This is a genomic window from Ruania suaedae (assembly GCF_021049265.1).
GTDB lineage: Bacteria > Actinomycetota > Actinomycetes > Actinomycetales > Beutenbergiaceae > Ruania > Ruania suaedae.
Map to the genome: position 1 here is coordinate 2,216,308 of NZ_CP088018.1, position 57,671 is coordinate 2,273,978.

51 protein-coding genes (2 of these 51 only partly in view) are annotated in these 57,671 nt (G+C 70.7%); 16 read left to right on the forward strand and 35 right to left on the reverse strand.

Translation table 11 applies throughout. The annotated features are described in order from the left end of the window. The 10 genes from LQF12_RS10165 to LQF12_RS10210 all read right to left on the reverse strand — a co-directional run. Positions 1-55, reverse strand: the beginning of a protein-coding gene (locus tag LQF12_RS10165; protein ID WP_231052820.1) for an HpcH/HpaI aldolase/citrate lyase family protein. The gene continues 752 nt to the left of window position 1, outside the view; the window shows 55 of its 807 coding nt (coding positions 1-55); its start codon is at positions 53-55; its stop codon lies off the left edge, out of view. Further along, positions 49-1,233: a CaiB/BaiF CoA transferase family protein gene (locus LQF12_RS10170; protein ID WP_231052821.1), complete on the reverse strand. Its 1,185-nt coding sequence runs from the start codon at positions 1,231-1,233 to the stop codon at positions 49-51. The genes LQF12_RS10165 and LQF12_RS10170 overlap by 7 nt, the downstream gene beginning before the upstream one ends. Positions 1,234-1,238: 5 nt before the next feature. Continuing rightward, the gene (locus LQF12_RS10175; protein ID WP_231052822.1) at positions 1,239-3,200 is read right to left on the reverse strand and encodes an SUMF1/EgtB/PvdO family nonheme iron enzyme; all 1,962 of its coding nucleotides are present in this window, start codon (positions 3,198-3,200) and stop codon (positions 1,239-1,241) included. After that, positions 3,197-4,120 carry a ribokinase gene (locus tag LQF12_RS10180; RefSeq protein WP_231052823.1) on the reverse strand — a complete coding sequence of 308 codons (924 nt, stop codon included), beginning with the start codon at positions 4,118-4,120 and terminating at the stop codon, positions 3,197-3,199. Before LQF12_RS10180 ends, LQF12_RS10175 begins: the two co-directional genes overlap by 4 nt. After that, positions 4,117-5,496 (reverse strand): ADP-ribosylglycohydrolase family protein, encoded by a 1,380-nt coding sequence (locus LQF12_RS10185; RefSeq protein WP_231052824.1) that lies wholly within the window; start codon positions 5,494-5,496, stop codon positions 4,117-4,119. The genes LQF12_RS10180 and LQF12_RS10185 overlap by 4 nt, the downstream gene beginning before the upstream one ends. Further along, the gene (locus tag LQF12_RS10190) at positions 5,493-6,656 is read right to left on the reverse strand and encodes an ADP-ribosylglycohydrolase family protein (RefSeq protein ID WP_231052825.1); all 1,164 of its coding nucleotides are present in this window, start codon (positions 6,654-6,656) and stop codon (positions 5,493-5,495) included. Before LQF12_RS10190 ends, LQF12_RS10185 begins: the two co-directional genes overlap by 4 nt. A gap of 171 nt (positions 6,657-6,827) precedes the next feature. Continuing rightward, the gene (locus LQF12_RS10195; protein WP_231052826.1) at positions 6,828-8,120 is read right to left on the reverse strand and encodes an ABC transporter substrate-binding protein; all 1,293 of its coding nucleotides are present in this window, start codon (positions 8,118-8,120) and stop codon (positions 6,828-6,830) included. A 24-nt stretch (positions 8,121-8,144) separates the two neighbouring features. Next, entirely contained in the window at positions 8,145-8,978 is an 834-nt protein-coding gene (locus tag LQF12_RS10200) for a carbohydrate ABC transporter permease (protein ID WP_231052827.1), read from the reverse strand. 13 nt (positions 8,979-8,991) lie between these two features. After that, on the reverse strand, positions 8,992-9,939 hold the full coding sequence (locus LQF12_RS10205) for a carbohydrate ABC transporter permease (RefSeq protein WP_231052828.1): 948 nt from the start codon (positions 9,937-9,939) through the stop codon (positions 8,992-8,994). Beyond that, positions 9,936-10,973 (reverse strand): LacI family DNA-binding transcriptional regulator, encoded by a 1,038-nt coding sequence (locus LQF12_RS10210; RefSeq protein WP_231052829.1) that lies wholly within the window; start codon positions 10,971-10,973, stop codon positions 9,936-9,938. The genes LQF12_RS10205 and LQF12_RS10210 overlap by 4 nt, the downstream gene beginning before the upstream one ends. A 435-nt stretch (positions 10,974-11,408) precedes the next feature. On the opposite strand from LQF12_RS10210, the gene LQF12_RS10215 reads away from it, so the two are divergent. Beyond that, complete coding sequence (locus LQF12_RS10215; protein WP_231052830.1) at positions 11,409-12,245, forward strand: carbohydrate deacetylase; 837 nt, start codon at positions 11,409-11,411, stop codon at positions 12,243-12,245. Positions 12,246-12,289: 44 nt separating this feature from the next. Here LQF12_RS10215 and LQF12_RS10220 read toward each other — a convergent pair whose 3' ends face one another. The 9 genes from LQF12_RS10220 to LQF12_RS10260 form a co-directional block, all read right to left on the reverse strand. After that, positions 12,290-12,787, reverse strand: coding sequence for a hypothetical protein (locus LQF12_RS10220; RefSeq protein ID WP_231052831.1), 498 nt, complete (start codon positions 12,785-12,787; stop codon positions 12,290-12,292). A gap of 37 nt (positions 12,788-12,824) precedes the next feature. Then, positions 12,825-13,973: a glycerate kinase gene (locus tag LQF12_RS10225; protein WP_231052832.1), complete on the reverse strand. Its 1,149-nt coding sequence runs from the start codon at positions 13,971-13,973 to the stop codon at positions 12,825-12,827. Then, a complete protein-coding gene (locus LQF12_RS10230; RefSeq protein WP_231052833.1) occupies positions 13,963-14,919 on the reverse strand; it encodes a D-2-hydroxyacid dehydrogenase in 957 nt (318 codons plus the stop codon). The genes LQF12_RS10225 and LQF12_RS10230 overlap by 11 nt, the downstream gene beginning before the upstream one ends. After that, on the reverse strand, positions 14,916-15,830 hold the full coding sequence (locus LQF12_RS10235) for a carbohydrate ABC transporter permease (protein WP_231052834.1): 915 nt from the start codon (positions 15,828-15,830) through the stop codon (positions 14,916-14,918). The genes LQF12_RS10230 and LQF12_RS10235 overlap by 4 nt, the downstream gene beginning before the upstream one ends. 1 nt (position 15,831) lies before the next feature. Then, a complete protein-coding gene (locus LQF12_RS10240) occupies positions 15,832-16,764 on the reverse strand; it encodes a carbohydrate ABC transporter permease (RefSeq protein WP_231052835.1) in 933 nt (310 codons plus the stop codon). Between the two features lie 4 nt (positions 16,765-16,768). Next, a complete protein-coding gene (locus LQF12_RS10245; protein ID WP_231052836.1) occupies positions 16,769-18,046 on the reverse strand; it encodes an ABC transporter substrate-binding protein in 1,278 nt (425 codons plus the stop codon). Positions 18,047-18,172: 126 nt separating this feature from the next. Further along, positions 18,173-20,155 (reverse strand): hypothetical protein, encoded by a 1,983-nt coding sequence (locus LQF12_RS10250; RefSeq protein ID WP_231052837.1) that lies wholly within the window; start codon positions 20,153-20,155, stop codon positions 18,173-18,175. Next, the gene (locus LQF12_RS10255) at positions 20,152-21,021 is read right to left on the reverse strand and encodes an NAD(P)-dependent oxidoreductase (RefSeq protein ID WP_231052838.1); all 870 of its coding nucleotides are present in this window, start codon (positions 21,019-21,021) and stop codon (positions 20,152-20,154) included. The genes LQF12_RS10250 and LQF12_RS10255 overlap by 4 nt, the downstream gene beginning before the upstream one ends. Positions 21,022-21,089: 68 nt before the next feature. Next, positions 21,090-23,210, reverse strand: a complete 2,121-nt coding sequence (locus LQF12_RS10260; protein WP_231052839.1) for a family 10 glycosylhydrolase — start codon at positions 23,208-23,210, stop codon at positions 21,090-21,092. Between the two features lie 71 nt (positions 23,211-23,281). Between LQF12_RS10260 and LQF12_RS10265 the strand changes: the two genes are divergently transcribed. The 3 genes from LQF12_RS10265 to LQF12_RS10275 all read left to right on the forward strand — a co-directional run bounded on the left by LQF12_RS10265 (position 23,282) and on the right by LQF12_RS10275 (position 25,758). Then, complete coding sequence (locus LQF12_RS10265; RefSeq protein ID WP_231052840.1) at positions 23,282-24,091, forward strand: hydroxypyruvate isomerase family protein; 810 nt, start codon at positions 23,282-23,284, stop codon at positions 24,089-24,091. A 115-nt stretch (positions 24,092-24,206) separates the two neighbouring features. After that, a complete protein-coding gene (locus tag LQF12_RS10270) occupies positions 24,207-24,878 on the forward strand; it encodes a GntR family transcriptional regulator (RefSeq protein WP_231052841.1) in 672 nt (223 codons plus the stop codon). Positions 24,879-24,999: 121 nt separating this feature from the next. After that, positions 25,000-25,758, forward strand: a complete 759-nt coding sequence (locus LQF12_RS10275; RefSeq protein WP_231052842.1) for a SurA N-terminal domain-containing protein — start codon at positions 25,000-25,002, stop codon at positions 25,756-25,758. A gap of 97 nt (positions 25,759-25,855) precedes the next feature. Here LQF12_RS10275 and LQF12_RS10280 read toward each other — a convergent pair whose 3' ends face one another. The 6 genes from LQF12_RS10280 to LQF12_RS10305 form a co-directional block, all read right to left on the reverse strand. After that, on the reverse strand, positions 25,856-26,614 hold the full coding sequence (locus LQF12_RS10280) for an SDR family NAD(P)-dependent oxidoreductase (RefSeq protein ID WP_231052843.1): 759 nt from the start codon (positions 26,612-26,614) through the stop codon (positions 25,856-25,858). A 19-nt stretch (positions 26,615-26,633) separates the two neighbouring features. Next, on the reverse strand, positions 26,634-27,887 hold the full coding sequence (locus LQF12_RS10285) for an ADP-dependent glucokinase/phosphofructokinase (protein ID WP_231052844.1): 1,254 nt from the start codon (positions 27,885-27,887) through the stop codon (positions 26,634-26,636). Between the two features lie 13 nt (positions 27,888-27,900). Further along, on the reverse strand, positions 27,901-28,767 hold the full coding sequence (locus LQF12_RS10290) for a ketose-bisphosphate aldolase (protein WP_231052845.1): 867 nt from the start codon (positions 28,765-28,767) through the stop codon (positions 27,901-27,903). A 29-nt stretch (positions 28,768-28,796) separates the two neighbouring features. Continuing rightward, positions 28,797-29,705 carry a carbohydrate ABC transporter permease gene (locus LQF12_RS10295; RefSeq protein WP_231052846.1) on the reverse strand — a complete coding sequence of 303 codons (909 nt, stop codon included), beginning with the start codon at positions 29,703-29,705 and terminating at the stop codon, positions 28,797-28,799. Positions 29,706-29,707: 2 nt separating this feature from the next. Then, positions 29,708-30,607: a carbohydrate ABC transporter permease gene (locus LQF12_RS10300; RefSeq protein WP_231052847.1), complete on the reverse strand. Its 900-nt coding sequence runs from the start codon at positions 30,605-30,607 to the stop codon at positions 29,708-29,710. A gap of 93 nt (positions 30,608-30,700) precedes the next feature. Next, a complete protein-coding gene (locus LQF12_RS10305; RefSeq protein WP_231052848.1) occupies positions 30,701-32,008 on the reverse strand; it encodes an ABC transporter substrate-binding protein in 1,308 nt (435 codons plus the stop codon). Positions 32,009-32,251: 243 nt separating this feature from the next. On the opposite strand from LQF12_RS10305, the gene LQF12_RS10310 reads away from it, so the two are divergent. Together LQF12_RS10310 and LQF12_RS10315 are read left to right on the forward strand one after the other, a co-directional pair. Further along, the gene (locus LQF12_RS10310) at positions 32,252-33,082 is read left to right on the forward strand and encodes a DeoR/GlpR family DNA-binding transcription regulator (protein ID WP_231052849.1); all 831 of its coding nucleotides are present in this window, start codon (positions 32,252-32,254) and stop codon (positions 33,080-33,082) included. After that, positions 33,079-34,518: a sulfatase family protein gene (locus tag LQF12_RS10315; RefSeq protein WP_231052850.1), complete on the forward strand. Its 1,440-nt coding sequence runs from the start codon at positions 33,079-33,081 to the stop codon at positions 34,516-34,518. The genes LQF12_RS10310 and LQF12_RS10315 overlap by 4 nt, the downstream gene beginning before the upstream one ends. A 32-nt stretch (positions 34,519-34,550) precedes the next feature. Here the strand turns inward: LQF12_RS10315 and LQF12_RS10320 are convergent, their stop codons facing one another. After that, positions 34,551-35,018, reverse strand: coding sequence for an SRPBCC family protein (locus LQF12_RS10320; RefSeq protein ID WP_435531237.1), 468 nt, complete (start codon positions 35,016-35,018; stop codon positions 34,551-34,553). A 179-nt stretch (positions 35,019-35,197) separates the two neighbouring features. Between LQF12_RS10320 and LQF12_RS10325 the strand changes: the two genes are divergently transcribed. After that, on the forward strand, positions 35,198-37,459 hold the full coding sequence (locus tag LQF12_RS10325; protein ID WP_231052852.1) for an LLM class flavin-dependent oxidoreductase: 2,262 nt from the start codon (positions 35,198-35,200) through the stop codon (positions 37,457-37,459). A gap of 28 nt (positions 37,460-37,487) precedes the next feature. On the opposite strand, the gene LQF12_RS10330 is transcribed toward LQF12_RS10325, so the two are convergent. After that, on the reverse strand, positions 37,488-37,712 hold the full coding sequence (locus LQF12_RS10330) for a hypothetical protein (protein WP_231052853.1): 225 nt from the start codon (positions 37,710-37,712) through the stop codon (positions 37,488-37,490). A gap of 132 nt (positions 37,713-37,844) precedes the next feature. Between LQF12_RS10330 and LQF12_RS16430 the strand changes: the two genes are divergently transcribed. The 3 genes from LQF12_RS16430 (at position 37,845) to LQF12_RS10340 (ending at position 41,180) form a co-directional block, all read left to right on the forward strand. Further along, on the forward strand, positions 37,845-37,979 hold the full coding sequence (locus LQF12_RS16430) for a hypothetical protein (RefSeq protein WP_290370763.1): 135 nt from the start codon (positions 37,845-37,847) through the stop codon (positions 37,977-37,979). Positions 37,980-37,981: 2 nt separating this feature from the next. After that, positions 37,982-39,157 (forward strand): N(5)-(carboxyethyl)ornithine synthase, encoded by a 1,176-nt coding sequence (locus LQF12_RS10335; protein ID WP_435531180.1) that lies wholly within the window; start codon positions 37,982-37,984, stop codon positions 39,155-39,157. 103 nt (positions 39,158-39,260) lie between these two features. Continuing rightward, the gene (locus LQF12_RS10340; RefSeq protein ID WP_231052854.1) at positions 39,261-41,180 is read left to right on the forward strand and encodes a metallophosphoesterase family protein; all 1,920 of its coding nucleotides are present in this window, start codon (positions 39,261-39,263) and stop codon (positions 41,178-41,180) included. Between the two features lie 94 nt (positions 41,181-41,274). Here the strand turns inward: LQF12_RS10340 and LQF12_RS10345 are convergent, their stop codons facing one another. The 6 genes from LQF12_RS10345 to LQF12_RS10370 form a co-directional block, all read right to left on the reverse strand. Continuing rightward, entirely contained in the window at positions 41,275-42,057 is a 783-nt protein-coding gene (locus LQF12_RS10345) for a hypothetical protein (RefSeq protein ID WP_231052855.1), read from the reverse strand. Between the two features lie 28 nt (positions 42,058-42,085). Beyond that, positions 42,086-42,394 carry a transcriptional regulator gene (locus LQF12_RS10350; RefSeq protein ID WP_231052856.1) on the reverse strand — a complete coding sequence of 103 codons (309 nt, stop codon included), beginning with the start codon at positions 42,392-42,394 and terminating at the stop codon, positions 42,086-42,088. Further along, positions 42,391-42,858, reverse strand: a complete 468-nt coding sequence (locus tag LQF12_RS10355) for a hypothetical protein (protein ID WP_231052857.1) — start codon at positions 42,856-42,858, stop codon at positions 42,391-42,393. Before LQF12_RS10355 ends, LQF12_RS10350 begins: the two co-directional genes overlap by 4 nt. Positions 42,859-42,923: 65 nt before the next feature. Then, entirely contained in the window at positions 42,924-43,676 is a 753-nt protein-coding gene (locus LQF12_RS10360) for an ABC transporter ATP-binding protein (RefSeq protein WP_231052858.1), read from the reverse strand. Then, the gene (locus LQF12_RS10365) at positions 43,673-44,707 is read right to left on the reverse strand and encodes an ABC transporter substrate-binding protein (RefSeq protein ID WP_231052859.1); all 1,035 of its coding nucleotides are present in this window, start codon (positions 44,705-44,707) and stop codon (positions 43,673-43,675) included. Before LQF12_RS10365 ends, LQF12_RS10360 begins: the two co-directional genes overlap by 4 nt. A 33-nt stretch (positions 44,708-44,740) precedes the next feature. Next, entirely contained in the window at positions 44,741-45,832 is a 1,092-nt protein-coding gene (locus LQF12_RS10370) for a FecCD family ABC transporter permease (protein ID WP_231052860.1), read from the reverse strand. Positions 45,833-45,885: 53 nt separating this feature from the next. Here LQF12_RS10370 and LQF12_RS10375 point away from each other — a divergent pair, with 53 nt between their 5' ends. From LQF12_RS10375 to LQF12_RS10400, 6 genes are all read left to right on the forward strand, one after another. Next, on the forward strand, positions 45,886-47,601 hold the full coding sequence (locus tag LQF12_RS10375) for an ABC transporter ATP-binding protein/permease (protein WP_231052861.1): 1,716 nt from the start codon (positions 45,886-45,888) through the stop codon (positions 47,599-47,601). Next, the gene (locus tag LQF12_RS10380) at positions 47,598-49,409 is read left to right on the forward strand and encodes an ABC transporter ATP-binding protein (RefSeq protein ID WP_231052862.1); all 1,812 of its coding nucleotides are present in this window, start codon (positions 47,598-47,600) and stop codon (positions 49,407-49,409) included. Before LQF12_RS10375 ends, LQF12_RS10380 begins: the two co-directional genes overlap by 4 nt. 195 nt (positions 49,410-49,604) lie before the next feature. Next, positions 49,605-51,839, forward strand: coding sequence for a YcaO-like family protein (locus LQF12_RS10385; protein WP_231052863.1), 2,235 nt, complete (start codon positions 49,605-49,607; stop codon positions 51,837-51,839). Further along, positions 51,836-53,614, forward strand: coding sequence for a YcaO-like family protein (locus LQF12_RS10390; protein ID WP_231052864.1), 1,779 nt, complete (start codon positions 51,836-51,838; stop codon positions 53,612-53,614). Before LQF12_RS10385 ends, LQF12_RS10390 begins: the two co-directional genes overlap by 4 nt. A 161-nt stretch (positions 53,615-53,775) precedes the next feature. Next, positions 53,776-55,152 carry a hemolysin family protein gene (locus LQF12_RS10395; protein WP_231052865.1) on the forward strand — a complete coding sequence of 459 codons (1,377 nt, stop codon included), beginning with the start codon at positions 53,776-53,778 and terminating at the stop codon, positions 55,150-55,152. Further along, positions 55,149-56,195 carry a CNNM domain-containing protein gene (locus tag LQF12_RS10400; protein WP_231052866.1) on the forward strand — a complete coding sequence of 349 codons (1,047 nt, stop codon included), beginning with the start codon at positions 55,149-55,151 and terminating at the stop codon, positions 56,193-56,195. Before LQF12_RS10395 ends, LQF12_RS10400 begins: the two co-directional genes overlap by 4 nt. Before the next feature lie 4 nt (positions 56,196-56,199). Here LQF12_RS10400 and LQF12_RS10405 read toward each other — a convergent pair whose 3' ends face one another. Both LQF12_RS10405 and LQF12_RS10410 read right to left on the reverse strand, forming a co-directional pair. Then, on the reverse strand, positions 56,200-57,216 hold the full coding sequence (locus LQF12_RS10405) for an NAD(P)-dependent alcohol dehydrogenase (RefSeq protein WP_231052867.1): 1,017 nt from the start codon (positions 57,214-57,216) through the stop codon (positions 56,200-56,202). A gap of 26 nt (positions 57,217-57,242) precedes the next feature. After that, on the reverse strand, positions 57,243-57,671 hold the 3' end of the coding sequence (locus LQF12_RS10410) for a cation:proton antiporter family protein (protein WP_231052868.1). Its footprint extends 1,146 nt past the window's final position; the window shows 429 of its 1,575 coding nt (coding positions 1,147-1,575); the start codon falls outside the window, past its right edge; it ends in the stop codon at positions 57,243-57,245.

Sequence of the window (57,671 nt, forward strand, 5' to 3'; positions counted from 1 at the left end):
GTGCCTTGGCGACTCGGTCCGGCCGGTCGCCGGGGACGTAGAGCGAGGTCAGCATGCGCCCGCCTCCCGCATATCTGAGATCTCCGGCTCCGAGAAGCCCAGTTCCTCCAGCAGCGCCTCTGTGTCAGCGCCCGGCGCGCGCCCGGTCCAGGCGATGCGCGAGTCCGCCCCCGACATCCGAAACAATGGCCCTTGCATCTTCATCTGGCCCAGTACCGGGTCTTCGATGCCGTGGATGGTCCCGAGCTCCTGGAAGTGCGGGTCGGCGATGATGTCGCCGGCGTCGTAGATCGGCGCGACCGCGGCGTGCACCCGCTCGAACTCGGCCACCACCTCATCGCGGGAGCGTTCGGCGATCCACGCCCCGACGGCCTCGTCCAGCTCGTCGGCGTGCTGGGCGCGACCGGCGCCGGTGGCGAACCAGTCTTCCCGCGTCACTTCGGGCCGGCCGACCAGCTCCATCACCCGTTCGGCGATCGACTGCGCACTCGTGCTCACCGCCACCCACTTGGCATCCGCGGTCAAGTAGGCGTTCCGAGGTGCGTTATTGGCCGATCGGTTGCCGGTCCGCGGCTGCACCGTGCCGAGCTGGTCCCAGCGGGTGATCTGCGGGCCCAGCATCGCCAGGATCGGCTCGATGATCGCGATGTCGAGCTCCTGCCCCGTACCGACACGGGCTCGATGGTGCAGCGCCGTCATCACCGCATAGGCAGTTGTCAGCGAGGCGATCCCGTCCGCCAGGCCGAACGGCGGCAGCGTGGGCGGCCCGTCGGGCTCGCCGGTCATCGCCGCGAAGCCACTCATTGCCTCCGCGAGCGTCCCGAAACCTGGACGAGACCTGTATGGCCCCTTCTGCCCGAACCCGGTCACTCGCGCGAGCACCAGGCCTGGGTTCTTTGCAGAGAGCTGGTCATACCCCAGCCCCCACTTCTCCAGGGTGCCGGGGCGGAAGTTCTCGATCACCACATCCGCCCGCTCGGCCAGGCGCAGGAACGCCTCCACCCCTCCGGCAGTGTGCAGATCGAGCGTCACCGTCTCCTTGTTGCGGCCCAGGGTCTTCCACCACAGGTTCTCCCCGTCCTTGGCCGGGCCGTGCCCGCGCGAGGGGTCCGGGCGCTGCGGGTGCTCGACCTTGATGACGCGGGCGCCCATGTCGCCGAGGTGCATCGCTGCCATCGGGCCGGCGAACAGTGTGGAGGCGTCCACCACCAGCAGGTCATCCAGCGGACTCATAATCCTCAGTTCTCCCAATAGACGCGGAAGCCAATCGAGGGGGAAGCGTCCACGCCCATGCCGGGCAGCAGGAACTTCAGCGCGAACTCCGGGGACTGCACTCCCCCGTCGACGTACCAGTCCGAGCCCTCACTCTTATGGTCGGCGCCGCCCTTGAGCATCACGAACCGGGTGCGACCATCCGAGTGCTCCGACTCGGTCCAATTCCACACCGCAGGGGTGCGGCGCTCGAACCCGTACCGGGTCGCGGCCAGCTGCCACTCGTCTTCGGTGGGCAACCGTCCACCGGCCCAGGCCGCGAACTGGCGAGCACGGGCGAAGGTGACGCCCGTCGCCGGGCGGTCAGCATCAGCCGCATCGACGTGAGCATCCGATGCCTCGCCAATGGCCGCTAGGAACTGGGCGTACTCGGCCGCCGAGACCTCTCGGGAGGCGACCCGGACGCCGTCGGCAATCGTGACGGCGCGCTCGAGGGTGCGCTGGTCGTGCAGGCGCGGCGGGAGTGGCTTCCACTCCTCCACGTAAGGGGCGCCGTCGTACATGCCGGTCTCACGCTGGCGATACCGCACGGTCAGCACCCGCTCCCCCGCGGGCACCGGCACCGCCCCGGACCGCCACGCCGAGACCAGCTCAGCCCCCGCCGTCGGGCCGGACCACTCGGGCGCGGCCAGGCGCACCGCACGACGGTGTGGGAAGGAGGAGTCGCGCACGGGCGGCTCCAGCTCCAGGTCGGCCACGCCGAGGGGCAGGGCTGCGCCGTCGGCAATGTGCACCATGGCGGCCACGCCCTGGGCGGGCACGATCACCTCGGCCTCGCCGTGCTGGAGCGGGCCGTCGAAGGTGACCCACGTGCCCGGGCCGGCGGTGTAGGTGACGTCTTCGCTGCTGGTGTTGACCAGCGCATACAGCGTCACGCCGTCGAGCTCGAAGGTCGAGGCGAACACCGGCGGCTCGCACACCGCCAGCGGCGTCCACTCGCCCTCGGTGAGCCAACGGTGCATCGCGCGCTGCACCGGCAGCATCCGGCGCAACATGGCCGCATCGCGCGCGTTCCACCCCACCCAGACGCCGAAGACGACCTCCCAGACCATCACGCCGACGCCGTTCAGCCACGCCGACCGCAGCTCGGCGGCATGGTCGCGATTCCAGCGGCGGATGTGGTGCTGCATGTGCCGGCGCTCGAACCAGCGCGCCCGCAGCACCCCGGGGATCTCGGAGTCGGCGAACCACTGCGCCCAGGAGAGGGCGTGGTCGGCGACCCGCTCGGTCACCAGCTTCGACTCCCCCTCCAGGCCGATGCCCGGGCGCGCCGCCTCCATCGCGGCCACGAACTCCGGATCGGCCTTCTTCAGGGTGTCGAGGAAGACACCGTCGGCGTTCAGGTGGCGGACCACCGTGGCCAGATCCTCGGCGTCGGTGTTGCCGGCGCGGCGGGTGCCGGTGTCCCACGGGTTGTAGTCGACGAACACCGCGACGCCATGCTCATGCAGGGTGGCGGCGGCCTCGGCCAGGCCGGGGACGTCGTAGAAGTCCCACTGGTTGCGCTCGTCGATGCCGATGATCGGGTAGGCGTGCCAGAGCACCACGCCGTCGAGGCCGCCGAAGCGCTGCTGGGCGTCGGCGAGGAACCTCTCCGGGGTGAAGGCCTGGGCGTCGAAGTCGAAGAACAGCTCATCCCACAGCCAGGTCTGGGCCACGGTGAAGCAACGGTTGGCCCACTGGGCCTCCGGGGCGTCGTAGCGGGTAGGCGTGCCGTACCGGGCGAGAGCATCCTCGCGCCAGGCGTGGAGCTGGCTGCGCCACTGCTCGAGCGTGGCCTGGTCGGGTGGGTTCGCCTGGGTGCCGGGGGCGGCGAGGATCTTCGCCTCGTCGAGAGCCTCGGCGTGGCCGGTGGCGTCCTCCTCGAGCGGGACCTCGGTGGGCAGGTCGAGGGGGCGGGGAACCAGCGGGTCGAATCCGCCACTCATACGGTCTCCTTCTCGGCGGCGAGCAGGGCCGCCACCTCGTCGGTGGTGGGCACGGCGTCCATCGCGCCCGCTCGGGTCACCGCGAGCGCCGCCGCGGCGGCCGCAGTGCGGGCCGCGCGGGCAAGGGCGTCGGCGGTCAGGTCGCTCAGGTGGGCGGCGAGCACGCCGCAGAAGGTGTCGCCGGCGCCGGTGGTGTCCACCGCCGTCACCGGGAAGGCCGGCACCTGCCGGCGATCCTCCCCGACGGCGACCAGCACCCCCTGGCCACCGAGCGTCACCACCACTGCGGGCACCTGGGCGGTGAGGCGGGTGATCGCCTCTTCGGTCTGCTCGGTGCCGGCGATGTCGGCCAGCTCGTGCTCGTTGACCACCAGCACGTCGGTGACGGCGAGGACCGCGCGGGCGGTCTCGGGGTCGGCGAGTGGGGCGGATGGGGCGGCGTTGAGGACCAGGATCGCTTCCGGGCTGCGGCTGGCGGCGACGTCCAGCACCAGGGGCACCGGCACCTCCAGCTGGGCGACGACGACGCGGGCGGCGGCCACGGCCTCGCGCTGGGTGTCGGTGAGACTCTCGCGGGCGCCGTTGGCGCCGGGGGCCACGACGATGGCGTTCTCGCCGGCCTCGTCCACGGTGATCAGGGCGGTGCCGGAGGGGCCGGGCACGGTGATCAGGGCGTGGGTGTCGACGCCGTCGGCCTCCAGGCGGGTGCGCAGCACGCCGCCCTCGGGGTCCTCGCCCACGGCTCCGACGAAGGTGACCTCGGCGCCGCCGGCGCGCGCGGCGGCCACGGCCTGGTTGGCGCCCTTGCCGCCGCCGCCGCGGACCAGGTCGGTGCCCAGCACGGTCTCGCCCGGGCGCGGGATCCGGGGCACGCGGGCCACGACGTCGGTGTTGACGCTGCCCACCACGGCGATGGTCATCGCTGCACCTGCAGGGTGCGGGTGGCGAGGTGGTCGAGGTCGTGGGTCTGCGGGCCGGGCAGGGAGGTGTGCAGGCGCCCGTGCAGCGGGTCGGTCCAGGCCGGGTCGAGACCGGACTTGCCGGTCAGGGCTCCGAGCACGGAGCCGACGGTGGCGCCGGCGGAGTCGGTGTCCCAGCCGGCGGTGACGGCGAGGGCGATACCGCGGGCGTGGTCGCCGTTCGAGGCGGCCACGGCCATCGCGATCAGGGCGGCGTTGTTGAGCGTGTGCACCCAGTGCAGGTGGCCGTACTGGGCGTGCAGGGCGTCGATCGCCTCGTCGTCCTCGAGGCGCCCCTCGCGCAGGTCTTCGCCGGCGGTGCGGCCGGAGCGGACGGCCTCGAGCAGCCGGGAGGCCGGGGGAAGCACCGACTCGGCGGCATCGAGCACCTCGTCCACGGACTCGGCCACCAGCGAGGCCGAGCATAGGGCGGCGGCCCACATGGCGCCGTAGATGCCGTTGCGGGTGTGGCTCAGGCGCGCGTCCACCCAGGCGAGCTTGGCGGCGGCGAGCACGTCACCGGGGCGGGCCCAGCCGTAGACGTCAGCCCGGATGAGCGCACCGATCCACTCCCGGAACGGGTTCAGATGCGTCGCGGTCTCGCACGCCCCGGTCTCGGTGATCGCCCGGGCGTCGAGCAAGTTGCGGTAGGCGGCCCGCTCGGCGGTGAACACGCGCCCACCGGGCAGGTTCGCCAGCCACGCCTGGGCGACGTCCGAGGTGGTCAGCGCGTCCCCGTGGGTCTCGAAGAGGTCCAGGGCGAGGAGCGGGAAGTTGAGGTCGTCGTCCTCGGGCATGCCGTTGATGTTCTCCACCAGGGAGGTGGGCGCCGAGCGGCGGTTCCACGGCCACCGGGCGGCCACGTCCTCCGGCAATCCCTGCGCGGTGAAGTAGTTGCGGATGGGCCAGTTGCCGGTGGCCCGAGCGATCTTCTCGATCCCCTCGCGGGGGATCTTCTCCACCGGCTTGCCGAGCAGGCAGCCGACCGAGCGGCCCCACCAGGCGCCGGCGACCCGGTCCAGGTCGGCCGCCACCGACTGGCCCGGCGCGGCGGGGGTGGCGGGGATCTGGGCGGTGATGTCAGCCCAGTCATTCGGTTCGGCCGGGTCGGTGGTGTCCACCTCGGCGAGCTGGGCGAGCACCTGGCGAGCGACCAGCCGCAGCTGCGGGTCCGCCGCCTGCGCGCTCGCCCCGGAGCGCTCCGGCTGCAGCGATCCCCCGGCGGCCTGCCACTGGCGAGCCACCGATTCAAGGGTCAATTCTTCGGCCCCTTGTTCGGCCAGTGCCACCAGCTCATGGGCCACGAGGTCCTCGGGCTGGGCCCAGGTCAGTCTCACGCCGATTCCTCCAGCATCGCGCTCAGGGCCTCGGTGCGCTGCCGGGCCCGGCGGGCGTCGTCGGCGGCGATGGCGCGCACGCTGGCGGCCATCGAGGCGATCACGGTGTCCAGATCCAGTCTGCTCGCCGTGGTCACCTCCCGCACCCACTCGGCCGGGATCTGCGAGCCCAGCGCCCCGCAGATGGCGCCGGCCATGGTGGCGATCGAGTCGGCGTCGCGGCCGTAGTTCACCGCATCCAGGATCGACCCGCGCGCGTCGCCGTCGTGGGCGACCACCAGCCCGAGCGCCACCGGCAGCTCCTCGATCGACTTCGTGCGCGAGGGCAGCCGGGCATCCATCGCCGGCTGGCGGTAGGTCTCCCCCACCGTGTCGAAGGGGGCGACGGCGGCCCGCAGCACCCGGTTCAGCTCACGTGCGTCATGACTCGCCAGCCCACCGGCGGCCTGGAACGCCGCCACGGCCTCGAGCACCGCGTCGATCGCCGCCCGGGTGCCGTCATGGGCCAGGTCACGGGCCTCGGCAACCGCACGCTCCGCCGTCGTGCCGGGAACGAGGGCAGCCGCGACCGCGGCGGCGAAGACGCCGGCGGCCTCCCGGCCGTAGGAGACCTGGTGAGCCCCGGCCAGGTCGATCGCCTCCGCATAGGCACCTGCGGCGTCGCCGGCGTTCACCAGGCCGACAGGCGCCATGTACATGGTGGCGCCGCAGTTGACGATGTTGCCCACGCCGGCCTCGCGCGGATCGGCGTGGCCGTAGTGGAGCTTGGCCACCAGGTGCTTCTCGGCGAGGAAGACCCGCTGCAGGATGAGCGCCTCGTCCTCCAGCTCGGGCACCCACCGGCGCTCGCCCAGCATCAGCGGCACCAGATCGGAGGCCATGTGATAGGCGTCCAGGTGGGTGTGGTGAGTGGCGTAGACCTCGATGAGGGCGTGCGTCATCAAGGTGTCATCGGTGACGTGCCCATCGCCCTTGTGATACGGCGCGATCGGCCTGGCGGTGCGCCAGTCCGGCAGGAACGGGCCGACGATGCCGGTGACCCGACCGCCGTGGCGCTCCTCGATCTGCTCGGGGGTCCAGCCCTCGGTGGCTCCGCCGAGCGCATCACCGACAGCGGCTCCGGCGAGTACGCCTGCCACTCGGTCTTCCAGCCAGCTCACGTGGGTTCTCCATTCGATGGTTCTCGGGTTGCCCCGATCTGTCACCTCGTTCGGGTCGCAGGCGACAGATTGCGGCAACGCGGCGTGCGGGGCGGGCCTGCGGGTGGGGCAGGCCGCGGGTGCATCGGTGGTGCCGCGGCGCCCGGGAACCCCCGAGCGCCGCGGCGCGGCTCACTCCCAGCCGTCGGTCAGCTGCGTGGCCAGCTCCTCGGAGCTGATCTGGTCGCCCAGGTACTGCTGCAGCGCCGGGTTGAGCACGGTGTCCTTCCACTCCGCGTACCCGCCGGCCTGCAGGAACGGGGCGCCGGTGAAGCCGTCGGCGGTGGCCAGGATCTGCTCCCAGCCGTTCTCGCCGCCGGTCTCGGTGGCGACGATCTCGCGGGCCTGGTCCGAGGCGGGGATGAGGGCATCGGCCTGGGCGATCGCGGCCATCGTCTCCGGGGAGGCGAAGTAGTCGAGGAACGCGGTGGCCTCCTCCACGTTCGCGGAGTCGACGTTGACCGAGTAGGTCTGCGGGTTCGCGGCCTGCATCGCGCCCTCGGTGCCGGCCAGCGGGGGCAGCGCCACCCAGTTCATGTCCTCCGGGGCGTCGTTGGCCATGTTGGCGGCCTGGAACGAGCCCTGCACGGTCATCGCGATGGTGCCGCCGTAGAAGGAGGAGAGCACGTCCGACCCGGACTGGGTCAGGCTCACCGGGTCCAGCGATTCGTCCTCGTAGGCCATGGCGTGGATGCGCTCGGGCACGGCCAGCTCGCCCTCACCGACCTCGATGGTGGTGTCCTCACCGCTGCCGGAGAAGAAGTCGCCGCCGAAGCCCGGCGCGAGCGTCATCACGGTGGCGGCCGGTGATCCCAGCCCCCAGCCGAGGCCGTAGGTGTCCTCGGTGGTGGTGGCCTCGGCGATCTCGGCGAGCTCGTCCCAGCTCATCGAGTCCCCGGTGGGGACCTCCACGCCGGCCTCGTCCAGCATGTCGGCATTGGCGAAGACCACGTAGGACTGCATCGTGGAGGGGTAGGCGATGATCTCGCCGTCCACGGTGACCGACTCCCAGATGCCCTCGGAGATGTCGGAGGTGCGCTCCTCGCTCAGGCCGTCACCGATGGGGGCGAGGTAGCCGTCCTGGGCGAAGGGCACGATGGACGCGGCGTCGAAGTGGATGATGTCCGGTGCGGTGCCGCCGGTGAACTGGGTGATCAGCTTGTCGTAGGCGCCGTCCCAGCCGGCCTGGATGATCTCCACCTGCACGTCGGGGTTGTCGGAGTTCCAGGACTCGACCGCCGCGTTGACGGCTTCCTGGGTGGCGGGCTGGTCGGACAGCGACTGGAACTGCAGCGTGGTGGTGCCGTCCTCGTCAGTACCACCACCGCCGGAGGCGCTGCCCTGCTGGCAGGCGGCCAGAGCCAGGGAACCGGCCGCGAGGAGGGCAACAGCGCTGATGCCCCGGATGTGTCGAACGTGTCTCATGGTCATGCCTTTCCGGGCTGGGTCTCAGCCCTTGACGGCACCGGCGAGCATGCCGCCGGTGAGCCTCTTCTGCAGGAAGGAGAAGATGATCAGGGAGGGGATGGTGGCGAGCACGGCGCCGGCGGCGAGCGGACCCAGCTGGGTCTGCCCCTCGGCACCGAGGAAGGCGCGCAGCGTGATCGGGAGCGTGAACAGCTCCGGACTCTGCAGCAGCACCAGCGCGAGGAAGAACTCGTTCCACGCGGAGACGAAGGTGAACATCGCGGTGGCCATCAGGCCCGGCCGCAGCAACGGGAAGACGATGTGGACCAGCACCCGGAACCGGCTCGCGCCGTCCATCGCGCCGGCGTCCTCGAGCTCGCGCGGCACCGCGGCCACGTACCCCTGCATCATCCACAGCGTGAACGGCAGGGTGAAGGTGACGTAGACGAGGATCAGGCCGAGCAGGGTGTCGTTGAGGAACAGGGTCCGCAGCACCAGGAACAGCGGGATGATGATGAGGATCTGCGGGAACACCTGGGTGGACAGGATCCACACGGTGCCGGCGGCGCGTGCCTTCCCGCGCAGGCGGGCCAGCACGTAGGCCATCGGCAGGGTGATGATCACCGCGATGACCATCGTGGACACCGCCACCAGCAGTGAGTTGCCGGCCGAGCTGAGCAGGTTCTGCCGCTCCAGGGCGGTGGTGAAGTTGGTGAACACCCACTCGTTCGGGATGAGGTTGGCGGAGAGGGAGTTCAGCTCGGCGGAGGACTTGAACGAGGCCGAGATGATCCACAGCACCGGGAAGCCCAGGAAGAGCAGGAACCCGGCGAGCAGCACGTACTGCACGATGGTGACGCCGGTGGGCGTCTTCATGTTCGTGTTCATGTCACCGCCCGATCTTGTTCTGACGGAACTGGTTGACGATGTAGACGCTGAGGATCAGCAGGATCGCCAGCACGAGCACGTCCCCCATGGCCGAGGCGTAGCCGATCTCGCGGTTGCGGAACGCCTCCAGGTAGGTGAACAGCGGCGGGATCAGGGTGCGCCCGCCGGGCCCGCCCTCGGTGAGGACGTAGACGATGCCGAAGTCGTTGAAGTTCCAGATGAAGTCGATGCTGGTGATCGCGATGAGCACCGGCGCCAGGCTCGGCAGGGTGATGTGGAAGAACCTGCGGGGCCCGTTGGCCCCGTCCATCGCGGCCGCCTCGTGCAACTCGCCCGGGATGGACTGCATGCCGGCCAGCAGCAGCACCGTGGTCTGCGGCATCCCGGACCAGATCCCGACGACGATCACCGCCGGCAGCGCGGTGGAGAAGTCGCCGAGCCAGTTGACCCGGTCGATCCCGAACCATCCGAGCGCCGCGTTCAGCGGCCCGGAGTTGACGTCGTAGATCATCCGCCACAGGATCCCGGTGACCACCGGCGGCATCGCCCACGGGATGAGCACGATGATGCGGGTGAGGTTCTTGAAGCGCAGGTTGGAGTTGAGCAGCGTGGCCAGGGCGAGGGAGGACACGCCGGTCAGGGCCGCCACGGACCCGGCCCAGATGAGCCCGATGCCGAAGGAGTCCCAGAACTGCTGGTCACCGGCGAGCTCGATGAAGTTCTCCAGCCCGGTGAACTCGATCTCGGCGTTGCGGGCCAGGGTGGCGTTGGTGAAGCCGAGGTAGACCCCGGCCAGCAGCGGGATCACCGAGAACACCAGGATCGGCAGCAGCGCCGGGATCACCAGTGCGATGGCTTCGCGGCGTTCGGCCCGCTGGCGCGGTCCGGTGGTCCTGCGTCGTCCGGGGGCGCCCGACGGCGGAGTCAGGGCCGGCGCGGGTGCGGTCACCGTGCCCTCCCCTCGCCTCGGGCGGGCCGGCGGGCGGAGGCAGGCTGCGCCGTCGTGGATCCGCGCACCTGCAGCGAGGGCGGTACGCGCACCGCGCGGGGGGCGAGCTCGGGGTCCTCCATCCGGGCCAGCAGGAGCTGGGCGGCCTTGCGGCCACGGCGGGCGGAGCCGAGGTCCACGCTGGTCAGGCCGGGGTTGCTGACCTCGGTGAGGGAGGTGTTGTCGATGCCGACCACGGCCAGGTCGCCGGGGACGGTGAGGCCGCGCTCGGCGGCGGCGTGCATGATGCCGATGCCGACGAGGTCGTTGACGGCGATCACGGCGTCCCACTGCTGGTCGGCCAGCATGGCGGTGGCGGCGGTGTAACCGGCGTCGATAGTGAAGTCCTCGGCAGAATATTCGGCACTGACGAGGTCCTCTCGGTCGGCCACGGCCCCCAGGAACCCGGCATGGCGGAACTTTCCCGGGGTGGTGTCGGCGGGGCCGTTGAGGAAGGCGATGCGGCGGGCGCCGCCCTCGACCAGGTGCTCCACGGCGAGGGCCACTCCCCCTTCGGAGTCGGCCATCACGGTGTCCACGCCGGCGCCGTCGGGCAGGCGGCCGATGACCACGGCCGGCACGGTGGAGGCCTCGAGGGCGGTCACCAGGGCGTCGGTCACGCGCAGCGGGGAGAGGATGAGGCCGTCGACGTAACCGCGGTTGAGGTCGCGGACCAGGTCGAGGGTGGCGTCGGCGTCGCCGGTGCGCGAGACCACCAGGCGGTAGTCCTGATCAGCGACCACGGACTCGATCTCGCGCATCATCTCCACGTAGACCGGGTTGCCGATGTCGGCCACGGCGAAGGCGAGCTGGCCGGTGCGGCGGGTGCGCAGGCTGCGGGCGGCGGTGTCGGGGATGTAGCCGAGCTCGGTGGCCGCGGCGCGGACCTTCTCGACCGTGGCGGCGCTGGCCACCTGGCCGTTGAGGGCGCGCGAGGTGGAGGCGAGCGAGACGCCCGCCCGCTTGGCCACATCGGCGATGGTGACTCGACCCATCTGGTGCCTCCGGCTTCATCCACGACATTGGAAACGATTCCATTGGCAACGATTCCAGGACGGTAGCACGGAGATTTGGGAGTGGGCAAGGCGGGCGGGGGTGGCACTCCCGGGTCGCGTTCGCGGGCTGCGTGACCGGAGAGACACGGATCCGTCGGTCTGCGGCAACAGAACGCGGCAGAGCTGCGCATCCGTGTCTCGCCGGTCAGCCACTCCTGCTGCCGGTGCCCGCGACAGCGTCACCCACGGCGTCCCCCACGGCGTCCCTCGCGACGCACCACCCACTACGACCGAGGTTCCAGGCACGGACCGGCCCCGCAACCCACCTCGGCGCCCGGAACTTGGGTCGGCGGGCGCCTGGCCCCTCTGAGCACGCGGCCCATGCCGCAGCCCGCGTATCCTGGGGAGGTAGTGTCCCGTACCCGAAAGGACCGGATGGATCGCAGACTCGTGATCACCGCGGACGACCTCGGCGTCGATCCGGACACGAACGCGACCATCGTCGAGCTCCTGCGCGAGAAGCTGGTCTCGGCCACCACGCTCATCCCGGTGGCCTCCGCGGCTGAGGACGCTGTCCGCCGCCTGAGCGCGGCAGGCCTGACCCAACCACGACTGCACGTGACGTTCTCCTCCGCGCGCGGGTTGCCGGCCTGGCGCCCGCTCGCGCCGGACGTCGCCACCCTCACCGACGACCGCGGGATGTTCGCCCTCGATCCGGCCCACGCCGAGCGGCGCGCCACGGCAGCCGATGTCACCCGCGAGCTGCTGGCCCAGCTGGACTGGATGCGCCGGCTCGGGATGCAGCCAGCCGGCCTGGACTCCCACTCCGGCACCCTCTACGGACTGTACGGACGCTCGATGGCCGGCCAAGCCGTCGACTTCTGCGCCGCGCACGGCCTGGACTTCCGGATGCCCCGCCGGCTGAGCCGGACCCTGGGCCTGGCGGTCCGCGGGCTCCGGCGCGCTCACCGCGGCGCCGTGCAGCGGGCCGACGCGCTACGGGTGCGGCTTCCGGAGGTCCTGGTCAGCTCCTGGCTTCCGGGCTCGATGGTGCTCAGCTACGGGCAGCTACGGACCGAGGTGCTGGCTCAGCTGCGACGGCTGCCCGCCGGGACCTCCGAACTGATCACCCACCCCTCCCCTCCTTCCGCCGCGGGCTGGTTGCCCCAAGCGGAAGCGCGCAAGCGGCTCTGGGAGCTGCGCCTGCTCCGAGACGAGACGTTCCACCGGGCGCTGCGGCGCGCCGGGATCGAGATCGTTCCCGCCTGGTAGGGCTGGAGGACCTCACGGGGCGAGGAGAAGAACCCGCGTACCGGTCAGTCCTCGACCACCCAGGTCCCCACGTCGCTCACCGTGACCGACTCGATGCTCTGCCCCTCCGGCACCACGAACACCTGGCAGCCGTACATCAGCACCGGGTCCACGGCCGCGGTGCCCTGCTCGAGGCAGGGGATCTCGGCCGCCGCGGATCCACCGGGGCCGGCGCCCTGCAGCTCGGTGCTCCCGGTGTCGGCCACCCAGGCGGAATTGGACAGGTCGCTGATCGCATCCCAGGAGAAGTCCTCCCGCGAGCCCTCGGTCAGGTCGATCCGGTAGCCCACCAGCCAGGGCACACCATTGAGCTCGGTGCCGAGAATCCCCGTCAGTCCGCTCTCCTCGACGCTCGACTCAACCACCGACAACACGGCCAGCTCGGCCGCGAGCGGCTCCTCGGCCTCCAGTGGTACGGCGGTACCGAGCTCCAGCGGTTCGCCACCACCCGAGCAGGAGGTCAGCGCGAGCGCCAGGCCCACGGCCGCAGTGACGGTGGGCACGCATCGGGATCGAGCGGAGGTGGCCACACCATGCACTCTAGCGACAGCGCAGCAGCAGGAGGCGAGCCGCCTCGCTCACCCAGTGCGCGGCGCCCGCTCCCTGGGCCAGCTCGCTGCTCCCTGCGGCCTCGGTGGCTGAGGCCGCCGCCTCGATCCCCGCCTCGGACAGCGCCTGGCGATCCACCCCTACCCGCCCCGCCACGGCCAGCACCGGTACACCCACCGCCCGCGCGCGGCCCGCGACGGCGACCGGGGCCTTGCCCTGCAGCGACTGCTCGTCCAGGCTTCCCTCCCCCACGATCACCAGATCCGCCCAGCGCAGCTGGTCGGCCAGGTCGGTCAGCCGCGCGACCACCTCCAGCCCCGCCTCGAACCGGGCCCCGACGGCAGCGTGCAGCCCCGCGGCCGTCCCACCCGCGGCACCGCCCCAGTCGAGTGCGGCCGGGTCGCGGCCGGTGGCCTCGTGCAGGCGCCGCGCCCAGACGCTCAGCGCCCGCTCCAGCAGGTCCACCTCGGCGGGCCCGGCTCCCTTCTGCGGGCCGAAGACGGCGGCCGCCCCAGAAGCACCGAGCAGCGGGCTGCGCACATCAGCGGCCAGGGTCAGCGTGACCTGGGCCAGTCGAGCATCCAACCCCGCCAGATCCACCGTGGCCAGGTCCGTCAGCCCGCCGCCGCCATCGGGGATCGATACCCCCTCCGCATCGGTCAACCGCGCACCGAGTGCCGCGAGCAGCCCGGCGCCGCCGTCGGTGCAGGCCGACCCGCCCAACCCGAGCACGATCGAGTCCGCGCCGGCGTCGAGCGCAGCGAGGATCAGCTCACCGGTGCCGCGGCTCGTCGCCGCCAGCGCCGACGCCGGCCCGGGGTCCACTAGCTGCAGCCCGCTGGCGGCCGCGAGCTCGATCACGGCCGTACGCCCCGCCAGCGCCCAGCGAGCAGAGACCGGGTCCCCGAGCGGTCCGGTGGCGGTGGCCATGCGCGGCTCACCCCCCGCGCTCAGCGCGGCCTCCACAGTGCCCTCCCCGCCGTCGGCGACCACGAGCTCGCGCACCTGCGCCTGCGGGAGGGCGGCGCGGACGCCGTCGGCGATGGCCCGGGCCGCCTGCGGCCCGGTCAGGGTGCCCTTGAACTTGTCCGGGGCCACCAGCACGCGCAGACCATCGGAGCGCGCGCGGTCAGTACCCACGCGCCCGGTCCACCACGTTGCGCAGTTCCTCCCCGCGCACCCAGCGCGCGACGTTGTCGAGCATGATCTCGGTGCCACGGTCCGCCGTCGCGCGGGTGGTGGCGCCGTTGTGCGGGGTGACGATGACGTTCTCCAGGTCCCACAGCGGGCTCGAGGCCGGCAGTGGTTCGGTGGCGTGGGCATCCAGGCCCGCCCCGGCGATCGCGCCGGTGCGCAACGCCTCGATCAGCGGCGCCTCGCTGACGATCCCACCGCGAGAGATCACGATCAGGAACGCCGTCGGCTTCATCAGCGCCAGCTCGGCGGCGCCGATCAAGTCCTGGGTCTGCGGCGTCCACGGCGCGGTCACCACCACGTGATCGCTGGTGGCGAGCAGCTGCTCGAGCCCGCCGCGGCCGGTCCGCACCTCCACACCGCCCGGCCCCTCGTCCCGGCCGCTCGCGCGCCGCAGCGCCTGCACGTTCATGTGGCACGCCTGCGCCTTGGCGGCGAGGTCCTGACCGCTGTTGCCGTAGCCGATGATGCCGAGGGTCGATCCGGCGAGCTCTCCGTGGGTGAAGCGGTCCCACACGTGGCGCTGCTGGGCGGCGAACCACCGCGGCGCCTCCCGGCTGAGCATGAGCATCAGCATCAGCGCGTGCTCAGCGAGCGGGATCGCCCCGTTCCCGACGGCGGAGGTCAGCACCACGCCGTCCGGCAGTTTCCCCGGGGCCAGCCAGCCGTCCACGCCCGCGGCGCCGCTGTGTACCCAGGCCAGCGCCGTCAGGGCGGAGAGGTCGTCACGGGGTGAGGCGCGGAGCACGGCGCCCACCTCGCCGGGCTCCACCCCGGCAGCCAGCACGGCCTCCCGGTCGAAGCCCCGCACCGGATGCACGGGCCGCTCGCCGGCGGCCTCGCGCACCCGGTCCACGTCCAGCCCGGCCTTGACCAGCAGCGCCCGGCTCACTTCAGGCCCGTGGTCGCGATCCCGCGGATCAGGTACTTCTGGGCGAAGGCGAAGAAGCACAGGATCGGCACCAGTGAGAGCAAGGACATCGCCATCAACGTGCCCACACCCTGGTTGGACTGGGAGTCCACCAGTGCGTTCAGCGCGATCGGCACCGTGTGCACCGAGGTGTCGGTGAGGTAGATCAGCTGGCCGAAGAAGTCGTTCCAGGTCCAGATGAAGGTGAAGATCGTCGTGGTGATCAGGGCGGGCTTCATCAGCGGCAGGATGATGTACCAGAAGGTGCGGAATGGCCCGGCGCCGTCCACGAACGCGGCCTGGTCGAGCTCGCGCGGGATGCCGCGGATGAACTGCACCATCAGGAAGATGAAGAACGCATCGGTGGCCAGGAACTTGGGCAGCACCAGCGGGATGAAGGTGTTCACCAGGTCCAGCTCGGAGAAGATGATGTACTGCGGGATCATCGTGGCGTGCATCGGCAGCATCACCGAGGCCAGCACGATCCCGAAGTAGACCTTGCGCGCCCGGAAGTTCAGCCTCGCCAGCGCGTAGGCGGTCAGCGAGCACGAGACCAGGTTGCCGATGATGGCGCCGGCGGCCACCACGAACGAGTTGCCGAAGAACACCACGAACGAGAGGTTCCCGACGTACCAGCCGTTGCGGAAGTTCTCCAGCGTGAGCTCGGTGGGGATCAGGCTCGGGTCGGTCAGCACGAGGTACCCGGGCTTGAAGGCACTGACCGCCATCCAGGCCAGCGGGTAGAGCATGAACAGGCCGAACAGGATGAGCCCGCCGTGCCGCAGGATGCTGTTACGCCGCCGGACCCGGCGCACGGACGGCAGCACCGTCCGCTCCGGCGTATCGCCCGGCGTGCTCGAGGATCGGCGGGAGTCGAGTGTGGGAGCAGTCATGTCAGTCTCCGTAGAAGACCCAGCGCTTCGAGAGGGTGAAGTGCACGGCCGTGATGATCGCGATGACCACCATCAGCACCCACGCCAGGGCGGCGGCATATCCCATGTCGAAGTTCACGAAGGCCTGCTGGTAGATGTAGAGCGTGTAGAAGAGCGTGGAATCGACGGGACCGCCGGTGCCACCACTGATCACGTGCGCCTGCGTGAACGCCTGGAACGACCCGATCGTCTGCAGGATGAGGTTGAAGAAGATGATCGGCGTCAGCAGCGGGATCGTGATGCTAGCGAACTGACGCAGGATCGAGGCGCCGTCCACGCGGGAGGCCTCGTACAGCTCCTCCGGGATCTGACGCAGCCCGGCCAGGAAGATCACCATCGGGGAGCCGAAGGTCCACGCGTTCAGCACGATCAAGGTGCCGAGCGCCGTATCCGGGTTCTGCAGCCAGTTCTGCCCCTCGATCCCGATCAGGGCCAGCGCCTGGTTGACGAGGCCGTCGAAGCCGAAGATCTGCTTCCACAGCACCGCCACCGCCACGCTGGTTCCCAGCAGGGACGGCAGGTAGTAGGCGCTGCGATAGATCGCCAGCCCGCGCAGGCCCTTGTCCAGGATCAGCGCGAGCGCCAGGGCGAACGCGAGCTGGAGCGGTACCGAGACCAGCACGTAGGTCAGCGTGACCCAGGACGCGCTCCAGAACCGGTCATCGCCGATGAGCCGCTCGAAGTTCTCCGTGCCCACCCAGGTGGGGCTGGAGAGGATGTTGTAGTCGGTGAAGGCCAGGTACAGCGAGGCGAGCATCGGCAGCGCGGTCACCGCCACCAGCCCGATCAGCCACGGCGCCATGAACAGGTGCGCGGCACCGTCCTGCCGGGTCAGCCTGCCCGCCTTCGGCCGCCGGGTGCCCGGCGGCCGCGCGGGGGTGAGAGTGTCTGCCATCGGCTCAGTCCGCCGCTCGCTCGATGCCGCGGTTGATCTCGGCGATCAGGTCGGCCGCACCCTCGGAGACGCTGGCGTCACCCAGCGTGACCCGCTCGAGCATGCGCGTCATCTCGGTGCGCCAGGTGTTGGTGCCCGGAGGCGCCTCGTAGCGCGGGGTGCGCTCGATCTCGCGGTCCTCGGTGACCACATCGAGCATCTGCAGCTCGTAGTCGCTGGCGAACTCGCGGACCTCCTCGGCCACGCGGGGGTTGACCGGGGCGCCCATCGTCAGGCCGACGTGCTCGTGGATCTGCGAGTTCGAGGTGCAGAACGTGACGACCTCGCCGGCGAGCTCGGCCTGCTCGTCGCTGACGCCTTGGTAGATCGCCATCCGCGGGAAGTACAGGAACTGGTGCCCGGCCGGGGCATCGGCCGCCTCGGGCATGTGGTGGAGCATGAACTCCTGCTCCGGGAAGGTGGTGGCGTCGTCGACGATGTGGTTGGAGTTGCCCGTCCACATCAGCGTGCGGTCACCCACGTCCTCCCAGCTGGGCTCGACGCCGTCCTGCTCGCCGAGCTCGGGGGTCACGCCGTCCGCGCGCAGCTGCTCCCACCAGTCGACCCAGCTCGCCAGGCCGTCCTCACTGAAGCCGACCTGCCCGTCCTCGGTCCACAGCTGTTCGCCGTGCTGGCGCAGCCAGGCCTCGAAGGTGAGGTCGTGGGAGGCGTTGTAGGGCAGGGCGAACCGGCCCTCGGCGCTGTTGGCGGTGTAGTCGCGGGCGAACTCGGCCAGCTCGTCCCAGGTCCAGCTGTCCGGGATGGTGACGCCGTCCTCCTCGGCCAGGGTGAGGTTGCTGCGCAGCACCGGCACGAAGATCCCGTGCGGCATCGTGTTCAGCTCGCCGGCGAGCTCGAAGTCACGCAGGTCCTGCTCACTGAAGTCAGACAGGTCGAGGCTGGAGATGCCGCTGAGCGGGCGATACAGGTCGTTGGCGTAGTAGCTCATCACCGAGGCCGAGGGGATCCAGAAGATGTCCGCGACGTTCCCGGCGGCCATCTGCGTGGTCATCCGCTCCTGGAAGGCGTTGTACTCGGCGAACTCGGTCTCCAGCGTGACGTCCGGGTTCTCCGACATCATCTGGTCGAACGCCGACTGGTAGTTCTGCAGCCGCACGTTGTTGCCCCAGAAGGCGTACCGCACGGAGCCGGTGCCGTCATCGCCGCCACCTCCCCCGCTGCTACCGCCGACACCGCTGCAGCCGGCCAGGGCGCCGCCGCCGGCCAGGCCTGCGGCTGCCATCAGAAGAGTGCGTCGATTGAGGTCTCGCATCGTGGTGCTCCCGTCGTTGGAAGAGAAGGTGGGCTTCATCGGCCGTCATCACTCTGGCAACTGCCAGATTGTATGTCAATAGTACACGTCTAGTTGTTATGCGCCTGTGAGGTGCAGGACGTCGAACGTCCCGATCTGCGGGGTGGAGATCACCACCTCCTCGCCCTCTCGGGTCCATTCCAGATCCACCCCGGCCACCAGGGCGCGCGCCGCGACCGGGTCGCGCTCGAGCTGCAGGCGCACCGTGCCCGCCGCGATCGGCAGCGGCTCGACGAACCGCTGCGGGGCGTCCCCGGAGCGGTTCAGCAGGTGGATCACCGTGCCGCCGGAGCTGCGCCCGGGCACGATCTGCACCTGCTCGGGCAGATCGGTCCCGATCGCCGCGAGGTTCCCGGCGCGGGTCAGTTCCAGCACGGTGGCCACCCAGGCGTCGCGCACCCGGCTCAGCCCCACCTCGCGGTAGACCAGGCCGGGCCGCCACGGCAGCACCAGCAGTCGCCCGGCGCCTACCTCGGCGCTGACCCAGCCGGGGTGGCCGGTGCGCTCGTGCCCGTAGCACTTCTCCGGCGGGCCGTACAGCGCCCGCCCCCAGGCGTGCCAGCCCGAGCGGGCCTGCGGCCCCGGCGCGAGCACCGCGAACCCCCCGACGACGGGGGTGAGGTCTCCCTCCCGCTGCCCGAGCGGCAGGTGCAGCGAGCGCACCGACTCCTCGGTGGCGAAGACCGCCTTCTGCGTGGCGACGTCATCGCCGAGCTGGAGCGCACCCTCGGACCAGCCCGAGTCCCCCGTCAGGGTCACGGTGCCACCGGCAGCCAGCACGCCCTCCAGGGCGGTGACCTCCTCGGGGAGGAGCGCTCCGCCGTCGGGAACCACCACGAGGTCGTAGCGATCGGGGGCCAGACCCGCCAGGCGGTCCTGGCGCACCACGTCGAAGGGCACGTGGCGTTCGACCAGGCTGAGGTAGCACCCCTGGAACTCCGAGGTGCGGCGCGCGGCTTCGTCGGTGGCGCGGGTGCGCACCAGCGCCACCCGGGCAGTGGAGGCCAGGCCGGCGTAGACCTCGGCGTTCTCGCGGTGGAAGCGGGTGATCTCGCGGGCCGCATCGACGGCCTCGAAAGGGCTGTCCTGCGGCGCGCCCATGATGTAGGTGGAGGGCTGGGCGCCGTGGGCGATGGCCTGCAGCAGGTACTGGCGCAGGTGGCGCGGGTCCTCCCCCGCCCACCGGTAGGGCATGTCGACGAAGGCGACCGCATTGACGAAGACCGGGCGCGCATCGGCTCCCGATCGGGCCGCGCTGACCGACTCGGCCGTGGCGTGGTGCCACAGCGGACGCCCGACGGCGTTGTTCGCCTCGTGGAAGGTGATATCGGCCCGGTCGCCGAGGATCAGGCCGGCCTCGGGGGCCAGGGCGCGCACGTGCGCCCGCATCCTGGCCGTCAGGTCATCGAGCACGCCGGCCGCAAACCGCTGCCAGGTCCGGTACCCGGGTGAGTCGGGTCCACGCGGGTGCTCCACCCCGGGTGCGAACGCGCGGAACCCGGCCAGGCAGGGTTCGCAGTGGCAGACGCCCCAGTAGCGGCGGCTGTAGTCGCGCTCGTTGAAGGACATCCAGTTGAAGAAGAACCCGGCCAGGTCGTAGCGCCCGAGCACCTCGCTGATCACGTCGAAGGACTTGCTCTGGTAGTACTCCCCGCTGGGGCAGACGCTGCGGTAGCCGTTGTAGAGCTGCGGCTCACCGTCGGGACTGACGAAGCACCACTGCGGGTTCGCCTCGGCGCGGCGGGCATCGATCTTGGAGAAGTCCATCCGGCCGAGGACCCGGATACCGCGTGCCCGCGCCGCCGTCATTGCGTCACCGATCAGGTCACCGGAGGCCCGCTCGGCCAGCACCGGATTGACGCTCTGACAGTCCAGTCCGCTCGGGTAGTTGGCGATGATGCCACCGACGCTGAGCAGCCAGGTGTCGGCGCCGTGATCGGCGATGGCATCGAGCGTGGCCTCGACGTCCAGCCCGGCGTCGATCTCGCGCAGGTTGGTCTGGAAGGTGCGGAAGGGGGTGTGCCACCAGGGCTCGCTCACGAGGTGGGCTCCTCGGTGAGCAGGCGGAACAGCGCGGAGTGGTCCAGCTCGGCCCAGTCGCGCGCGATCGCAGCATCCATCTGCGCGGCCACGGCCTCCACGCCAGGCACCGAGGTGCCGTGGTGCTTAGCGGCTGCGAGCGCCAGCCCCAGGTCCTTGCGGTGCAGCCGCATCCGGAAGCCCGGATCGAAGGTGCGCTCGACCATCCGCTTGCCGTGCATCTCCAGGATGCGGGAGGAGGCGAATCCGCCCGAGAGGGCCTCGCGCACGGCGGCGGGGTCGATCCCGGAGGCCTCGGCCACGGCCAGCCCCTCGGCGACGGCCTCGATGGTGAGTCCGACGATGATCTGGTTGACCACCTTGGTGGCCTGGCCGGCGCCGGCCGGGCCGAGGTGGGTGATGGTCTTGCCCATCACCTCCAGCAACGGCATCGCCCGCTCGACGGGCTCCTGCGCGCCGCCGATGAAGATGGTCAGGGCACCGTCGCGGGCACCCACCTCCCCGCCGGAGACGGGCGCGTCGACCCAGGCGCCACCGGCGGCCTCGACCTGCTCGGCCAGGCTGCGCGTGGCGACCGGGGAGATCGAGCTCATGTCGATGACCAGGGCGCCGGGCGCGAGGCCGGCGAGCACGCCGTCGTCGGCGGTGAGCACGTGCTCCACGTCGGGAGTGTCGGGCAGCATCAGGATGACCACCTCGGCCGCCCGGGCGACGTCGGCGGCCGATCCGGCGGCGGTCGCGCCCGAGTCGATGAGCACCTGCGAGCGTTCCTTGACGCGATGCACGGTGAGCGAGTGGCCGGCGTTGATGAGGTTGAGCGCCATCGGCACGCCCATGACTCCGAGTCCGATGAATCCGATTCGCACGGGATCCTCCTTTTGCGCGGACGACGTCCGCACGGTGGTGTCGAGCCCCGGTCGGGGCTTGCGGTCTGTTACCAGGTCAGGTGGACGACTTCGAGGTGGTCGATGGCGGGCAGGCTCACCTCGGCGTGTCCGTCGCGCACGGTCACCGGGACGTCCTCGCCGGCGACGACGAGACGTGCGTGGACGTCTCCGGCCCCCTCGGGCAGGCGCACCCGCACGTGCTGGCCGGTGAGCGGGATCAGCTCGTGCGCCTGGCCGCGCATGGCCATCGGGTTGGTCAGGTTGACCACGCTGACGGCGAGCTCACGCTCGCCCTCCTGCACGGCGATGTCGACCAGGCCGCGCCCGTCGACCTGTACGCGCGGGGTCCCGCCGAGGGCCCAGCGGACGGCGTTGGCGATCAGCCGGCCGTGGTCGGACTGCAGGGCCTCCCAGTAGATCTCACCGACGTTGAAGGCCACATAGGCCGTGCGCCCGCCGGAGGCGTGCTCGCGGGCGATGACGGCGGGCTCCTGTGCCGCCCCGCGAGGGTAGACCTCCTCCATCGGCAGGTCGGGGTAGTCGGGCACGAACCGGAAAGGGACCGTGACGCCGTCGGCGGTGGGGATCTGCTCGACCCCGAGCACCAGCGATCCGGCGACGATCCGCTGGGCACCCTCGTAGCCGGCGGCCAGCGGGTGATCGGCGGTGAGGGCCATGTACTTGTTCTTCAGCGGACCACGCACGTCCTCGCGCAGCCGGACTCCGAACAGCTCCCCCAAGGCGAGTTCCCGCGAGCCGGGCGTGCCGGTCGCGCTGGAGTCGTGGGCGGCCACGACGCTGCCGCCGGCGGCGACGAACTCCTCGATCACGCGCGTGTGCTGCGGCGTGAGCTCGGGGTTCGCCGGCAGCACCAGCACCCGGATGCCGGCCAGGCGGTCGGCGCTGAGCGCCTCGTCGGCCACGTACTCGAACGGGATCCGCGCCTCCACCAGGGCCTGGTAGACGCCGTCCTCGTGGGCCACCCGCCCGGGCGGCGGGGTCCACGGGGTGGGGCCGGCCGGCCCGCGGCTGTCCAGGATGGCCACCTCGGCCGTGTAGCGCAGCCGCCCGATCACGGGCTCACAGCGCTCGTGCAGCCGGTAGGCGTCCACGATCGGCTGCACCCAGCGATCGTCGAAGTTCTCGGCCTTGAACTTGGTGAACCAGGGCAGCGCGCCCTGGGCGAAACCGTCGACCACGAGGGCCTTGGTCTCCTCCGGGTCGGCTACGGAGTCCTTCCAGCGCAGCTCGTGGCTCTCCGGTCCGACCGAGGTGATCAGCGCGACCGGGCGGTCGGGATAGAGCCCACGCGTGCGCTTGCCGATCCGGCCGGGCGTCCAGGCCGGTTCCAGGTCGGAGCGGCCCTGCTTGTCCACGAAGAACATCGGGTAGCGGTCATCGACCAGCTCCGGCACGAGATCGCGGGTCAGGGCGGCACCACGGTTGGGGATGAAGCGCACGTGCGGTTTGATCTCCCGCACCGCGTCGTCCCAGAGCACCACCAGTTCGCTGAGCCGGCGGCTGTGCCAGGCGGCATAGGCCGGCCAGGCCGGGTCATCCAGGTTCGCGACGCGCGGGAGGGCGAAGCCGGTGTCGGCGGTGAAGCGCTGCGCTGTCTCCTCGGTGTGGGAGACCACGCGGGGACCGTCCCAGCGGTTGGCGAAGACGGCGTCGACGTCGTACTCGCGCACGATCTCGCGCGCCACCTCGGTGGTGAAGTCGGTGTGGTAGCTGCTGAACGGGTCGGTCCACCACAGGCCCGGCACGGAGCTGTGCGGGATCGGCCGGCCGTCCTCGTCCCGGGCCAGCCACTCGGGGTGGGCATCGGCGGCGTCCTGGTGGATGGCGTGCGGGTCCACCCTGGCCATCACGTGCATGCCCAGCGAGCGCGCTCCCTCCACCAGGGCTCCGAAGGGATCGGTGTCACCGAGGAAGGCGCTGCGGTGGTGCCACGGGATCCGGGAGGGATAGAAGGCCATGTAGCCGCCGGCGCTCAGGCACAGCGCATTCGAGGCGGACCGGCGCATCACGTCGATCCAGAAGTCCACGTCCAGGGTGGCCGGATCGTCGTCGGTGAAGGTCAGCTGCGTCCACCGGGTGGCACCGCGGTACCACTCCGGGGTCCGCAGACCCATGACCTCGCCGGGTTGTGCGTGCGTGAGCGTCACCGCTGTTCTCCGATCGTCGCTGATTGTCATACATGCTTACATGTCGAGCACAACTATGGCAAGGTGGACCCATGCAGTTCAACGACTACGACGTCAGCGCCAATGTGTCCCTCCTGTTCACCGAGGTCGACTACCTCGACCGCTTCCAGGCCGCGGCCGACGCCGGCTTCCACACCGTGGAGAGCTGGTGGCCGTTCGCCGAACCGCACCCGGGCGAGGACCGCGTGGATGAGGTGGCCGCGCGGATCGCCGACGCCGGCGTGCAGCTGATCGGCCTGAACTTCTACGCCGGCGACATGCCCGGCGGCGAGCGCGGCGTGACCTGCCGGCCCGAGCGCGCCGAGGAGCTCGATCGCTCCACGGACGCGCTCCTGCGCCTGGCCCGCGCCACCGGCGTGCGCAGGTTCAACCTGCTCTACGGACAGCCCGAGGAGGGCAAGGAGCAGGCGCAGCGAGCCCACGCCGTCGGGGCCTATCGACGGGCCGCCGAGGCGGTGGCCGAGATCGACGGCACCATCCTGGTGGAGCCGCTCGCGCGCGGGCTGAACGGCGCCTATCCGCTGTTCGACGACCAGGACGTGGCCGCGCTGATCGAGGAGGTCGGCTCCCCGCGGCTGGCGCTGCTGTTCGACTCCTTCCACCTGGGGATGAACGGCGCCGACGTGGCCGCCGTGGCCAGGCAGCGCGCCGCCGAGATCGGGCACGTCCAGCTCGCCGACTCCCCCGGCCGCGGCGAACCAGGATCCGGCGAGCTGGACTTCACGGCGATCGGATCCGCCCTGCGCGAGGGCGGCTACCGGGGCACGGTGGCGGCCGAGTACAAGCCCACCCGCGCCACCACCGACACCCTGGGCTGGCTGACGCCATCGGCGGGACGGTGATCGCGATGAACTGTCATGATGTCAGTCGATATTGCGGCACCGACATGACGGCATGACAGGCAACAATCCGGGGGCGTCATCGCGATCGTTCCCGGTGCCGGAGGAAGGATGAGGAGTGTCGACGAGTAGCAGCCAGATCAAGCTCGGGCCTGCGTCCCTGACGGAGGCACTCTTCGAGTCCCTACGCGCCCGGATCATCAACGGTGAGATCCCGCCGGGTGAACGGGTCACCGAACAGCGCGTGGCCGATGAGTACGGGGTGGCCCGCCCGACGGCGAAGTCCTGCCTGGAGCGCCTGACCGGTCTCGGTCTGCTGCGCCGGGTGGCCCACAAGTCCGCGGTGGTGCCTCAGCTCTCGGCTGCCGAGATCCAGGACCTGTTCTTCAGTCGCGAGACCTTCGAGGCGGCAGCCGCCTCCCACCTGGCCCGCCTCAGCCACCTGCCCGAGGAGATGGCCAAGGCCCAGGCCGTGATGCAGCAGGCCGCCGCTCGGGAGGACTTCGCCGAGCAGGTGCAGGCCGATATCGCCTTCCACTGGGGGATCGTGGAGGGCCTGAGCAGCGCCCGGCTCTCACGCATGTACGAGATGATCTCCGGCGAGATCCACCTGACCATGGGCCAGTACGCCGCGCACCGGCGCACCACGCCCTCGACCGTGGTCAGCGAGCACGAGGAGATCATGGCCGCGATCCGCGAGGGTGACGAGAACCGGGCCCGGATCGCCCTGGTCGAGCACCTCGCCCACGCGCGTGATCGCGTGCTCGCCCAGGTGGCCGGCAGCGGCTGAGTCCCGCGGGCGCCGGCCTGGCGGGGTGGCCGTCCGCGGGGGGCGAACAGCGCGATCAGGTGCTGTCCAGGTCGAGCGGGTACCGTCGAGGGCTACGGCACCAACCCCGAGGAGTCTCCCCATGCCGCGCAAGTCCACCCTGGCCGCCCTCACCCTGGCTGCGGCCGTGGCACTGACCGGCTGCACGTCCGAGGACGAACCGGACGCCGCTGAGAGCCCCACCGAGGCAGGGACCGAGGCTCCCGCCGACCCCGACGCCGGCGCTGAGGCCCCCGACCCCGAGGACTTCCCCGAGGTCGTGGCCGAGGTCAACGGCGAGGAGATCGATCGCGACGAGTTCTTCTCCAGCTACGAGGGCCAGCTCCAGCAGGCGGCCATGTCCCAGCAGCAGACCGGCCAGCAGGTCGACCAGGCCCAGATCCAGCAGCAGACCCTCGACCAGCTGGTCAACAACGTGCTGCTCACCCAGGCCGCCGACGAGGCCGGGATCGAGGCCACCGAGGACGACGTCACTGCCACGCTGGAGGAGGTCGCCGCTCAGAACGGCCTCGGCTCCGCCCAGGAGGTCATCGACGCCCTGGTGGAGCAGGGCCTGAGCGAGGAGGACATCCGCCAGGACGCCGCCGACCAGTACGCCGTCAACGCCTTCGTCGAGACCGAGGCCGAGGTCAGCGAGCCGAGCGAGGACGAGCTGCGGGCGCAGTACGACACGCTCGTGGAGCAGGCCGAGGCCCAGGGCGCGGGTGAGGACGAGATCCCGCCGTTCGAGGAGGCCCGCGACCAGATCGCCCAGCAGGCCGTGAGCGAGCAGCAGAACGCCGCCATCGGCGAGATCGTCACCGAACTGCGCGAGTCCGGGGACGTCACCACCAACATCTGAGCCGCCTCCCCACCATCGACTTATGCGCACGAATCCCGCTGCGGGCATCCGCAGCGGGATTCGTGCGTGTGCGTAGCGCCGACCCGAGCCGGACTGCTCAGGAGAAGTGCACGCCCCCGTTGAGGTCCAGCGAGGTGCCGGTGGTGAAACCGGAGTCCGCCCGTGCATAGAACTCGGCCGCGGCGGCAACGTCGTCGGGGTAGCCGGCCCGGCCCACCGGGATGGCGGCGATCTGCTGCTGCTGGGCCTCCACCGGGGTGAAGGTCTCGTGGAACGGGGTGTCCAGGATCAGGCCCGGCGCGATCGCGTTCACGGTGATCCCGGACGCGGCCACCTCCTTCGCCAGTGCCCGGGTGAAGCCGTCCAGCGCCGCCTTCGCGGTGGCATAGGCCGAGGCCCCGTTCCCGCCGCCGTTCTTGCCGGCCAGGGAGGTGATCGTCAGGATCCGCCCGCCCTCGCCGAGGTGGCGCAGCGCCGCGCGGCTGGCGTAGAAGACCGAGGTGACGTTCAGCGTCATCACCGCCTCCCAGTGCTCGTCGGGCATCTGCGCCACGGGGTGGCGCGCCACCAGCCCGCCGGCGTTGTTGACGAGCACGTCCAGGCCGCCGAGCCGGCCGGTCAGGTCGTCGATCGCCCGGTCGACCTCGCCGCTGTCTCGGGCATCGAGCCGGGAGCCGATCACCTCGATACCCTCGTCCGCGAGCGCCTCGATCACACCCTCGGCGGGGCGGGAGTGCGTGGTGATGGCGACCTTCGCCCCGGCCTGGGCGAATCGCCGGGTGATTCCCAGGCCGATCCCGATGCCTCCCCCGGTGACGATGACGCGACGTCCGGTCAGAGTCTGCTGCTGGTGCATCTGTTCTCCTTGTGTGGGGTCAGGTCTCGGTGCCGGCATGGACGAGCAGGTCGCCGCTCACGAACGTATCGCCCAGGCCGATGGTCGAGCGTGGCTGAGCGAGATACGGGGTGGCTACCGCGCTCACCCGGTAGCTCTCCGCCGCGGAGCCGGCCTCGGGGATCTCGACGGCGAAGCGTGCGGCATCCGGCACGCGCCACTGTCCGCGGGGTGAGCCATGCTCGGCGCGGTTGGCCGCTGCCAGGCTGCCGGCAGCAAGCGCACGTTCTTCCGTGCGAGGGTCGCCGCGGTGCACGCTCATCGCCCATCGGTCCGCGTGCACGACCACCCGGCGCAGCCCGAAAGCCGCGGCGAACTGGGCCGCGACGTGCGCGGGGTGACCGGCGCCGAGCAATCTGGTCAGCTCGCCGGCATTCATGCCGACCGAGTCCACGTGCGGGCCCACCTGGGCCATCACCCGGCTGAGCTCGCCGGGCCGCGCATACTCCGCGAGCTCCAGGTGGACCAGACGCGCACCCGCCTCCCGCCACGCGGCGACCGCACCGGCCACGACGCCGAGGACCTCCTCGCTGGTGGCACGCGCGAGGCCGTTCAGCCCGGAGACCAGCCCGACGCCGCCCGCCACGAAATCGGGCGAGCGGTGCAGGAAGTCCTCATCCAGCTGGAGGCGCTTGCGCGCCATCACCACGGTGATGCGGCTGGACCGGGTGACCTCGACCCCGCCCGCTCGCAGCCCACGCGCCAGCTCGAGCACGTGGTTGGAGGGCACCGGGGCGCCGGAGGTCGCCGTGACGGTGCGTGCGGGCGCCACGCCGTCCCCGACAGCGAGGCGGACGCCGTCGGGGGTGGCGCGCAGCTGGCGGGCGCTTCGGTTGCGCAGCGCCAGCAGTGGCTCGAGCCCGAGCTCGGACCAACTCCAGGCGGCCTGGATCGAGGTGCCACCGCACTGCACGCGCGTGGGCGGCCCGAGCAGCTCCTCCAGCAGGGGTTCCGCTGCGTGGTCGTCGATGAACAGCTCACCATCGCGGCCCGTTCGCAGCCACTCCTGCACGGTGGCCAGACCCTCCGCGACCTCGGGCGCGGATGCGGTCGCGGCCAGCAGCCGTCCCAGTCCCCCCGCCTCGACAGGGTGCAGGGCATCGGTGGTCGCCGAGAATCCGGCGACGATCGGCCCGCACCTGTCGAGGAGAGTCTGGCGTTGCTCGACGAGTTCCTGGTAACGATCTGGCCACCACGTTCCGGCAGGCGTCGTGGTGGGCTGGGCTGTCTGCACGCTCGCCTCCCTCTCAGTCGTAGTAGTGGATCGTGCCGGCTGACCCGAAGAGATCGATCTTGTGGCGGACCAGGTCCTTTGCGGCCTCCATCGCCCCGGGAACGATCAGCCGGGGATCCAGCAGCGAGGTGTCGGCAAGCACCCCACGCATCGCGTCGTAGAAGGCACGCTTGACGTCGGAGGAGATATTGACCTTGTTGATGCCGCGCCGGCAGGCCTCCCGGATCTCCGCGTCGGGGTTGTCGGACCCACCGTGCAGGACCAGCGGGACGTCGACGACCTCGTCGATCTCGTCGAGCAGGCTCAGCCGCAGCTCGGGCTTCAGGGACTTGGGGTAGATGCCGTGCCTGGTCCCGATGGCGATGGCGAGCGAATCCACGCCAGTGCGCCGTGCGAACTCGACGGCCTCCGCGGGCTCGGTGTAGAGGATGTCATCGGTGCCGCCCTCGTCGGCTCCGACGGTCTTGCCGATGGTGCCGAGCTCCCCTTCGACCGACACCCCGGCGGCATGCGCCACCTCGACCACCCGGGAGGTGATCTCCACGTTGCGCTCGAACGGTTCGAGTGAGGCGTCGATCATGACCGAGCTGTATCCAAGCTTGATGGCGCGCACGGCCTCGTCCAGCGTGGCCCCGTGGTCCCAGTGCAGCACGGTCGGCACGGTGGAGCGTGCAGCACGCGAGAGCACGGCGGGGATGAAGTCCGGGCCGATCCAGTTGCCCTCCTTCGGACCCAGGGCGACCATCAGCGGAGACTTGAGCTCCTCACAGACTTCGAAGGCGGCCATCAGCATGCCGTAGTCGGACAGGTTGAGCGCCGGCACGGCAAAGCCCTGCGCACTGGCGGGCGCAAGAATCTGCGCACCCGTGATGAGTGACATCTGAGCGGTTCCTCTCGGTTGGGTGAAATTCAGTTCTTGACAGATCCGGACGTCATTCCACCGATGAAGAATCGTTGGAAGAAGACGAACAGCACGATCACGGGCAACGAGCCGAGCACACTCATCGCCATCATCTGGTTCCAGTCGTAGGAGTGCTGCCCCATGAGCAACTGGATGCCGATGGGCACGGTGCGCATGTCATCGGTGCGGGTGAGCGTCAGCGCGAACAGGTACTCGTTCCACGCGATCATGAAGGTGTACATCCCCACCGAGACCATCCCGGGCAACGAGATCGGGATGAGAATGCGCCACAGGGCACCGAAGGAGGAGGTGCCATCGACTCGCGCGGCCTCGTCCAGCTCACGCGGCAGAGTGTTGAAGTACCCGGTCATCATGATGATCGCGTAAGAGAGCGTGAAGACGATATAGGTGAGGATCAGACCGGCGTAGCTGTTGTACAGGCCCAAGGCCACCATCAGCCCGAAGTACGGGATGAGGAGAGTGACGGGCGGAACTGCCTGGACCGAGATCACCACGACGTTCATCAGGTGCTTGCCGGGGAACTCATAGCGGCTGAAGGCATAGGCCGCGTGCACGGCCACCAGCAGGGTCAGTGCCACCACCGAGAGCGCCACGACGTAGGAGTTGAAGAAGAATCGCAGTTGCCGGGGATCTTGCAGGATGCTGAGGAACGGCTGGATCGAGGGGTTGTCAGAGAGCAACTGTGGCGGATAGGCGAAGATCTCCGCGTTGGACTTCAGCGCCGACAGCACCATCCATACGATCGGCGCCCCGGCGAACGTCGCGCCCAGAACCAGTCCGGTCACGGTCAGCACCAGGGCGATGCGGCGCCGCTGCCGGGCGGTCATCCCCCGGGCAGGAGCGGGGGCGACGGCGGTGGAGCAGTGCTGCTGTCTGGGCAGAGTAGGGGCGGCCACGATCAGTCCCTCGCCTTCTGGTGGCGGACGTAGGCATAGGCGAGCAGCGCGGAGATGAGCAGGAAGAACACCGCGCTGGCGGACGCCGTCGAGAACATGTACTGCGAGAACGCGAGCTTGTAGGTGTAGGTGGACAGCAGCTCGGTGCGGTCCAGCGGTCCCCCGCCGGTGCTCATCCAGATCAGGGCGAACTGGTGGGAGGTCCAGATCAGGTCGAGCAAGGTCATCGAGATGATGATCGGTCGCAGCTGCGGCACCGTGATCGAGGTGAATCGCCGAATCGGGCCTGCCCCGTCGACCGAAGCAGCCTCGTAGAGGTCGGCGGAGATACCCTGCAGGCCGGCCAGCAGACTCACCATGAAGAACGGATAGCCGTACCAGATGTTCATCAAGGTGACGGCGAACAGCGCCAGCGCCGGGTCCCCGAGCCATTCCTTCGGCCCGTCAATCACGCCGACGGTGGTCAGAACGTAGTTGAACACCCCGCTCGGGTTGAGGATCAACCGCCACAGAATGGCCACGATAGCCACGGTGAGCAGCCACGGAAGGACGAAGATCGTCCGGAAGATGGTCTTGATCCGGTTCGGCAACAGCGGCGTGTTCAACAGGGTGGCGAAGGCCAGGCCGAGCACGAGGTGCGCGGCCACCGAGGCAAGGACGAACACCGCGGTGTTCTTCAGCGCCGCATGGAACTGGGAGTCGCCGAGGATATCGACGTAGTGCTGCAGGCCGACCAGCTCGGGGTTGGCATTGGTGATGACGTTGTTCTGCAGGGAGTACCAGATCACCATCCCGATGGGGACAGCCATCAGCACGACGAGCAGGACGAGCGTCGGGGACAGATAGGCGTAGGCAGTCGCCGCGTGGCCGCGGGATTGTCGCCGCGAGGTCAGCGAGGTCATGTCGAACCCCTTCGAAGCGAGGGTGGGTGAGGGCGGCGCGGGCGGGAACTGGCCCGCGCCGCCGGAGTCGGACGCATGGGCACTGCGGGTGGGCTAGAAGGTGCCCGACCACTCCTCCTGGACGGCGGCCATCGCCTCATCGATCGGCTTGTCCGCGGCGAGGACCTCTTGCAGCTCCTGGTCGAAGACGCGCATCAGCTCATCCGCGAGCGGGAGCCCGGTGAACTCACTGGCGGGGTAGCCGGCCTGCCAGATCTCGAAGGCGTCCCGGAACAGGGGGTCGGCATCCTCCAGATCGGGCGTGACGTTGACGTTGCCGGGGAAACCATTGGCGAAGCTGCTCAACTCACCGTTGGCCTGCTCGCTCATGATGAACTCGATCAGCTTCCAGGACTCCTCCGGGTGCTCGGTTCCCGCCGACATCCCGATGCCCCACTCGGCGTACCGCACGCCGGATTCGCCGGTGTAGCCCTCCGTGACCGGCATCGGCACCACCGAGAAGTCCAGGTCCGGGCTGCTCTCGCGGATGAGGTTGATGTGCGCGAGCGAGGACACCATCATCGCCACCCGCCCGTTGGTGAACTCCTCGACCTTGTCCTGCTCGGCCATGGTGAGGCCGCCAGGGGCCATGACGCCTGCGTCCCACAGCTCCTTGATGAAAGCGACGGTGTCGCGGACGTCCTCGTTGTCGGCTGCCGGGCCACCGTCCTCGGTGAGCATGGTGCCTCCGGAGGCCCAGTTCCAGGGCATGATGTCGATCTGGATGCCGTTGGGCTGCTCCAGCCCGAGCGCGGCCACGAAACCAGACGCCTCGGTGCTGTCGGTGATCTGTTGCGCGGCGTCAGCGAACTCGCTCCGCGTGGTCGGCACCTCGACGCCGGCCTCCTCGAGCAGCGTGTTGTTGACGAACATCGGATAGGCGAAGTTGACCACCGGGATCGAGTACGCCGAACCGTCCACACGAACCTGGGCACCCAGCTGGGAGTCGTCGTAGCCGTACTCGGCCATCGTGTCAGTGAGGTTGGCGATCGACCCCTGGGTAGCGAAGTCATGCACCCACGAACCGGCCAGACCGAGCACGTCCGGCATCGTGCCGGAGGCCGAGCCCGCGATCACCTGGTCCTTGATCGAGGCGTACGGACCGGAGAGCAGGTCGACGTTGATACCGGGATTCTCCGACTCGAACTCGTCGATGAGTCCCGCCAGAGCGCCGTCGGGCAACTCCGGCTCCCACCACTGCATGAATTCGATGGTGACCTCATCGTCACTGTCGGCGTCGCCACCGTCGGCGGCATCACCGCCACCACACGCGGTGGCGAGTGCTGCGACAGCAAGGGCCGCCACGGCGGCCTGACTGCCCCGACGACGAGGCGTGCGGAGCGGGCGAACAGCGCTGTTCATGATTCCTCCAAGGATGTCATCCGGCCCGTGCGCGTCTGCTGTGACGGCTCCGGGTCTCTGGAAGGTGCATGCTTCTGCGGAAGCACCTTGGTGATAGTTGCACAACTACGCAACTCTCTGCAAGAGTTTGCTTTATCAGGCATGAGTGCGCAGAGCTTCTGAGCAGTGACAGGGTGTGCGCCGGGAGCGACCGGCGCGATACGTTGCGGGGCACGCGCAGGAACGAGCAAGGGAGCGAGCGGAGTGAGCGAGGAATCCGCAGAATCCGGCGGAGCGGAACTACCCGCCGTACGCCGGGGGCGCATCGTCGAGTTCATCGAGTCGATGCGGCAGGCCAGCGTGCACGAGATCGCTGAGCAGTTCGAGGTCTCTGCCGACACTGTGCGCCGAGATCTCATCGAGCTGCACAAAGACGGTCACGTCAGCCGCACCCGGGGAGGTGCGATCGCCAACTCGGTGATCACCAGCCCCGACCGCGAGCTGCGGATCCGCCAGCAACTGCAGGAACCGGAGAAGAAACACATCGGTGCGCTGACCGCGACACTGATCCCCCACGGGGCGGTGATCGCCTTCAACGGCGGGACCACCACGCTGGCCGTCGCCCGCAGCCTCACCGACCACCGTGACCTGACGATCGCCACCAACAACCTGAGCATCCCCTTCGACGTGCCGACCCACGCCGTCCGCAACCTTTACATCTTCGGCGGGGACGTGCGCTTCTCCTCCCAGGTGACCGTGGGGCAGGCGTCGTTCCCCGATCTCGGCGACCCCGGTGCTGTGCACTTCGACATCGCCGTGATCGGCGTCGGGGGCATCACCCATGAGGGCTTCTCTGTCAGCAATCTCGGAGAAGCCTCGATGATGCGTCACCTCATCAAACGGTCCTCGCGCATCGTCGTCGTCGCGGACTCCACCAAGTTCAACCGGCCTCAGTTCGCCCTGGTGGCTCCGCTGAGCGCAGCCCACGACCTGGTGACCGACGGCGAACCGCCTGCCGCGCTGCGCTCCATCTTCGACGAGCTCGGGCTCACGGTGCACCAGGCGAGGCCGCCGGCTGCCAGGAACGTGCGGTGACGACGCGGCCCAATGTCGTGCTGGTGATGACCGATCAGCAGCGCTACGACACGATCGCCGCGCTCGGGTATCCGCACATGCTCACCCCGGCCTTGGACCGCCTGGTCGAGGACGGAGTGGCGTTCGACCGTGCCTACGTCACCGCGCCCTCGTGCACACCCTCGCGGGCCTCCTTCTTCACCGGGCTGCACCCTGGTGCCAATGGGGTCCTGCGCAACGACGAGCCCTGGCCACGCACCTGGGTCGAAGACCTCGCCGCTTCCGGATACCGCTGCGTCAACGTGGGAAAGATGCACACCTTCCCCTACGAGGCGCCCACAGGCTTCCACGAGCGGCACGTCGTGGAGAACAAGGACCGCGGGACGTCGACCGTCCCGTTCTTCCTGGACAACTGGGACAAGGCGCTCCACGTCAGCGGCCACGTCAAACCCGACCGACGCACTCTGCGCGCGCGTTCCGACTACGACGAACGACTCGGCGCCTTCACGTGGGAACCCCCGGAGCACCTGCATGCCGATGCCTTCGTCGGCTCCCTGGCATGTCGGTGGCTCGCCGACTACCCGGGCGAGGAGCCCTTTTTCCTGCAGGTCGGGTTTCCCGGGCCGCATCCACCGTACGACGCACCGGAGCGGCTGCTGAACGCCTACGCCGATCGTGACCTACCACCGGCCAACCGCGACGAGCGTGAGTTCGGCGCTATGCCGGGGCCGATCACCGCGGTACGGCGTGAGCATCTGACCCACGACCACGACTCGATCGTCCATCTCGAGCATCCCGATGCTCAGCAGGTACGCCGGCAGCGGCAGCACTACTACGCGAACATCAGCCTCATCGACGAGCAGGTAGGTGCGCTGATCGAGGCGTTGACGGACCGTGGCGTGCTCAACCAGACGATCCTGATCTACACCTCCGACCACGGCGACGCCCTCAACGACCACGGCCTCTCCCAGAAGTGGACGATGTACGAGCCCTGCGTTCGCGTGCCGGCGATCGTCCACGCACCATGGCTGTTCGACCCACGCCCGCCAGTGCAGGATCTCGTCTCGCACATGGATCTCGGCGCGACCATCCTCGACCTCGCAGGTGTCGCACCACGCCCTGGCACGCAGGCGCGGTCCTTGCTGCCGGCCCTGCACGGCGAGGACGGGTGGAGCGGGCGCGAGTATGTCGTCTGCGAGCAGGCTCGCGACGGGATCCAGCAGGAATCCGAGCTGATGACGATGGTCGCCGACGGCCGCTGGAAGCTGGTCTGCTTCAGCGACAGCGATGATGGTCAACTCTTCGACACGGTCACCGACCCTGACGAGGTCCACGACCGCTGGCACGACCCGGACGTCGCCGATGTGCGCCGCACGCTCCTGGCGCAGGTGGCACGGTGGCGCACCGAGGTGCTGCTGAGTTCACGGGAATGGTGGACCTCGCTGTCCACCGGCTGAGGCCAGTTCAGCAGCACCTCGGCACCGAGTGGCTACTTCTCCAGCGCGAGCGCCGCCAGGTTCTTCAGCGACTCCTCCAGCTGTTCGGCCGAGACGAGCGGGAAGCTGACCTTCTTGAGCAGCTCCTTGTCGGTGACGTGGCTCCAGTCGTAGGTGAGCGTGACCTCGGTGTGGCCGGGGTCGACCGGGTTGAGGTCCCACACCCACTGCCAGCCGGGAGGCTCGGTGCCGGCCGGAGCGGTCTTCCAGGCGACGAGCTTGTCCTTGTCGTAGCCGACCACGTGGTTGTCGGTCTGGTACTCACCACCCATGTGGTCGCCCTCCATGTTCATGGTGAACACCTGACCGACGGCGGTGATCCTGTCGCCGGTGTCGAGGGAGCGCACGAAGCCGGAGCCGTCGATGCGCTCGTGATTCTCCACCTTGGTCAGGGCCTCGAACACGTCCTCGTTGGGGGCGTCGATCGTGCGGGTGACAGTGACGCTGTTCTGCTCAGAAATGGTGTGCTCCTTGGTTCGTGCGGATTCCGGGCGCATGGTGTGCGCCCACGGTTCCTACTGTGCACGGATTCATGCCACCCCGCCAGACGGTTGCCCGCCCGTCACGCACCGGCGGGAACAACGGGGACGAATCGCTGTTGCACTCGATAGCGATACAACGTTCAATCTCTCGAGGACCCATGCCTGACTACGGCCACGACCTGACCTTCGGCGCCTTCCTGACACCCCAGGCGAGCGACCCGCAGCGCCCGGTCGCCCTGGCCCGGCTCACCGAACAGGTCGGTCTGGACCTGGCCACCTTTCAGGACCACCCGTACCAGCCCAGCTTCCTGGACACCTGGACGCTGCTGACCTGGGCCGCCGCGCAGACCGAGCGCATCACCCTCGCCGGGAACGTGCTCAACCTGCCGCTGCGCCCGCCGGCGGTGCTGGGCAAGTCCCTCGCCTCCCTCGACCTGCTCTCCGGCGGACGAGCCGCGCTCGGTTTGGGCGCCGGGGCGTTCTGGGACGCCATCGAGGCGCTCGGCACCCCGCGTCGCACTCCGGGCGAGGCCGTCACCGCGCTGACCGAGGCGATCGAGGTGATCCGCGAACTGTGGGACAGCGCCAATACGCGGTCGCTGCGCACCGATGGCGAGCACTACCGGCTCAGCGGTGCCAAGCGCGGTCCGGCCCCGCGCGGGGACGTGCCGATCTGGCTCGGCGCGTACAAGCCGCGGATGCTGCGCCTGGTGGGCACCCACGCCGACGGCTGGCTGCCCTCGCTGTCCTACCTGCAGGAGGGTGACCTGGCCCGCGGCAACGCCACCATCGATGCCGCTGCTGAGAAGGCCGGCCGCCACCCGGCCGAGATCCGCCGGCTGCTCAACATCGCCGGGTCCCTGTCCCCCACCTCCCAGGGCTACCTGAACGGCCCGCCCGAGCAGTGGGTCGAAGAGCTGACCGCCCTGGCACTGACCGAGGGCATCGGGACCTTCATCCTGGCCAGCGACGATCCGGAGCTGATCCAGGCGTTCGGCGAGCAGATCGCGCCGGCCGTGCGGGACGCCGTCGGGAAGGAACGGGCGAGCCTGGGCACCACGCCGGCTGCGGCGCAGCGCGGTTCGGCCGCGCTGGCGAAGCGACGCGAGGGGATCGACTACGACGGGCTGCCGGACGCCCTGGCCGCGAGCGCCGTCGAGCCGGGTGACCGGGCCTATCCCGGGATGCAGCACAACTACCTGCGCTCCGGCGCCCCGGGGTTGGTCCTGGTACCGCGCACCCCGGCCGAGGTGGCGCAGGCGCTGGCGTTCGCCCGCGAGCAGGAGGTCCCGCTCGGGGTGCGCTCGGGCGGGCACGGCATCAGCGGGCGCTCCACCAACGACGGCGGACTCGTACTGGATCTGCGCGAGTTCCGTTCGGTGGAGGTACTCGGGCAGGATGCCCCGCTCGTGCGTGCCGGTGCCGGTGCCACCTGGGGTCAGGTGGCCGAGACGCTCACCCCGCACGGGCTGGCCATCAGCTCCGGCGACTACGGCGGCGTGGGTGTCGGCGGTCTGGCGACCACCGGCGGCGTGGGTCTGCTCGGGCGGGCGTTCGGGCTCACCATCGACAAGGTCCGGGCCGTGGAGGTGGTGACGGCGTCCGGGGAGATCCTGCACGCCTCACCGCAGGAGAACCCCGACCTGTTCTGGGGGCTGCGGGGGGCCGGCGGGAACCTGGGCGTGGTCACCTCGGTGGACATCGAACCGATGCGGATCGAGGACGTGGTGTTCTCCCAGATGACCCTCGATGCCTCCGACACCGCCGGGCTGCTGCAGCGCTGGGGCGCGAGCGTGGAGGCGGCGCCGCGCGAGATCACGAGCTTCCTGATCCTCTCCCCCGCCCGCCGCGGGCAACCGGCGGTGGCGCAGCTGATGACCGTGATCGCTACGCAGGACACCGAGCTGGCCGTGCGCCAGCTGGAGAGGCTCGCCGACGCCGGACCGCTGCTGGGCCACCAGGCCTACCAGTTGCCCTACGCGCAGGTGGTCCAGGCCGGGGACCGCAACCACTCCGGTGGCGGGTCACCGGCGGTGCGCTCGACCCTGGTGACTCATCTCGACGGTGCAGCTGACTCCTTCGCCCGGGTGGCGGGGTCGGGGAGCGCGTACTTCCTGCAGATCCGCGCGACCGGCGGCGCCTCGCACGACCTGAGCCCGACCGAGACCGCCTACCCGCACCGGAGCCAGAACTTCCTGCTCAGCGCGATGGGCGCGAACCAGCAGCGGCTCGACGAAGTGTGGGACACCGAGATGGTCGGCCACGGCGAGGGGCTATACCTGTCTTTCGACACCGCCGACGTCGCCGCCCGCCCGGACCTGCTGGAGGCGGCGTTCGGGGTCAACCTGCCGCGGCTGCGGGACCTGAAGCGGCGCTGGGATCCGGACAACGTGTTCTCGGGGAACTTCCCGATCACCTGAGGGCTGTCGGTGCGAGACCGGCGGTGCGTCAGTGCTGCCCGGAGGGTCCGTTCGGGTTGCGCCAGGACCGCCCGCGGGTGCTGATCACGATAAGCACCACGCCGACCACGAGCACGACGGCGCCGATCACCAGCCAGGTCGGGTCACCGGTCATCGAGCTGCCGGGCAGCAGGCCGACACCCTGTCCTGCCCACACCGCCCCGATCAGCACGGCGATGACACCGAGCACAGTCAACGCCGGCTTCTTGATCACGGTGCTACCTCTCGTCGGGACCTGAAACGCCAGCGTATCCGGTGCCTGGCGCCAGCAACGCCCCGGCAGAGCATCAAGGGCGTACTGTCAGCACATGGGCCACCTTCTGGCCCGGTGACGAGGGAGTTCGCCATGAGCAACAAGTCCAACGCCAAGAAGGTCGGAAAGTCCCTCAAGGAGAAGCGCGCCGACAAGGCGGACAAGCGGACTCAGAACGCGGCGCACGCGAGCGCCATGGAGACCGTCGTCGCCAAGAAGAAGCGCTGAGGGTGCCTGCCGACCTCCTCACACTCGGCGTCCTGGGAGCATCTGCCAAGTCGGACGAACGGCGTCTGGCGCTTCACCCCGCGCACCTGGAACGGATCGATCCTGACTTGCGCGCCCGGATCGTGCTCGAGTCCGGATACGGCGAGCGCTTCGGCTTCACCGACGCCGCGCTGGCAGAGCAGGTGGCGGCCATCCTGCCGCGCTCGGAAATGCTCACCGCGGCGGAGATACTCGTACTTCCCAAACCGCAGCTGAGCGACCTGGCCGCGGTCCGCGACGGGCAAGTGGTGTGGGGGTGGCCCCACTGCGTTCAGGATGTCGCGCTCACCCAGATCGCGGTGGACAAGCGCCTGACGCTCATCGCCTTCGAGGCGATGAACCACTGGAAGCACGACGGCGGCTTCGGCCTGCACGTGTTCCACAAGAACAACGAGCTCGCCGGCTACTCCTCCGTGCTGCACGCCCTGCAGCTGCGCGGGCTGACCGGCAACTACGGACGGTGGCTGCGCGCCGTCGTCATCGGTTTCGGCGCCACCGCGCGCGGAGCGGTGACGGCCCTGCACTCCCAGGGCATCCATGACGTGCGGGTGCTGACGAACCGTGAGGTGGCCGCCGTCGGCTCACCGATCCCGTCGGTGCGCATCCTCCAGCTCGACCACGACGACGATCCCGCCCAGCCGCGCTACGTCATCAGCGATCAGGGACGAGTGCCGCTGGCGCCGTACCTGGCCGAGAGCGACATCGTGGTCAACTGCACGCTGCAGGACCCGCTGGCCCCGCTCACCTACCTGCAGAGCGAGGATCTGGCCGCCTTCCGGCCCGGCAGCATCATCGTGGACGTCTCCTGCGACGAAGGCATGGGCTTCAGCTGGGCCCGCGCGACCTCGTTCGTGGATCCGATGTTCACCGTCGGCGACAACGTGCACTACTACGCCGTGGACCACTCCCCCTCGCACCTGTGGGAGTCCGCCACATGGGAGAACAGCGAAGCCCTGCTGCCGTTCCTGCGCACCGTGATGGAAGGCCCCCCGGGTTGGGCGGCCAGCGAGACCATCACGCGGGCGACCGAGATCGCCGGCGGCCACATCCGCAACCCGGACGTGCTCGCGTTCCAGGGGCGTGACGCCGACTATCCGCACGCGATGTCGGCCCGGGCCGGCCAGCACGCCGCACGCTGACGCACGAGATTCGGCGCTCGAAACACTCGACCGCTCCCGGCCGCTACGCCATGCTGGACTCGCGTCGAGTCAACGAAGGACCCGCCACTACCCGGGAGTCACCGTGCGCCGAAAGCTCGCCCCGATCCTGCTCGCCCTCTCCGCCACCGCCGCGCTGGCAGCGCCTGCGGTGGCTGCACCCCCAGGCCCGCAATCCATGACCCCGCTGCCGTCCACGGGATCCTCCCCCGTGGAACCCCAGCCCGGCTTCCGGGTGCTGCCCTACCTGCAGGCGCCGTCGTCGGAGTCCATGACCCTCGTGTGGGTGAGCGAACTGGACACGCCCGGCACGGTCACAGTCAACGGCCCCGGCATCGGCCGGCAGACGCTGACGAGCGAACCGCGCTACCTCGACCTGATGCAGTACTCCGACGCCGAGCTGACTCAGGACATCGAAGGGTTGGAGCAGGGCTCGTGGTTGCACTCGGACAGCAACTACCAGCATGTCGTGCAGATCGACGGACTGCGCGCGGACAAGTCCTACCGCTACACGGTGACCCAGGACGGCGTGGAGCACACCGCCCGGTTCACCACCGCGCCCGAGTCGGACAAGTGGAAGCACGTGCGGATGATGGCCTTCTCCGACACCGAGACCGAACCGTTCGGGCGTATCGAGCACCGCGAGTGGGAGACCGCCTGGGCCGGTCTGGCCGAGGGGTCCGCCGAGCGGCCGGGCGTCGACTCGTTGTGGGCCGAACGGTACGGCACAGCGGTGCGTTACGGCGAGGAGCTGGTGCGCTACCCGATGAACCAGGCCGACGCGTTGGACGCGAACATCGCCACCATGGCCGAGCAGGACCCGGATCTGATGCTGATCGCCGGTGACCTCACGCAGGGTTCGGGCTACCAGCCGGCCTGGGACGAGTTCTGGCGGCACTTCGCCGGCGAGTCCAGCGACTTCGCCTCGAACGTCCCGCTGGTGACGGCGCTCGGCAACTGGGAGACCTACGCGAGCATCAGCGGCGGGTACGGCACACCGGAGGACCGCACGCCGGTAGTCGTCTCGCGCAACCGCTACCTCGACTACATGGTCACCCCAGGCGATCCGGCCAACCCACAGGTCCGCGACTCCTACTACCGCCTCGACCACGGCCCGGTCACGATCCTCACCCTCGATTCCACGAACGGGCTGCCGGACGAGAACACCGAGACCGGCATGCTCTCCGGGGAGATCTTCTCCGGCGACGACACCAACCTCACCCCCGAGCGGATGCCGACCGACACGCAGGGCTCATTCACGGCCGAGGAATACGGCGAGGCGTTCGCCGCGGTCTACGGCACCGATGCCAGCGAGGCCGACCTGCCGGACCTGGGTGAAGGCAGCGCGCAGTGGGAGTGGGCGCAGGCCGAACTCGCCGACGCGCGAGCACAAGGGCAGGTGGTGATCGTGCAGTTCCACCACGCCGCCTACTCCAGTGGGGTTCACGGCACCCCGCCGAACCACGAGTTCGCCGACAACCAGTCCGGTGTCGCCATGCGCGCCTACACCCCGATGTTCGAGGAGTACGGCGTGGCCGCCGTGATCAGCGGGCACGACGAGATGTTCGAGCGCTCGGTCGTCGACAGCGACGGAGACGGCGTCGGTGTTCAGATGTACGACGTGGGCGTGGCGGCCGACGGGCTGCGCGGTGAGCAGCTGTACGAGACCGCCGACGGCAGCTACGAGCCGATCCGCTTCAACACGCACTCCGAGTGGATGGCCTCGGTGGACGAGCCCGAGCTGTGGGAGACCGATGCCAACGGCAACCCCCAGCTGGTCGACGGCGGCCTGCACTACGGCCACCTGCAGATGGACCTCGAGCGCACCCGCTGCGGATCGGAACTCACCCTGACCCCGGTCTACCTGTTCCCGCTCATGGATGACGAGTACAACGTCACCGGGACCGAGCGCCGCGTCTACGACGACGTCGTCACCCTCGAGCTGACCGCCGACGGCGAGGTCGTGACCGACAACTCCTGCCGCGGCAACGCCCACCGCAACTGAGGTAGGCGGCGACTGACATATCTCCGGCGGTGTGAACCACCGCCGGAGGTATGTCAGTTCGCCGCTGGTATGTCAGTTCGAGCGGGCAGCACCCTCACCGCATCCACGGCGGAGCCTGGCGCCCATGGAACTTCTCATACGCCTGGGCCTGCTGGGCCCGCGCCGGGCTGGGGCTCGTCACCCAGAACCCGTCATCGAGCGGGAACGGGCCGGGATCGCGGCCCGGGTCGGACATGATGGCGGCGACCGCGTCGTAGACCGCGCGGCCCTCCTCGGCCAATCCGTGTTCCTGGCACGGGCGCGCATAGACCAGGTGGTGGGCGTCGGCCACACCCGGTCCGGCCGAGGCACGTTCCTTGGGGGTGAGCATCATCAGCATCGCGGCCGAGTCCCCCGGGAAACCGGATTCGATCTCCGCCCAGGTGTACACGCCGGCGGTCACCAGGGAGGGTTTGGCGCCATCGGAGCAGACCTGGAGGAAATGCCGCGCGGTCAGGGCCGCCGTCCGGATGCGCGTGGTCCACGGCGCGACGCCGAAGGCGTTCGGAGCGTGCGCCGTCAGAGCGCTGATCGCCGACTGGGTCTCGTTCAGGCGTGCCTTGACCACCCGCTCCCCCGCGCGCACCGCGGCCCCACGCTCGATCAGCTCATCCATCCGCTGCGTGAACAGCTCGCGCTTGGGCGCGTCCACGCCGGTCTGCTCGGCGTAGCGCGCGTACGCCGCGTGCCAGATCGGCAGGTACCTCGCCACCCAGCGGGAGTAGAAGGCGAACCGTTCGGCCTCGGTCCACTCCTGCACAACAGCGTCGATGTCCGGTCTGCTCAGAGCAGGGCGACCGCGTGAGTCCCGTGGGCGACGGGTGGAGGGCCAGCGCATGGAGGCATTCTTGCCTACTCCGGTGTGCTCAGGGACCGGACGGCGAGGGCTCGTCGGCGAGCATCGCGTAGAGCGCCGCCCGGTGAGCGCGGTAGGCGCGCCCACCCTGGCGGGTCATGGCGTAGCTGGTGGTCGATCCAGGGCCGCGCCCGTGCTTGGTGGCCTTGACGTACCCGGCCGACTCCAAGGTCGACATCTGCTTGGACAGGTCGGAGTCGGTGAGGCCGATGTGATCCTTGAGGAACTGGAAGGTGGCGTACTCGGCGTTCGCGAGCATCGCCATCGCCGCCAGCCGCTTCGGCGTGTGGATGATCGGGTCGAGATCGCCGAGGCTCATGCCAGCCGCTCGCGCACCGTGGCAGCGGCGCGCTCGTAGCGCACCTGGTAGAGCGAGAGCCCGGCGGTCACGAGCACGAAGGCGGCGAGGCAGGCGACGAGGAGCCCGGCCCACCACCACACGGCAGCCACCGCGCCGACGATCACGAGCACGCCGACGGCGTAGCGCCGGTACTCACCCCGGATCTCGGGAGGCGGATTCCCGCGCCCCGGCACCGGCAACGCTCCGTGCCGCCGGCTGTACCACCCGAGGAATGCCCCGACCCCACCGGTGAGCACGACCATCGCGAGGATGAAGAGGATCTCGCTCTCACGCCAGAACGCGAACGAGCCGAGGTAGGCGGCGAACCACCCGCCGAAGGCCGGCGGCACCCACCACGGCGACGGCGGCATCCCGACATAGGGCGCCGCTTCCGCGACCTCCAGCGTGCGCCTGTGCTCGGACGGATCCAGAGAACTTTCCATATCGGGAACCATAGGTGACACTTTCCACTTGTGCAAGTGTCAAGCGCTGCCTGACCCGGGCACGCTCACGTCATCCCGAAGAACAGCTGCGGCACACCCTCGATGTCGATGCGTCGCACCGAGATCTCGTACACCGGCTCCAGCACCTCCGGCACGAGCACCTCCGCCGGTGGCCCCGCCGCCACGATCTGCCCGCGCTGCAGCAGCGCCAGCTCGTCGCAGTACCGGGCCGCCAGGTTCAGATCGTGCAGCACCGTGATCGTGGTCAGCGCCAGCCCGTGCACGAGCGAGAGGATCTCGTGCTGGAAGCGCACGTCCAGGTGGTTGGTGGGCTCATCCAGCAGCAGGTGACTCGACCCCTGCGCGAGCGCCCGCGCGATGAGCACCCGCTGACGCTCCCCGCCGGAGAGATCGTCCACGTGCCGGTGGGCCAGGTGGCTCACCCCGGCGCGCGCCATCGCCTCCTGCGCCGCCTCCTCGTCGGCCGGCCGGTAGCGGCTCCAGCCGGACAGCCGCGCCGAACGCCCCAGCAGCACCGAGTCCCACGCCGTCAGCGGCAGCCCGCTCGGCTCCTCCTGCGCCACGACGGCGATGCGCTCGGACCGCTGCCGGGGGTTGAGGTCCCGGACCAGATCCTCGTCCACGGTCACCGTGCCCTCGCCGCTGATGGCGCCGAGGATGGCGCGCAGCATCGTCGACTTCCCGGACCCGTTCGGCCCGATCAGCCCGAGCGTGCGCCCGTCCGCAGCCACCAGATCAGCGGCCGCGACGGCGACCGTCCGGCCGTACCGGACGGTCAGCCGTTGCGTCCCGATCACTGGTTCAGCGCACCCGTGCCCTCGAGCACGGCCTCCAGGCCGCGGACGGCGCCCGGGTCCGGGGCCAGGTCCGCCGCGGGCACGCCGATGATGCGGTCGGCCTGCACCGCAGCCATGTCCTCGACGCCGGGTTCGGTCATGAAGGTGGCCAGCGCCTCCTCGTAGCTCTCCCCGTACAGCCCGTAGGCGAGCACGAGGGTGTGCGGGTCGGCGTCGAGCAGCGTCTCGATGTTGGCCTCGAGGTAGACCGAGGGCTCCTCGCCGTAGACGTTGTCGAAACCGGCGCGAGTGAGCACGTCGTCGGCGATCCCCTGCCCGCCACGGGCGGACATCGTGGCGTCGGCGGAGAAGTAGTACACGACGGCGGCGTTGCGCCCCTCCTGCGTCTCACCCGCCGCCGCGGTCAGCTCCTCGAGGCTGCTGCGCAGCCCGTCGAGGTTCTCCTCGGCCTGCTCCTGGGTGTCGAAGACCTGCGCCAGGCGGGAGACGTCGTCGAAGATCGCCTCGAAGTCGGTCTTCTCGGTCAGCGCGGCGTCATGGCTGCACTCGCCGTCGATGACCACATTTGCCAGGCCCGCGGATTCGACGTCCTCGACGGCGGCGTTGAAGAGGCCGTAGCCGACGATGATGTCGGCCCCGGCGCCCACGATGACCTCGATGCTGGGGTCATAGGGGTCGAGGATCTCGGCATCGGTGGGCGGGGCGGTCAGCCCTGCGGGCAGCTCCGCGCCGAACTCCCCCGCCCTCGCCACGATCCGGTCCGAGGCACCGGCCGCATCGAGCAGCGCGACGGCGGAGGTTCCGATGGTCAGTACGCTCTCCGGCTCCTGCTCGACCTCGAGCTCCTCACCGCAGTTGTCGATCGTCAGCGGGTACTGCGTCGCACCGATGGAGGTAGCGCCTTCGGCGCTCGTCGACTCACCACCCTCGGTGGAATCGGCCGACCCCGGCGAACAGGCGGCGAGCAGGGCGGCGGCGCCGACCACCCCGAGAGCGGTGACGCCGCGGCGGCGGAACAGGGCATGGGACATGGCGAATCTCCAGATTCTTCTTCGAGCGGACCCTCAGCGGGCGAGGGACCGGCGGACGAGCGCGATCAACAACGGTGTGCCGATCAACGCGGTGAGGATGCCGAGCGGCAGCTCACGGGGGGCAAAGGCGATACGGGCGATCGCATCGGCGCTGACCAGCAGCAACGCGCCGAGGAGCGCAGAGACGGGCAGCACGATGCGATGGCTGCCACCGACGAGCCGGCGAGCGATGTGCGGGACCACGAGCCCGACGAAGCCGATCAAGCCGGAGACCGACACGGCCACCGCCACCACCAGGCTGACCACGATCACCGCGAGCGCCCGGAACCGTGCGGGATCGGTGCCCAGCGCCAGCGCGGTGTCGTCGCCGATCGCGAGGGCGTCCAGCCGGCGGGCCCAGGCGATGAAGATCGCGGCCGCGACCACCACGGCGACCACCGCCAGGGGGACCGAGGCCCAGCGCGACTGCGCCAGGGAACCCAGCATCCAGAACATCACCGCGCGGGCGCCGTCCCGGGACTCGCTCGCGAAGACCAGGAAGTTCGTCAGCGCCGTCAGCGCGAACCCGACCGCGATCCCGGCGAACACCAGCCGGGAGGTGATGAGCCTGCCCCCGATCCGGGCCACCGAGAGCACCAGCGCGATGGCACCGACCGCTCCGACGAAGGCGCTGCCGGTCAGGGCGAGCACTCCGCCACCGATCCCGAACAGGATGCTCGCCGCGGCGCCGACCGAGGCGCCGGATGAGATGCCCAGCAGGTAGGGGTCGGCCAGCGGGTTGCGCACGAGGGCTTGGATGACCACCCCGGCCAGCGCGAGCGAGGCTCCGACGACTGCGCCGAGGATCACTCGGGGCAGGCGGATCAGCCAGACGATCGAGTCGTCGGTGGCGGCCACGGATCCCGGATCTGCCAGCCCGAGGTGCCCGAGTACGACCTCGGCCACCACCGAGGGTGCGATGGGAACCGGGCCGATCCCGACCGCGAGGATGCAGACGAGAGCGACCCCCGTCAGCAGCGCGAGGATCAGCAGCCCGCGGCGGCGGCGTGTCGCGCCTGCTGCCGCCACCAACGGGGCGTCGGTGGCGGTGCGGGGGTGGCCATGACCGCGATCCGTCGTGTACAACTGTGCCCATCCCTACTTGCGAACGATTCTCACTCTCACGATAGCAGGCACCCGTGATCCACCTCCGCCTCCTCCGCCTGACGCGTTCGGTCCGCGGCGTCCAGGCCGGTCAGGCGCTGTGCGCCGCGGTCGGGCTGGTGCTCAGCGCGCTGGCGATCACGCAGGCGATCGCGATGTCGCGTCTGTTCGCCGGGATCCTGGAGGGGCAGGGCCTGGTCGACCTGGCCGCACCCTTCACCCTGCTCGCCGCCGCCCTGGTGCTGCGCCCGGCGGCGACCGCGATCCGTGAGCTCAGTGCGCATGCGGTGGCCGGTCGGATGAAGCGGGGCCTGCGCACCACCATGCTCGACGCGGACGCGGCGCTCGGCCCGTTCGCCCGGCCGGCCGAGAGCACGGGCAGCCGGCACTCCCTGCTCATCGACGGCGTCGAGAACCTCGAGGCCTACGTCACCCGCTACGTCCCGCAGGTGATCGTGACCGCCGTGACGGCCGCCGTCACCGTGGGCATCCTGATCGCGATCGATCCGGTGGTCGGGCTGGCGGCGGGCGTGGCGGCGGCGATCGTGCCGCTGCTGCCGCGGCTGTGGGACCGCGCCCTGCGCTCACGCGGGGAGGACCACTGGAGCTCCTACGCCGGCATGCACGCCGACGTCGTGGATGCAATGCGTGGGATGGAGACCCTCAAGCTGCTGGGGGCCGCCGGTCGCCGCAGGGACCAGCTGATCGCTGCCAGTGCCGGGTTGCTGCGCTCCACCCTGCGCCAGCTGCGCCTGTCCTTGGTGGAGTCCGGGCTGACCGGCTTCCTGCTGGTGGCCGGTCCGGCCCTCGTGCTGGCGGTGGGGGTGCTGCGCGTCTCGGCCGGTGATCTCGCCGCCCCGGCCCTGTTCACTCTCACCCTCATCGGCTTCGAGGTGTTCCGCCCGTTCAAGGACCTCGCGAACCACTGGCATGCCGGATACCTGGGCGTCTCCGCCGGCTCACAGCTGCTCGCCCGGCTCGCCGAGTCCGAGAGCGCCGGCCCTGCCCCTCACGACGGGCACGCCGGGCGTGCTGGTGCGGGCATGGCGGTGGTGCTGGAGCGCGTGAGCGCCGGATACCCCGGCGCCGACCGCCCGGCCGTGACCGACCTCAGCCTCGCCCTGCCGCATGGCTCGGTGACGGCGATCGTGGGCCCGTCCGGGGCTGGCAAGTCGACCGTAGCCAACCTCGTGCTCGGACTGCTCACGCCGCAGGCGGGCTCGGTGCACCTCGCACCGTCGCAGGACGCTCCCCCGGTCACCCTCGTCTCCCAGGATCCGGTGCTCTTCGCCGGCACGATCCGCGAGAACCTCACCATCGTGGCTCCCGCGGCCACCGATCCGGAGCTGATCGAGGCCCTCACCCGCGCCGAGGCTCCCGAGCTGGCCGAAGGCGCAGGGCTCGGTGCGCAGGTGGGTGAGGGCGGCTCGCTGCTCTCCGGCGGCCAGCGCGCCCGCGTCGCGATCGCCCGGGCGCTCCTGCGCCGCTCGCCCGTGCTGGTGCTCGACGAGGCCTCTGCGGCCCTGGACGCCGAGCGCGAACGGGCACTGCTGACCACATTGCGCGCGGGACCGGACCGGCCGACGCTGGTGATCATCGCCCACCGCCTCGCGGCGATCGCCGCCGTCGACCGGATCCTGGTGCTGGAGGAGGGGCGGGTGGTCGAGCAGGGCCGCTACGACGAGCTCGTCGCCGCCGGGGGGCCGTTCGCGCGCCTGCACGCGGCCCAGGCGGAGAGGATCCCCGCATGAGCGCCCGCGGGCTGCTCGGCCCGGTCGTGCGGTTGCTCGGCGAGGTCGGGGCGCAGCGGTCGCTGTTCTGGCGCTCGACCGCCGCGATGACCGGGTTCCAGGCCGCCACGGCCGCCGCCGCGGGCCTGAGCACCGCCGTCGCCTCGCTGGTGACGTCCGGCTCGACCTCGATGGTCGCTCTGCTGCTGACCGCGCTGGCGGCTGCGGTGGTGGCCGTCGCCGTGCTGACCTGGGTGGAGTCCTGGCTCAGCCACGTCCTCGCCTACCGGGTGATCGACGGGTTGCGGGTGCGCGTCTACGACGCCGTCGAGCAGATCGTGCCCGCCCGCTCGGGCCGCCGGCGCGCCGGTGAGGTCGCCGGTACCGCGATGAACGACGTGGAGGTGCTCGAGTGGTTCTACGCCCACACCCTCGGTGCCGGCCTGAACGCGCTGCTCTCACCCACCCTCGTCTCGATCGCACTGGTGGCGATGGTCGGGCCGCGCGCACTGATCGTCCCGGCCGGGGTGGCCCTCCTCCTCGCGATCCCCTGGCTGCTCGCCGGTCTGCAACAGCGCCAGGGCATCGCCATCCGCAGCGAGCTCGGCCGACTGCAGGCGCTCTCGTTCGAGGGCGCGCAGGCCCGGCGGGAGCTCGCGGCACTCGACCTGACCGGCCACCACCGTGCCCAGGTGCTGCGCGGCACCGATGCCGTGCAGCGGGCCAGGCGCCGCTTCGCGCTCCGGGCAGCGGGTGAGTCCGCGCTCGCCGATCTGGTGGTGGCGGCCACGAGCCTGCTGTTCCTGGTCTCCCTCGTGCAGGCCGCTGTGGCCGGATCACTGGACCCGGTGCTGATTCCGCCGGCGATGGTCCTGGTCGCCGCCGCGATCGCGCCGGCCGCAGGAGCCTTCGCGATGGTGCAGCGGCTGGGCGAGATGTCCGCGGCTGCCCGGCGGGTGCTGGAGCTGATCGACGAGGGCGAGCGCGTGCGCACCTCCGCCCCCGCCGCCAGCACCGCGACCGCCGCCCCGGCGCGATCCTCTACCGCGGGCCCCCGCGGCCACGTGCGACTCGAGGCGGTGCGCTTCGCCTACGGCGAGGGCCCGCCCGTGCTGGACGGGCTCGACCTGGATCTCCCGCCGGGCGGGACGCTTGCCCTGGTGGGGGCCTCCGGTGCGGGCAAGTCGACCCTCGCCCGGCTGCTGACCCGGCTGTGGGATCCCCAGCAGGGCACCATCACCCTCGACGGCGTCCGGATCGACGCGCTGGAGCCGGATGAGCTGCGCCGACGGGTGGCGCTCGTGGCCCAGCACCCCTTCGTCTTCCGCGGCACGGTCCGCAGCAACCTGCTGCTGGCTGCCCCGGAGGCCACCGAGGAGGACCTGTGGGCGGCCCTGACCACCGCGGGCCTGGCCGAGACGGTGACCGCCTGGCCCGGCGGGCTGGACACCGGCGTCGGCGATCGCGGGACCACGATGTCCGGGGGCCAGCGGCAGCGGCTGTCGATCGCCCAGGCGATGCTGCGCGACCCCTGCGTACTCGTGCTCGACGAGGCCTCCGCCCACCTGGACGCCGTCGGTGAGCAGGACCTGGCCGACGCCGTCGCACAGCTCGGCCTGACCACGCTGGTGATCGCCCACCGGATCTCGACGATCCGCCGCGCCGACCGGGTGGCGCTGCTGGCAGGCGGGCGCATCGCCGCCGCGGGCAGCCACCGGGGGCTGCTGCAGACCTGCCCCGAGTACCGGCGCCTGCTCGCCCAGGCAGGCGCCCCTGAACCCGAACCGGCCGGCCCGGCCGGTTCGTCCCGAGAAACAGCAAGGAGGTGAAACCCATGGAGAGCATCACCCTCGTCGAGGTCGCCACGGAGCGTTCGGAGGACCAGATCCTGGCCCCCAACGCGAACAACCACGGCCACGTCTCGACCGCGTTCGCCTGGTCCTGATCGCCGTACGCGGTTGCCCCCGGCCCAGCCGGGGGCAACCGCCCCACCCCCGCCACCCCTGTCGAAAGGCCCGCTCCCCGTGTCGACCCCCTCGCTCACCCTCGCTCCGCGCGTGGAGGTCCGCCCACTGACGGCGAACCGCACCCTGGTCACCACCCCCACCAGCGCCTCGTTCACGCTGGACGTCCCCGCCGCCCGCGTGTTGCAGATCCTCGATGCCTGGGCCACCGGACAGGCCAGCCCCGCTCTTCCCGAGGGCTGGCAGCAGGCCACCAGCGTGCTGCGCGAGGTGCTGGAGCGCGACGGCGCCCTCACCGCGGCCACTCCGCCCGGAGCCGACCTGGGCGAGGCGGCGCCGACCCTCGACGACGGCGACGGCTCCCAGGCGCGCCCGGGAGACCTGATGGTGACCGGCGATCCGGAGATCGTCGCCGCCCTGCAGACCCTCGCCGGCTCCGTGTGGCAGGGGCCCGCCGCGCCGCGGATCCGCGCCGTCCCCGCCGACGACTGGCAGCGAGTGGTCCACCGCGCCTTCCGCACCGGCGAGCTGCTCGTGTACGCGATCCGCGGCGGCGACGACGCCACGCTGGTGGCGCTGGACCGCCTCTGCGCCGACGCCCGCACCCCCTGGGTCGCCCTCGAGGTGACCCGCTCCGTGGTCTGGGTGGGCCCGTTCGTCACTCCGGGCGTGGGCGCAAGCTACGAGGACCTCGCCGACCGGCGCACGGCCGCCGCCTACGACGCCCAGGCCCACCGGGCCCTGCGCACCCCCGCCGTCGGGGGCGACGCCGGCCACCCGCCCCGCCACCTGGCCGAGGCGCTAAGCCAGGCGCTCGAGATCCTGACCACGCATCAGGGCGAGGGCGACGCCGTCTGGGAGATCGCCACCGACGCCACCACCCGCAGCCACCCGGTGCTCCCGCTACCGGGGCGAGTGCTCAGCGCCTCACGCGAGCACACGATCGCGGACCTGATCGACCCCCTCACCGGGCTGGTCCAGCGCACCCGGGACGTCACCCACCACCCGAGCATCCCCCCGGCCCTGGCGACCGCCCAGAGCGACGTGTGCACCATGCGCCGGGTCTCGCGCTGGGCCAACAACACCTCCTGCCAGGGCGCGGCCTTCGGTGACCCGGACCAGGCGCGGGCGAGCGCCGTGGGCGAGGCGGCCGAACGGTACTGCGGCAACCTCCTCGACACCCTGCCGGTGACCGTCGGCAGCTATGCCGGACTGCGCCGTCGTGGGATGCGCGTGCTCGACCCGGCCGCCCTGGTGCTGTACTCACCCGAGCAGTACGCCACCCCCGGCTTCCCGTTCGCGGAACTGACGCCCGACCTGGAGGTGCACTGGGTCCCCGGCCGGTCGCTGACCACCGGCGAGGAGCTGCTGGTGCCGGCCAGTATGGTCTACGTCAACTGGTTCACCGCCGGCTACTCGGCCGCCCCGGTGACCAACTTCTGCCCGTTCGCCGGCATCGCCGCGGGCCCGACCATGGACTACGCGATCACCTCCGCGCTGGAGGAGATCATCGAGCGGCACGTGACGATGGTGTGGTGGCTGAACGGGCACCCCTTCGACGCCACCGAGCCCGGCGAGCTGGCGCGGGTGTGGGACGAGGTCGGCCCCGAGCACGGCCAGCGGCCCAGTCTGATCATGCTCGACAACGAGTTCGGGGTGCCGGTGGCCGCCGGGGTGCTGCACAACGACCTCGAGACCCTCGTCAACGTCGGGTTCGCCTGTCGCGACACCCCCGAGGCCGCCGCCGCGAAGGCCTGGACCGAGGCGTGCACCCTGCAGGAGGGCAGCCGCGATCTGCTGCGCGCCGATGGCGCCCACTGGGATGCGATGAGCCGCGGGGAGCTGAACAGCCGCTCGTTCAAGCCCTGGCGCGCGGACCGGCGCTACCTCGACTCCTACCGGGCCGACATGCGCGACTGCGACGACCTGATGGTCCAGCAACAGGTGCACCTGGATCCGCGTGCCGTGGCACGCGTGGCGCCGCTGCTCGAACGGCCGGTGACCCGCACCCTCGCCGACACCCCGTCCCTGCCCGGGCGCACCCCCGCCGCCTACCGGTCCGCGCTCGAGCAGGCCGGGCACGAGGTGATCGTGGTGGACATCACCTCCCCAGACGTCGCCTCCACCGGCATGCGGGTGGTGCGGGCCATCGTGCCGGGCACTGTGGGCAACGCACCCGCCGCGTTCCCGTTCCTGGGCGGGCGGCGAGTGCAGGACCTGGCGGTCGAGCTCGGGTGGCGCCGCCACCGGCTGGCCGAGTCGGACCTGAACCACTTCCCGATCCCGCACGCATGAGGCTGGCGGTCCATGCCCTCGGTGAGGACCGCGTCCTCGCCTGCCGTGACGACGGCCGCCGGTGGGTGCTGGGGGTCGGCGCCGGCGAGCTCGGCCAGGCGGCCGCCCGCACGGCGCTGACCACACTGGCCGAGGAGGGGCCGGCCCTGCCCGCTCCGCCGCTGCACCGCGACCATGCGGTCGCCAGCCTGACCGAGCTCGAGCACTGGGCCGCCGCACTGGACGGCCCGGGTGGGGCCGGCGCCGGTGACCAGGTGGTCCGGTGGCCCTTCGCCGGATCGACCTACCGGATGTGCCTGCGCCCGGGCCGGGCCGGGGAGCTCGTCCGCGCCGCGTCACAGGCGCTGCGCGCGCGCATCCCCGAGCCCGAGCACGCGCGGGCGCTGGCCGGCCGCGCCGTCCTGGTCCTCACCGCCCCGGAACCGGCGCCGGGGAGCCCCGGCCCGGCTCCCGCACCCGGCATGCTCGAGCGGTGGACGGGCCAGGAGTGGCAGCCGCACGCGCTGGTGCCCCCGGCCGTCGTCGATCCGGTCACCGGGCTGGTGCACCGGGTGGTGCGCCGCCGCGACCCCCACGCCCCCGGTGCGTTCGTGCACCTGCACGCCGAGCTGCCGCATCTGAGCAGCGTGGACCCGCGCTGGCAGCCCGATCCGCTCGCACCGGCCGGCACCCTCGAGGCCGCCGACGGCGAACGCGTGGCCGTCCTGTCCGGGCTCGCCCACCTGTGCGGGGCCTATCAAGGTCAGGGCGAGCGGCGGCAGGCGAGTACCCGCGAGCTGATCAATGGCGGTGCGCGGGTGCTCACCGTGGGCCAGTGGCGCCCGCACGACCCGGCACTGCACACGCAGCCCGGCTTCCCGTTCCGCCCCCATGAGCAGGACCTGAGCACCTGGTGGCTGCGCGGGCGGGAGCACCCCCGCGACGGCGCCCCCTCCTCCCCGTGCTGGGTGCCGCTCAGCCTGGTGCACGCGGGCTACCTGGCCAGCGCGCTGGCGGGCCTGCCCGCCACCAACTCCCACAACCTGGTCGGGCTCCAGGCCGGCCGAAACGCACGCGAGGCGCTGGACCGGGCCGCCGCCGAGCTGCTGGCCCAGGACGCGGTGGCACGGTGGTGGTACGACGGTGGACCATCGCTGCCGGAGGTGCCACTACCCGCGCCGGTGGCCGCACGGGACAGCATGATCGCGCTGCGGATGCTGGCCGTGCCCTCGGCGACCGGTCTCCCGGTGCGGCTGGCGGTCGCCGACGACGGGGATGTGCTCGCCCTGGGATATGCCGGCGCAGCCGGAGCCGAGGAGGCGGCAAGCGGGGCGGTGTGCGCAGCCTTGATCCAGCACGCCTCAGCGCGCGATCTGACCCGGCGGGACAGCCTGATCCGGCGCGGACCCGAACTCGGCAACGGTGGGGTGGCCGGGTTGGCTCCCTACGATTCGGGGCGCCGGTACGCGAGCGCGTTCGCCGGCCGGCACCTGATGGTCGATCCCATGTGCCACCTGCAGCGCGGGCTCGACCCGGTGGTGGCGGACCGGGTGCGGGTCCGGACCCGGCCGGCACCTGGCGCCGGGCCGGAACCCGAGGCCGCGGCGCCGCCCGCCCCGATGCCGGCGCTGCTGTCCCTCTCGCCCCGGGTGGTGAGCGTGGACGTGACCACCGACCGGGTGCGCGCCGCCGGATTCTGCGCCCACCGGCTGCTGGCCACCGGGCTGCGACGGCTCACCGTGGCGGCCTTCCCCCAGCACGTGACCGACGCCCGGGAGCCCTATCCCGGCTGGTGAGCACCGCATACTGGACGGACGGGCCACCGATCACGCAAGATGGTGCTCCGGACCAACGAGAGGCAAGCTTCCCCGATGGAGTACGACAGTCCCTCGGCCGATACGGCCGACCCCTGTCATAGACCGACCCTGAACGACGCGCTCCCCACCGGAGCGACGTCATGACCATCCTGACGCTCTTGCTGGGCGTCCTGGTGATCCTCGCGATCATCGCCGCGAACGGCTACTTCGTGGCGCAGGAGTTCGCGTACATGTCCGTGGACCGGTCCCGCCTCGGGGCACGCGCCGAGGCCGGCGACACCGCTGCGAGCCGGGCCCTGAGCATCACCCGGCGCACCTCGTTCATGCTCTCTGGCGCCCAGCTGGGGATCACCGTCACCGGTCTGCTGATCGGCTACGTGGCCGAGCCGCTGGTGGGTAACTCCCTCGGCGAGTTGCTCGGCGGGGTCGGAATCCCGGACGCCGTCGGGATCTCCATCGGCACCATCGGTGCGCTGGCGATCTCCACGGTGGTGCAGATGATCTTCGGTGAGCTGTTCCCGAAGAACCTGGCGATCGCCAACCCCGAGCCGCTGGCGCTCGGCCTGGCCCGGTCCACGACGATCTATCTGGCCGTCTTCGGCTGGCTGATCACCGTTTTCGACCACGCCGCCAACGGCCTGCTGCGAATCTTCCGGATCGAGCCGGTGCACGATCTGGACTCCTCGGCCACCCCCGATGACCTGGAGCACATCGTGGCCGACTCCCGCGAGAGCGGCCACCTCCCGGAGGAGCTGTCGATGCTGCTGGACCGCATCCTCGACTTCCCCGATCAGGACGTCGAGCACGCGATGATCCCGCGCTCACGGGTAGCTGCGGTCCCCCACCACTTCACCCTCGCCGACGTGCGCGAGCGGATGGCCACCGAGCACACCCGCTATCCGGTGGTCGACGATCACGACCAGGCGATCGGCGTGGTCCAGCTCGGCGACCTGCTCGCGACCGACCTGGCCGAGGACGCTCCCGTGACCGACCTGATGCGCCCGCCGGTGGTGGTCCCCACCGCGATGGCCCTGCCCGACGCGCTCACCGAGCTCACCGGCTCCAAGAACGAGCTCGCCTGCGTGATCGACGAGTACGGCGGTTTCACCGGGATCCTGACGGTGGAGGACATGGCCGAGGAGCTCATCGGCGAGGTCACCGACGAGCACGATCACGAGCAGCCCGCCACGATCCGCACCGAGGGTGAGGACTGCTGGGTGCTGGACGGGGACGTGCACGTGGACGAGGTCGAGCGCACGATCGGTCACGATCTGCCGCGCGGGGACTACGAGACGATCGCCGGCCTGCTGCTGGACGTGCACGGCCAGTTGATCGAGACCGGTGAGTCCGTGGAGGTGCTGCTGCCCATCGATCCCGCCGACCTCGCCGAGGACGAACCCGTCCGCAACGCCCTGACCGCGGAGGTGCTCGAGGTGGAACGCCACGTGCCGGCCACGGTGCGCCTGCGACTGCACGAGTGCGAACCCGCCGAGGTCGAGGAAGAGGCCGGCTCATGACCGAGAACCCCGTATTCGTCACCGTGGCGACGATCGCGATCATCGCCCTGAGTGCGCTGTTCGTGATCGTGGAGTTCTCGCTGCTCGGTGCCCGCCGCCACCGGCTGGAGGAGTCCGCCGCCACCAGCCGCTCGGCCCGGGCCGCGCTGCGTTCGGTGAACGAGCTGACGATGATGCTCGCCGGCGCCCAGCTGGGCATCACCGCCTGCACCTTCGCCCTCGGTGCCATCAGCAAGCCGGCGGTCCACTACTGGTTGTTGCCGCTGTTCGAGGCCTCGGGCATGCCGCTGTGGACGGCCGACGCCATCGCCTTCGTGCTCTCGCTGCTGGTGGTGACCTTCCTGCACCTCGTGGTCGGGGAGATGGCTCCGAAGTCGTGGGCGATCGCGCACCCCGAGCGCTCCGCCTCGATCATCGCGATCCCGGCGCGGGCTTTCATCTGGGTCTTCCGCCCGCTGCTGGTGTGGATCAACGGCATCGCGAACAAGCTGGTGGCCGCCACCGGCGTCGAACCGGTGGAGCAGGCGGCCGTCGGCGGGCAGGACGCCGCCACCATCCGCCACCTGGTCGAGCACTCGGCCGCGGTGGGCTCGCTCGAGCCCTCCTTCCGCAGTCAGATCGCCCGGGCGATCGACCTGGAGTCACTCGAGGTCATCGCGCTGATCAAGCCCGGCGCGATCCCGACGGCCGTGCCGCCCGAGGCGACCGTGGGTGATGTCCGGGAGGCCTCGGTACGTACCGGGCACCTGCGGATCCTGGTCTACACCGAGCACGCGGGTACCCCGCGCGTGGTGCACGTGCGGGACACCCTGATGGAGTCCCAGGACCGCCCCGCAGCCGAGCTGGCGCGTGAGCCCCTGACGCTGGCCACCACCACCCCGGTGCACGAGGCGCTCGCGCGGATGCGCAGCACCAGCGAGCAGTTGGCCGTGGTGATGGACGGCGACCGGTTCGCCGGCGTGGTCACGATCACCGACATCCTGCGCCGGGTGCTGCCCGGCGGCGCCGAGCCGACCTCGACGCCGGCCCCGGCTCCGGCGTGATCGCCTAGCGCTGCGGGTTCACCAGGATCTTCATGACCTCCGGGTCCCCGTTGCGGCGCATCGCCTCGGTCAGCCCGGCCAGTCCGGTCCGGTCGGAGATCAGCGGGTCCACGTCCACCACCCCGCGCGCGATCAGGTCGATCGCGGTGGGCCACGTGCGGGTGTAGCGGAAGAGCCCGTGCAGGTGCAGCTCATGGGACTGCACCCGGAACAGGTCCAGGTCGATCCGGTCGTGACCCATGCCGAGCAGGACGGCGTCTCCTCCCGGCCGCAGGGCGCGCAGGCCCGCCTCGATCGCCGGCGGGGCACCGGAGGTGTCGATGAACACCTCGAAGCCTCGCCCCACGTGGTCGGCCAGCTCCTCCGGGGCGACGGCGCAGCTCGCCCCGAGCGCGAGCGCCAGCTCCCGCCGGCCACCGATCGGATCGGTGAGCACCACCTCGCGCGCGCCGTGCGCGCGGGCTGCGGCCGCCGTCAGGACCCCGATCGGGCCGCCTCCGGCGATCAGGACCCGGTTCTCGGTGGCGGGCACCTTCCGTACCGCGGCCAGGCCCACCGACAGCGGCTCGGCCAGCGCGCCCTGCTCGAAGGTCATCGCCTCCGGGATCGGGTGGGCGAACATCGACGGCAGCGCCATGTACTCGGCGAATGCGCCGTGCACGGGCGGGGCGGAGGCGAACTCCATCTGCTCGCACAGGTTGTAGCGACCGTCCAGGCAGTAGGAGCACTCCCGGCAGTGGCGTTGCGGTTCGATCGCCACCCGCTCCCCCACCCGTTCGGGCGCCACACCCTGCCCGACGGCGGTGATCACCCCGGCGGCCTCGTGGCCGAGGATCAGGGGCTCGGCCACCACGAGATCGCCGACCCGCCCGTGGTGGAAGAAGTGCACATCGGAACCGCACAGTCCCACCTGCTCGATCCGTACGAGCACATCCCCCGGCCGGGGCTCGGGGCGGGGGACGTCACGGATCTGCAGGTCTTCGGGGGCCACGAGCAGGCTGGCTCGCATCGTCGCGCTCATGCCCGCCAGCCTATCGAGGCGGGGACTCAGTGCTCGCGGGGAGGGACCACCTGGTCGGCGAGCGCCACACCCGCGCCGGCGTAGACGTTGAAGACGGCTTCGACGCCCTCCTCGCGCAGGTGCTCGACCTGCTCCGGATACTGGGCCACGGCCGCGAGCCGGCCGGTGAAGCCCGCCGCACGGACCTGCTCCAGGGCGAAGGTGTTCGAGTCGTGGATCGGCATGGCCAGCACCACGGTCTCGACGAAGCCTCCCGCGCAGATGCGCTGCCAGAACTCCAGATCGGTGGCATCGCCTTCGACGATGTCGTAGCCCTGGTCGCGCAGCCGGGAGACGACGCCGTGATCGTTGTCCACGCCGAGGACCCGCAGGTCGGCGTTCTCCTGCAGGCGAGCGTAGGTGGAGCGTCCGACCCGTCCCATGCCCAGCACCACCGCGTGGTAGCCGTCGGTGTC

Coding starts and splice junctions, on each gene's coding strand:
- LQF12_RS10170 (WP_231052821.1), bottom strand. CDS start 1,233: ATGAGTCCGCTGGATGACCTGCTGGTGGTGGACGCCTCCACACTGTTC.
- LQF12_RS10175 (WP_231052822.1), bottom strand. CDS start 3,200: ATGAGTGGCGGATTCGACCCGCTGGTTCCCCGCCCCCTCGACCTGCCC.
- LQF12_RS10180 (WP_231052823.1), bottom strand. CDS start 4,120: ATGACCATCGCCGTGGTGGGCAGCGTCAACACCGACGTCGTGGCCCGC.
- LQF12_RS10195 (WP_231052826.1), bottom strand. CDS start 8,120: ATGAGACACGTTCGACACATCCGGGGCATCAGCGCTGTTGCCCTCCTC.
- LQF12_RS10200 (WP_231052827.1), bottom strand. CDS start 8,978: ATGAAGACGCCCACCGGCGTCACCATCGTGCAGTACGTGCTGCTCGCC.
- LQF12_RS10210 (WP_231052829.1), bottom strand. CDS start 10,973: ATGGGTCGAGTCACCATCGCCGATGTGGCCAAGCGGGCGGGCGTCTCG.
- LQF12_RS10215 (WP_231052830.1), top strand. CDS start 11,409: ATGGATCGCAGACTCGTGATCACCGCGGACGACCTCGGCGTCGATCCG.
- LQF12_RS10235 (WP_231052834.1), bottom strand. CDS start 15,830: ATGACTGCTCCCACACTCGACTCCCGCCGATCCTCGAGCACGCCGGGC.
- LQF12_RS10240 (WP_231052835.1), bottom strand. CDS start 16,764: ATGGCAGACACTCTCACCCCCGCGCGGCCGCCGGGCACCCGGCGGCCG.
- LQF12_RS10245 (WP_231052836.1), bottom strand. CDS start 18,046: ATGGCAGCCGCAGGCCTGGCCGGCGGCGGCGCCCTGGCCGGCTGCAGC.
- LQF12_RS10265 (WP_231052840.1), top strand. CDS start 23,282: ATGCAGTTCAACGACTACGACGTCAGCGCCAATGTGTCCCTCCTGTTC.
- LQF12_RS10275 (WP_231052842.1), top strand. CDS start 25,000: ATGCCGCGCAAGTCCACCCTGGCCGCCCTCACCCTGGCTGCGGCCGTG.
- LQF12_RS10280 (WP_231052843.1), bottom strand. CDS start 26,614: ATGCACCAGCAGCAGACTCTGACCGGACGTCGCGTCATCGTCACCGGG.
- LQF12_RS10290 (WP_231052845.1), bottom strand. CDS start 28,767: ATGTCACTCATCACGGGTGCGCAGATTCTTGCGCCCGCCAGTGCGCAG.
- LQF12_RS10300 (WP_231052847.1), bottom strand. CDS start 30,607: ATGACCTCGCTGACCTCGCGGCGACAATCCCGCGGCCACGCGGCGACT.
- LQF12_RS10305 (WP_231052848.1), bottom strand. CDS start 32,008: ATGAACAGCGCTGTTCGCCCGCTCCGCACGCCTCGTCGTCGGGGCAGT.
- LQF12_RS10325 (WP_231052852.1), top strand. CDS start 35,198: ATGCCTGACTACGGCCACGACCTGACCTTCGGCGCCTTCCTGACACCC.
- LQF12_RS16430 (WP_290370763.1), top strand. CDS start 37,845: ATGAGCAACAAGTCCAACGCCAAGAAGGTCGGAAAGTCCCTCAAGGAG.
- LQF12_RS10345 (WP_231052855.1), bottom strand. CDS start 42,057: ATGCGCTGGCCCTCCACCCGTCGCCCACGGGACTCACGCGGTCGCCCT.
- LQF12_RS10350 (WP_231052856.1), bottom strand. CDS start 42,394: ATGAGCCTCGGCGATCTCGACCCGATCATCCACACGCCGAAGCGGCTG.
- LQF12_RS10355 (WP_231052857.1), bottom strand. CDS start 42,858: ATGGAAAGTTCTCTGGATCCGTCCGAGCACAGGCGCACGCTGGAGGTC.
- LQF12_RS10365 (WP_231052859.1), bottom strand. CDS start 44,707: ATGTCCCATGCCCTGTTCCGCCGCCGCGGCGTCACCGCTCTCGGGGTG.
- LQF12_RS10380 (WP_231052862.1), top strand. CDS start 47,598: ATGAGCGCCCGCGGGCTGCTCGGCCCGGTCGTGCGGTTGCTCGGCGAG.
- LQF12_RS10390 (WP_231052864.1), top strand. CDS start 51,836: ATGAGGCTGGCGGTCCATGCCCTCGGTGAGGACCGCGTCCTCGCCTGC.
- LQF12_RS10395 (WP_231052865.1), top strand. CDS start 53,776: ATGACCATCCTGACGCTCTTGCTGGGCGTCCTGGTGATCCTCGCGATC.
- LQF12_RS10400 (WP_231052866.1), top strand. CDS start 55,149: ATGACCGAGAACCCCGTATTCGTCACCGTGGCGACGATCGCGATCATC.
- LQF12_RS10405 (WP_231052867.1), bottom strand. CDS start 57,216: ATGAGCGCGACGATGCGAGCCAGCCTGCTCGTGGCCCCCGAAGACCTG.